Source organism: Nonomuraea sp. NPDC004702, assembly GCF_053601695.1.
Window position 1 is genome coordinate 1 of record NZ_JBSGCE010000044.1, and the last position, 54,534, is coordinate 54,534.

The 54,534-nt window shown below is 70.8% G+C and carries 60 protein-coding genes (1 of these 60 only partly in view); 18 read left to right on the forward strand and 42 right to left on the reverse strand.

Features of this window, described 5'->3' with window-relative positions; all coding sequences use genetic code 11:
- The 4 genes from ACWEJ6_RS38175 to ACWEJ6_RS38190 all read left to right on the forward strand — a co-directional run.
- Window positions 1-310, forward strand: a 310-nt coding sequence (locus tag ACWEJ6_RS38175) for an SIS domain-containing protein (RefSeq protein WP_452430189.1), incomplete at its 5' end; no start/stop codon positions are given.
- Window positions 307-1,440: an N-acetylglucosamine-6-phosphate deacetylase gene (nagA, locus tag ACWEJ6_RS38180; protein ID WP_452430191.1), complete on the forward strand. Its 1,134-nt coding sequence runs from the start codon at window positions 307-309 to the stop codon at window positions 1,438-1,440. The genes ACWEJ6_RS38175 and nagA, both read left to right, overlap by 4 nt.
- A complete protein-coding gene (locus ACWEJ6_RS38185; RefSeq protein ID WP_452430193.1) occupies window positions 1,440-2,342 on the forward strand; it encodes a 1-phosphofructokinase family hexose kinase in 903 nt (300 codons plus the stop codon). The genes nagA and ACWEJ6_RS38185 overlap by 1 nt, the downstream gene beginning before the upstream one ends.
- A gap of 10 nt (window positions 2,343-2,352) precedes the next feature.
- The gene (locus ACWEJ6_RS38190) at window positions 2,353-3,177 is read left to right on the forward strand and encodes a class II fructose-bisphosphate aldolase (RefSeq protein ID WP_452430195.1); all 825 of its coding nucleotides are present in this window, start codon (window positions 2,353-2,355) and stop codon (window positions 3,175-3,177) included.
- Here the strand turns inward: ACWEJ6_RS38190 and ACWEJ6_RS38195 are convergent.
- From ACWEJ6_RS38195 to guaB, 6 genes are all read right to left on the reverse strand, one after another.
- Entirely contained in the window at window positions 3,167-3,601 is a 435-nt protein-coding gene (locus ACWEJ6_RS38195) for a GNAT family N-acetyltransferase (RefSeq protein ID WP_452430197.1), read from the reverse strand. The genes ACWEJ6_RS38190 and ACWEJ6_RS38195 overlap by 11 nt on opposite strands.
- Window positions 3,598-4,374: a phosphotransferase family protein gene (locus ACWEJ6_RS38200; protein ID WP_452430200.1), complete on the reverse strand. Its 777-nt coding sequence runs from the start codon at window positions 4,372-4,374 to the stop codon at window positions 3,598-3,600. The genes ACWEJ6_RS38195 and ACWEJ6_RS38200 overlap by 4 nt, the downstream gene beginning before the upstream one ends.
- Window positions 4,375-4,414: 40 nt before the next feature.
- Window positions 4,415-5,101 carry an SDR family oxidoreductase gene (locus ACWEJ6_RS38205; RefSeq protein WP_452430202.1) on the reverse strand — a complete coding sequence of 229 codons (687 nt, stop codon included), beginning with the start codon at window positions 5,099-5,101 and terminating at the stop codon, window positions 4,415-4,417.
- A 1-nt stretch (window position 5,102) separates the two neighbouring features.
- On the reverse strand, window positions 5,103-6,314 hold the full coding sequence (locus ACWEJ6_RS38210) for an RNA polymerase sigma factor (RefSeq protein WP_452430204.1): 1,212 nt from the start codon (window positions 6,312-6,314) through the stop codon (window positions 5,103-5,105).
- A 195-nt stretch (window positions 6,315-6,509) separates the two neighbouring features.
- Window positions 6,510-7,631 (reverse strand): GuaB3 family IMP dehydrogenase-related protein, encoded by a 1,122-nt coding sequence (locus ACWEJ6_RS38215; RefSeq protein ID WP_352362831.1) that lies wholly within the window; start codon window positions 7,629-7,631, stop codon window positions 6,510-6,512.
- 4 nt (window positions 7,632-7,635) lie between these two features.
- Window positions 7,636-9,117: an IMP dehydrogenase gene (gene guaB / locus ACWEJ6_RS38220; protein WP_452430207.1), complete on the reverse strand. Its 1,482-nt coding sequence runs from the start codon at window positions 9,115-9,117 to the stop codon at window positions 7,636-7,638.
- 435 nt (window positions 9,118-9,552) lie between these two features.
- Between guaB and ACWEJ6_RS38225 the strand changes: the two genes are divergently transcribed.
- Together ACWEJ6_RS38225 and ACWEJ6_RS38230 are read left to right on the forward strand one after the other, a co-directional pair.
- Complete coding sequence (locus ACWEJ6_RS38225) at window positions 9,553-10,563, forward strand: helix-turn-helix transcriptional regulator (protein ID WP_352318691.1); 1,011 nt, start codon at window positions 9,553-9,555, stop codon at window positions 10,561-10,563.
- A gap of 39 nt (window positions 10,564-10,602) precedes the next feature.
- Window positions 10,603-10,980, forward strand: a complete 378-nt coding sequence (locus ACWEJ6_RS38230; protein ID WP_090930411.1) for a DUF5319 domain-containing protein — start codon at window positions 10,603-10,605, stop codon at window positions 10,978-10,980.
- Here the strand turns inward: ACWEJ6_RS38230 and ACWEJ6_RS38235 are convergent.
- The 6 genes from ACWEJ6_RS38235 to ACWEJ6_RS38260 form a co-directional block, all read right to left on the reverse strand.
- A complete protein-coding gene (locus ACWEJ6_RS38235) occupies window positions 10,941-11,141 on the reverse strand; it encodes a hypothetical protein (RefSeq protein ID WP_452430210.1) in 201 nt (66 codons plus the stop codon). The two genes, ACWEJ6_RS38230 and ACWEJ6_RS38235, sit on opposite strands and share 40 nt — an antisense overlap.
- On the reverse strand, window positions 11,138-11,773 hold the full coding sequence (locus ACWEJ6_RS38240; protein ID WP_090930520.1) for a sigma-70 family RNA polymerase sigma factor: 636 nt from the start codon (window positions 11,771-11,773) through the stop codon (window positions 11,138-11,140). Before ACWEJ6_RS38240 ends, ACWEJ6_RS38235 begins: the two co-directional genes overlap by 4 nt.
- Before the next feature lie 1,114 nt (window positions 11,774-12,887).
- Window positions 12,888-13,427: a GNAT family N-acetyltransferase gene (locus ACWEJ6_RS38245; protein WP_452430212.1), complete on the reverse strand. Its 540-nt coding sequence runs from the start codon at window positions 13,425-13,427 to the stop codon at window positions 12,888-12,890.
- Between the two features lie 408 nt (window positions 13,428-13,835).
- Entirely contained in the window at window positions 13,836-15,455 is a 1,620-nt protein-coding gene (gene groL / locus ACWEJ6_RS38250; RefSeq protein ID WP_352318685.1) for a chaperonin GroEL, read from the reverse strand.
- 69 nt (window positions 15,456-15,524) lie between these two features.
- The gene (gene groES, locus ACWEJ6_RS38255) at window positions 15,525-15,836 is read right to left on the reverse strand and encodes a co-chaperone GroES (RefSeq protein ID WP_139628731.1); all 312 of its coding nucleotides are present in this window, start codon (window positions 15,834-15,836) and stop codon (window positions 15,525-15,527) included.
- Window positions 15,837-16,010: 174 nt separating this feature from the next.
- The gene (locus ACWEJ6_RS38260; RefSeq protein WP_387669227.1) at window positions 16,011-16,865 is read right to left on the reverse strand and encodes an NAD-dependent epimerase/dehydratase family protein; all 855 of its coding nucleotides are present in this window, start codon (window positions 16,863-16,865) and stop codon (window positions 16,011-16,013) included.
- A gap of 104 nt (window positions 16,866-16,969) precedes the next feature.
- Between ACWEJ6_RS38260 and ACWEJ6_RS38265 the strand changes: the two genes are divergently transcribed.
- The 3 genes from ACWEJ6_RS38265 to ACWEJ6_RS38275 all read left to right on the forward strand — a co-directional run bounded on the left by ACWEJ6_RS38265 (window position 16,970) and on the right by ACWEJ6_RS38275 (window position 20,665).
- Window positions 16,970-17,467 carry a MarR family winged helix-turn-helix transcriptional regulator gene (locus tag ACWEJ6_RS38265; RefSeq protein ID WP_387669228.1) on the forward strand — a complete coding sequence of 166 codons (498 nt, stop codon included), beginning with the start codon at window positions 16,970-16,972 and terminating at the stop codon, window positions 17,465-17,467.
- Between the two features lie 30 nt (window positions 17,468-17,497).
- Window positions 17,498-18,661 (forward strand): class I SAM-dependent methyltransferase, encoded by a 1,164-nt coding sequence (locus ACWEJ6_RS38270; protein ID WP_452430216.1) that lies wholly within the window; start codon window positions 17,498-17,500, stop codon window positions 18,659-18,661.
- A 258-nt stretch (window positions 18,662-18,919) separates the two neighbouring features.
- A complete protein-coding gene (locus ACWEJ6_RS38275) occupies window positions 18,920-20,665 on the forward strand; it encodes a hypothetical protein (RefSeq protein WP_358282168.1) in 1,746 nt (581 codons plus the stop codon).
- A 59-nt stretch (window positions 20,666-20,724) separates the two neighbouring features.
- Here the strand turns inward: ACWEJ6_RS38275 and tsaD are convergent, their stop codons facing one another.
- The 12 genes from tsaD to ACWEJ6_RS38335 form a co-directional block, all read right to left on the reverse strand.
- On the reverse strand, window positions 20,725-21,756 hold the full coding sequence (tsaD, locus tag ACWEJ6_RS38280) for a tRNA (adenosine(37)-N6)-threonylcarbamoyltransferase complex transferase subunit TsaD (RefSeq protein ID WP_352318676.1): 1,032 nt from the start codon (window positions 21,754-21,756) through the stop codon (window positions 20,725-20,727).
- Window positions 21,749-22,180 carry a ribosomal protein S18-alanine N-acetyltransferase gene (gene rimI / locus ACWEJ6_RS38285; protein WP_452430262.1) on the reverse strand — a complete coding sequence of 144 codons (432 nt, stop codon included), beginning with the start codon at window positions 22,178-22,180 and terminating at the stop codon, window positions 21,749-21,751. The genes tsaD and rimI overlap by 8 nt, the downstream gene beginning before the upstream one ends.
- An 11-nt stretch (window positions 22,181-22,191) precedes the next feature.
- On the reverse strand, window positions 22,192-22,836 hold the full coding sequence (gene tsaB / locus ACWEJ6_RS38290; protein ID WP_387669233.1) for a tRNA (adenosine(37)-N6)-threonylcarbamoyltransferase complex dimerization subunit type 1 TsaB: 645 nt from the start codon (window positions 22,834-22,836) through the stop codon (window positions 22,192-22,194).
- A gap of 27 nt (window positions 22,837-22,863) precedes the next feature.
- On the reverse strand, window positions 22,864-23,793 hold the full coding sequence (locus ACWEJ6_RS38295) for an aminoglycoside phosphotransferase family protein (RefSeq protein ID WP_387669235.1): 930 nt from the start codon (window positions 23,791-23,793) through the stop codon (window positions 22,864-22,866).
- A 10-nt stretch (window positions 23,794-23,803) separates the two neighbouring features.
- Window positions 23,804-24,340 carry a class F sortase gene (locus ACWEJ6_RS38300; protein WP_352318670.1) on the reverse strand — a complete coding sequence of 179 codons (537 nt, stop codon included), beginning with the start codon at window positions 24,338-24,340 and terminating at the stop codon, window positions 23,804-23,806.
- 3 nt (window positions 24,341-24,343) lie between these two features.
- Window positions 24,344-24,994, reverse strand: coding sequence for a hypothetical protein (locus ACWEJ6_RS38305; protein ID WP_397165084.1), 651 nt, complete (start codon window positions 24,992-24,994; stop codon window positions 24,344-24,346).
- Between the two features lie 211 nt (window positions 24,995-25,205).
- The gene (gene tsaE, locus ACWEJ6_RS38310; RefSeq protein WP_352318666.1) at window positions 25,206-25,658 is read right to left on the reverse strand and encodes a tRNA (adenosine(37)-N6)-threonylcarbamoyltransferase complex ATPase subunit type 1 TsaE; all 453 of its coding nucleotides are present in this window, start codon (window positions 25,656-25,658) and stop codon (window positions 25,206-25,208) included.
- Window positions 25,658-26,710, reverse strand: coding sequence for an alpha/beta fold hydrolase (locus ACWEJ6_RS38315; RefSeq protein ID WP_387669239.1), 1,053 nt, complete (start codon window positions 26,708-26,710; stop codon window positions 25,658-25,660). The genes tsaE and ACWEJ6_RS38315 overlap by 1 nt, the downstream gene beginning before the upstream one ends.
- Before the next feature lie 19 nt (window positions 26,711-26,729).
- Entirely contained in the window at window positions 26,730-27,878 is a 1,149-nt protein-coding gene (gene alr, locus ACWEJ6_RS38320) for an alanine racemase (protein WP_452430264.1), read from the reverse strand.
- A gap of 135 nt (window positions 27,879-28,013) precedes the next feature.
- On the reverse strand, window positions 28,014-29,477 hold the full coding sequence (locus ACWEJ6_RS38325; RefSeq protein ID WP_452430220.1) for an NAD(P)H-hydrate dehydratase: 1,464 nt from the start codon (window positions 29,475-29,477) through the stop codon (window positions 28,014-28,016).
- A gap of 102 nt (window positions 29,478-29,579) precedes the next feature.
- Entirely contained in the window at window positions 29,580-29,930 is a 351-nt protein-coding gene (locus ACWEJ6_RS38330; RefSeq protein WP_357982729.1) for a holo-ACP synthase, read from the reverse strand.
- A 13-nt stretch (window positions 29,931-29,943) separates the two neighbouring features.
- On the reverse strand, window positions 29,944-31,347 hold the full coding sequence (locus ACWEJ6_RS38335) for a PhoX family protein (RefSeq protein WP_452430223.1): 1,404 nt from the start codon (window positions 31,345-31,347) through the stop codon (window positions 29,944-29,946).
- A gap of 205 nt (window positions 31,348-31,552) precedes the next feature.
- On the opposite strand from ACWEJ6_RS38335, the gene coaA reads away from it, so the two are divergent.
- On the forward strand, window positions 31,553-32,455 hold the full coding sequence (gene coaA / locus ACWEJ6_RS38340) for a type I pantothenate kinase (protein WP_352362923.1): 903 nt from the start codon (window positions 31,553-31,555) through the stop codon (window positions 32,453-32,455).
- On the opposite strand, the gene ACWEJ6_RS38345 is transcribed toward coaA, so the two are convergent.
- Window positions 32,427-32,561 carry a hypothetical protein gene (locus tag ACWEJ6_RS38345; protein ID WP_452430225.1) on the reverse strand — a complete coding sequence of 45 codons (135 nt, stop codon included), beginning with the start codon at window positions 32,559-32,561 and terminating at the stop codon, window positions 32,427-32,429. The genes coaA and ACWEJ6_RS38345 overlap by 29 nt on opposite strands.
- Window positions 32,562-32,624: 63 nt before the next feature.
- Between ACWEJ6_RS38345 and ACWEJ6_RS38350 the strand changes: the two genes are divergently transcribed.
- Genes ACWEJ6_RS38350 through ACWEJ6_RS38370 form a run of 5 tightly spaced genes read left to right on the forward strand, consistent with a single transcriptional unit; the run spans window position 32,625 to window position 36,975 of the window.
- Window positions 32,625-33,551, forward strand: coding sequence for a DUF389 domain-containing protein (locus ACWEJ6_RS38350; protein ID WP_452430228.1), 927 nt, complete (start codon window positions 32,625-32,627; stop codon window positions 33,549-33,551).
- Between the two features lie 40 nt (window positions 33,552-33,591).
- Window positions 33,592-34,500 carry an ABC transporter ATP-binding protein gene (locus ACWEJ6_RS38355; protein WP_352362861.1) on the forward strand — a complete coding sequence of 303 codons (909 nt, stop codon included), beginning with the start codon at window positions 33,592-33,594 and terminating at the stop codon, window positions 34,498-34,500.
- Window positions 34,493-35,347 (forward strand): ABC transporter permease, encoded by an 855-nt coding sequence (locus tag ACWEJ6_RS38360; protein WP_452430230.1) that lies wholly within the window; start codon window positions 34,493-34,495, stop codon window positions 35,345-35,347. The genes ACWEJ6_RS38355 and ACWEJ6_RS38360 overlap by 8 nt, the downstream gene beginning before the upstream one ends.
- Window positions 35,344-36,258, forward strand: coding sequence for an ABC transporter ATP-binding protein (locus ACWEJ6_RS38365; protein ID WP_352362865.1), 915 nt, complete (start codon window positions 35,344-35,346; stop codon window positions 36,256-36,258). Before ACWEJ6_RS38360 ends, ACWEJ6_RS38365 begins: the two co-directional genes overlap by 4 nt.
- Window positions 36,259-36,975, forward strand: coding sequence for an ABC transporter permease subunit (locus ACWEJ6_RS38370; protein WP_452430233.1), 717 nt, complete (start codon window positions 36,259-36,261; stop codon window positions 36,973-36,975). It abuts the gene before it with no gap.
- Window positions 36,976-37,018: 43 nt separating this feature from the next.
- On the opposite strand, the gene glmM is transcribed toward ACWEJ6_RS38370, so the two are convergent.
- The 3 genes from glmM to rplM are packed head-to-tail and all read right to left on the reverse strand — an operon-like array spanning window position 37,019 to window position 39,361.
- Window positions 37,019-38,368 (reverse strand): phosphoglucosamine mutase, encoded by a 1,350-nt coding sequence (gene glmM, locus ACWEJ6_RS38375; RefSeq protein WP_358282147.1) that lies wholly within the window; start codon window positions 38,366-38,368, stop codon window positions 37,019-37,021.
- 1 nt (window position 38,369) lies between these two features.
- Window positions 38,370-38,891, reverse strand: a complete 522-nt coding sequence (rpsI, locus tag ACWEJ6_RS38380; RefSeq protein ID WP_125644639.1) for a 30S ribosomal protein S9 — start codon at window positions 38,889-38,891, stop codon at window positions 38,370-38,372.
- A gap of 26 nt (window positions 38,892-38,917) precedes the next feature.
- Window positions 38,918-39,361, reverse strand: coding sequence for a 50S ribosomal protein L13 (rplM, locus tag ACWEJ6_RS38385; RefSeq protein WP_352328322.1), 444 nt, complete (start codon window positions 39,359-39,361; stop codon window positions 38,918-38,920).
- Between the two features lie 322 nt (window positions 39,362-39,683).
- On the opposite strand from rplM, the gene ACWEJ6_RS38390 reads away from it, so the two are divergent.
- The 3 genes from ACWEJ6_RS38390 (at window position 39,684) to ACWEJ6_RS38400 (ending at window position 45,372) form a co-directional block, all read left to right on the forward strand.
- Entirely contained in the window at window positions 39,684-40,445 is a 762-nt protein-coding gene (locus ACWEJ6_RS38390) for a CAP domain-containing protein (protein WP_364338135.1), read from the forward strand.
- A gap of 54 nt (window positions 40,446-40,499) precedes the next feature.
- On the forward strand, window positions 40,500-41,588 hold the full coding sequence (locus ACWEJ6_RS38395) for a hypothetical protein (RefSeq protein WP_452430237.1): 1,089 nt from the start codon (window positions 40,500-40,502) through the stop codon (window positions 41,586-41,588).
- Window positions 41,589-43,512: 1,924 nt separating this feature from the next.
- A complete protein-coding gene (locus ACWEJ6_RS38400; RefSeq protein ID WP_452430239.1) occupies window positions 43,513-45,372 on the forward strand; it encodes a hypothetical protein in 1,860 nt (619 codons plus the stop codon).
- Here the strand turns inward: ACWEJ6_RS38400 and truA are convergent.
- From truA to rplO, 14 genes are all read right to left on the reverse strand, one after another.
- Window positions 45,337-46,215, reverse strand: a complete 879-nt coding sequence (truA, locus tag ACWEJ6_RS38405) for a tRNA pseudouridine(38-40) synthase TruA (protein ID WP_358282140.1) — start codon at window positions 46,213-46,215, stop codon at window positions 45,337-45,339. The genes ACWEJ6_RS38400 and truA overlap by 36 nt on opposite strands.
- 80 nt (window positions 46,216-46,295) lie before the next feature.
- Window positions 46,296-46,841 carry a 50S ribosomal protein L17 gene (rplQ, locus tag ACWEJ6_RS38410; protein ID WP_452430242.1) on the reverse strand — a complete coding sequence of 182 codons (546 nt, stop codon included), beginning with the start codon at window positions 46,839-46,841 and terminating at the stop codon, window positions 46,296-46,298.
- Between the two features lie 159 nt (window positions 46,842-47,000).
- Window positions 47,001-48,017 (reverse strand): DNA-directed RNA polymerase subunit alpha, encoded by a 1,017-nt coding sequence (locus ACWEJ6_RS38415; RefSeq protein ID WP_043623495.1) that lies wholly within the window; start codon window positions 48,015-48,017, stop codon window positions 47,001-47,003.
- Window positions 48,018-48,120: 103 nt separating this feature from the next.
- Window positions 48,121-48,747 (reverse strand): 30S ribosomal protein S4, encoded by a 627-nt coding sequence (rpsD, locus tag ACWEJ6_RS38420; protein WP_352327498.1) that lies wholly within the window; start codon window positions 48,745-48,747, stop codon window positions 48,121-48,123.
- Window positions 48,748-48,770: 23 nt separating this feature from the next.
- Complete coding sequence (gene rpsK / locus ACWEJ6_RS38425; RefSeq protein ID WP_020542285.1) at window positions 48,771-49,175, reverse strand: 30S ribosomal protein S11; 405 nt, start codon at window positions 49,173-49,175, stop codon at window positions 48,771-48,773.
- A 42-nt stretch (window positions 49,176-49,217) separates the two neighbouring features.
- Window positions 49,218-49,598, reverse strand: coding sequence for a 30S ribosomal protein S13 (gene rpsM / locus ACWEJ6_RS38430; RefSeq protein ID WP_125644650.1), 381 nt, complete (start codon window positions 49,596-49,598; stop codon window positions 49,218-49,220).
- Between the two features lie 213 nt (window positions 49,599-49,811).
- Entirely contained in the window at window positions 49,812-49,925 is a 114-nt protein-coding gene (rpmJ, locus tag ACWEJ6_RS38435) for a 50S ribosomal protein L36 (protein WP_003956441.1), read from the reverse strand.
- Window positions 49,926-49,949: 24 nt separating this feature from the next.
- Entirely contained in the window at window positions 49,950-50,171 is a 222-nt protein-coding gene (infA, locus tag ACWEJ6_RS38440) for a translation initiation factor IF-1 (RefSeq protein ID WP_012887858.1), read from the reverse strand.
- Between the two features lie 276 nt (window positions 50,172-50,447).
- Complete coding sequence (locus ACWEJ6_RS38445; RefSeq protein WP_452430244.1) at window positions 50,448-50,825, reverse strand: hypothetical protein; 378 nt, start codon at window positions 50,823-50,825, stop codon at window positions 50,448-50,450.
- Window positions 50,826-50,933: 108 nt separating this feature from the next.
- Complete coding sequence (locus tag ACWEJ6_RS38450; RefSeq protein ID WP_452430246.1) at window positions 50,934-51,359, reverse strand: DUF1707 SHOCT-like domain-containing protein; 426 nt, start codon at window positions 51,357-51,359, stop codon at window positions 50,934-50,936.
- A 17-nt stretch (window positions 51,360-51,376) separates the two neighbouring features.
- Complete coding sequence (gene map, locus ACWEJ6_RS38455) at window positions 51,377-52,186, reverse strand: type I methionyl aminopeptidase (RefSeq protein ID WP_452430248.1); 810 nt, start codon at window positions 52,184-52,186, stop codon at window positions 51,377-51,379.
- A gap of 126 nt (window positions 52,187-52,312) precedes the next feature.
- Window positions 52,313-52,963, reverse strand: coding sequence for an adenylate kinase (locus tag ACWEJ6_RS38460; RefSeq protein ID WP_352327494.1), 651 nt, complete (start codon window positions 52,961-52,963; stop codon window positions 52,313-52,315).
- The gene (gene secY, locus ACWEJ6_RS38465) at window positions 52,963-54,267 is read right to left on the reverse strand and encodes a preprotein translocase subunit SecY (protein ID WP_387669260.1); all 1,305 of its coding nucleotides are present in this window, start codon (window positions 54,265-54,267) and stop codon (window positions 52,963-52,965) included. The genes ACWEJ6_RS38460 and secY overlap by 1 nt, the downstream gene beginning before the upstream one ends.
- A gap of 171 nt (window positions 54,268-54,438) precedes the next feature.
- Window positions 54,439-54,534: the final stretch of a 50S ribosomal protein L15 gene (gene rplO / locus ACWEJ6_RS38470; RefSeq protein ID WP_352327492.1), read on the reverse strand. The gene runs 360 nt beyond the window's last position; the window shows 96 of its 456 coding nt (coding positions 361-456); its start codon lies beyond the right edge, outside the window — the gene reads right to left on this strand; the stop codon is at window positions 54,439-54,441.

The following is a 54,534-nucleotide window of genomic DNA, read 5'->3' on the forward strand; positions in this document are numbered from 1 at the left end:
GGCCCAGGAGGCCGCGCTCAAGATGCGCGAGGCGTCCCGGTCGTGGACGGAGGCGTACCCGGCGATGGAGTACCGGCACGGCCCGATCAGCATCGCGGGCCCCGGCCGCGTCACGTGGATGCTCGGCACCGCCCCCGAGGGCCTGCGCGAGCAGGTCGAGGCGACCGGCGGCACGTTCTTCGAGAGCGGCCTCGACCCCATGGCCGAGCTGGTGCGCGCCCAGCGGGTGGCGGTCGCGCGGGCCTTCGCCCGTGGGCTGAACCCCGACGAGCCCATGCACCTCACGCGATCTGTGATCCTTTCTTCATGAGCCTTACTCTCGCCGACGCCCGGATCGTGACCCCCGAAGGGGTGCACGAAGGGTGGCTGACCATCGAAGACGGCCGCATCACGCATGTCGGCCACGGATCGGCCCCCAGCCCCGGCCTGAGCCTCGGGGGGCAGCACGTCGTCCCCGGGTTCGTCGACATCCACAACCACGGCGGCGCGGGCGGGTCGTTCCCCACCGGCGACCAGGACAAGGCCCGCGACGCCGTGGCCCTGCACCGGCGGCACGGCACGACCACGATGATGGCCAGCCTGGTCACCGACACGCTCGACGAGCTGTCCAGGGCCGCCGCCTCGCTGGCCGAGCTGTGCGAGGAGGGGCTGCTGGCGGGCATCCACTTCGAGGGGCCGTACATCGCCAGGGCCCGCTGCGGCGCGCACAACCCCGCCCTGCTGCGCGAGCCGTCGCCGCAGGAGCTGTCGGGGCTGGTCAAGGCCGCGCGCGGGCACGCGCGCATGGTCACCGTCGCCGCCGAGCTGCCCGGCGGCCTCGACACGATCCGCACGGCCGTCGGCGAGGGCCTGATCGCGGCGCTCGGCCACAGCGACGCCGACTACGACCAGGCGATCGCCGCCATCGAGGCGGGCGCCACCGTCGCCACCCACCTGTACAACGCGATGCCGCAGCTCGGCCACCGCGCGCCCGGCCCGATCGCCGCCCTGCTGGAGGACGAGCGCGTCACGGTCGAGCTGGTCAACGACGGCGTCCACGTGCACGCGGCGATGTTGCGCCTGGCCTACGAGGTGGCCGGGCCCGGCCGGACGGTGCTGATCACCGACGCGATGGCGGCCACGGGCCTCGGCGACGGCGACTACGTGCTCGGCCCCATGCGGGTGCGCGTGACCGACGGCGTGGCCAGGCTGGTCGAGGGCGGCTCGATCGCGGGCTCCACCCTCACCATGGACGCCGCCTTCCGCCGCGGCGTGCGCGAGCTCGGCATGTCGCTGCCCGACGCGGTCCAGGTGGCCTCGCTGACCCCCGCCCGGGTGCTCGGCCTGGCCGAGGAGATCGGTTCGATCGCCGTCGGCAAGGCGGCCGACCTGGTGGTGCTCTCCGGCGAGCTGGAGGTCGACGGCGTGATGAAGAACGGCGACTGGATCACGGAGCCCTGATGATCATCACCGTGACGCTCAACGCCGCGCTCGACGTGACCTACGAGGTCCCGTCCGTCGCCTGGGACGGCGTCAACCGGGTCGGCGCCGTCCACCGGCGGGCCGGCGGCAAGGGCGTCAACGTGGCCCGCGTCCTGGCCGCCCTCGGCCAGGACGTCCTGGTCACGGGGCTGGCGGGCGGGCCCACGGGTCGCGCGATCGAGCACGACCTGCAAGCCGCGGGGCTGCCCGCCGCGCTGACCGGCATCGCCGCCGAGTCCCGCACCACGCTGGTGGTCTCCGAGCCGGGCGGGGCCACGCTGTTCAACGAGCCCGGCCCCGAGGTGAGCGCGGCCGAGCTGGCCGCGTTCGTGGAGCACTACAGGTCGCTGCTGGCCGGGGCCGACGCGGTGGTGGTCTCCGGCAGCCTGCCGCGCGGCGTCCCCGCCGACTTCTACGCGACGCTGGCCGCCGTCGCCGCCCGCGCGGGCGTGCCGGCCATCGTCGACGCCGACGGCGACCCGCTGCGGCACGCGCCGGGGGGCCGTCCGGCCGTCGTCAAGCCCAACGCCGAGGAGCTGGCCAGGGCGGTCCCCGGCGGCACCCCCGAGGAGGGCGCCCAGGCGCTGCGCGAGCGGGGGGCCGAGGCCGTGGTCGTCTCCATGGGCGCCGACGGGCTGCTCGCCGTGACGGGCGAGGGCACCTTCCGGGCGCGGATGCCCTACACCGTGCGGGGAAACCCGACCGGGGCCGGCGACTCGCTGGTCGCGGGGCTCGCGCTGGGCCTGGTCGAGGGCTCCCCGTGGCCCGACCGGCTGCGGCGGGCCGCGGCGCTGGGCGCGGCCGCCGTGGCCGCGCCGGTCGCCGGCGACTTCGACGGCGAGGTCTACGCCGACATACACCCCCAGATCGTCATCACGTAAGGAGCTCGTCATGGCCCTCGCCGGAATCGGCGACATCGTCCGGCAGTCCCCCGCAGGGGTGGGCGCGTTCAACGTGATCCAGTTGGAGCACGCCACCGCGATCGTGGCCGGCGCCGAGGCGCTCGGCCTGCCGGTCGTGCTGCAGATCAGCGAGAACTGCGTGCGCTACCACGGCGCGCTCGAACCCGTCGCGCTGGCCACGCTGGCCGTCGCGCGCCGCGCGGAGGTGCCGGTCGCGGTCCACCTCGACCACGCCACCGACCGCGCGCTGGTGGAGGAGGCGGTGACGCTGGGCCTCGGCTCGGTGATGTTCGACGCCTCCGCCCTGCCCGACGACGAGAACGTGGCGGCCACGGCCGAGGTGGCGGCCTGGTGCCACGAGCGCGGCGTCTGGGTGGAGGCCGAGCTCGGCGAGGTCGGCGGCAAGGACGGCGTGCACGCGCCCGGCGCCCGCACCAAGCCCCACGAGGCGGTCGACTACGTCGCCAGGACCGGAGTCGACGCGCTCGCCGTGGCCGTCGGCACCTCGCACGCCATGACCACCAAGGACGCCGTGCTCGACCTGGAGCTCATCGCCGAGCTGCGGGCGGCGGTGCCGGTGCCGCTGGTGCTGCACGGCTCGTCCGGCGTGCCCGACGACGTGCTGCGCGAGGCGGTGGCCAACGGCATGAAGAAGATCAACATCGCCACCCACCTGAACAAGGCGTTCACCCGGGCCGTACGCGACTACCTGGCCCACGACGAGCGGGTGGTCGACTCCCGCAAATACCTCAACGCGGGCCGCGACGCCGTGGCCCGCGAGGTGAGTCACCTGCTGGGCGTGCTCACCGGCTGAGCTCCTTGCGCATCACCACGGCCGACCGGCCGTCGAGGTCGGCCCGGCCGATCTCGGCGTAGCCGAGCGAGGTGTACAGCGCGATGTTCGAGGCCATCTTGACGTTGGTGTAGAGGCGCAGGGCGGGCAGGCCGAGCCGGGCGGCCTCCCGCTCGGCGTAGGCCAGCAGGCCCCGGCCGATGCCCCTGCCGTGCAGGTCGGGCCGCACCGCCACGTTGTCCACCAGCAGCGCGCCCTCCTCGGGGATGAGCACGACCAGCCCTTCGAGGCCGTCGGTGACGTGCACCCGGCCCGCGGCGATGAGGACCGCGTAGTCGGCCTCCATGGGCAGCGGCCGGGTGCCGATGATCTCGGCCCATGGCTGGTAGGCGTCATGGACGAGTTGCTCGACGGCGGCCCTGTCGGCCTCCTGCGCCAGTCTCATGCCCCCAATGATCGCAGCACCCTGTCGACCTGACGATCGAAGGTGCCGGGCGGATTGCGCGGGCTGTCGTGCGAGAGCAGGAACAGCCAGACCAGGCTCTGGAGCCTGCGGCAGTCGCGCAGCCGGCGCGCCTGCGGGCCGCTCAGCTCGAACCGGTCGGCGATCTCCACCTCGCCGTCCACCCACATGGAGACGTGCTCGGACAGCTCGGCCAGCTCGAAGGCCAGGTCGCTGCGCCCGGAGTCCTCGAAGTCGACGATGCGCACCCGGACGCCGTCCCACAGGAAGTTCGCCAGGTTGCCGTCGCCCGCCCCGAACGCCGGACGTACGCCCGACTCCCCCGGCCGCCAGCCCGCCAGCCAGCGCAGGCCCTCCTCGGCCGCGCGGTCGGCCTCCGGACCGCGGGGGCGCCAGGCGGCCAGCCATTCCATGACCTGGCCGGTGACCGCCTCAACTTGCCACGGGCGTACCGGGACGGCCGCCAGCACGCCGGGCGGGACGGCCTCGTACAGCTGCGTGAGCGCCTCGGCCATGGCGGTCAGCGGCGCCTCCCCGGCCGCCAGGCCGCGCAGGGGCACGCCGTCGATCCTGGTCATGCGGACGACGCCGTCCTCGAAGGCGATCGGCCGCGGGGTCAGGTCCGGCGCGTGCTCGGCCAGCAGAGTGAGCGCCCGCCACTCCCGCTCGGCCGCGCCCTCCTTGCCGTCGACGTAGCGCTTGGTGACGACGTCGCCGTCGATGTCGAGGACGTGGGTGTGCACGAGATCGGCCATGCTACGGCAGGATACGGCCTGCCCTACGAGCCGGCGCCCGTCACCAGGGCAGCGGCTCGCCGTCGCGGAAGAAGCCGCCGGTCGGCCCGTCGTCGGGCAGGTCCGCGGCCCACAACACGCTGCGCGCGCCCTCGGCGACCGGCCGCCCGCCGGGGCCGCCCATGTCGGTCGCCACCCACCCCGGGCAGACGGCGTTGACCAGGATGCCGTCCCCGCGCAGCTCGGCCGCGAGCATCCTGGTCAGCGCGTTCAGCGCCGTCTTCGACACCGTGTACGCGGGCGTGCCGCCGCCCATCGAGGCCAGCGAGCCGATCTCGCTGGAGACGTTGACGATCCGGCCGTGCGCGCTGCCGCGCAACAGCGGCAGCAGCGCGAGCGTGACCCGCCAGGCGCCCAGCAGGTTCGTCTCCAGCGCCTCCGACACCACGCCCAGGTCCGCGTCGCAGGCCCGCTGCCAGGTGTCGTAGTGGATGGCGGCGTTGTTGACCAGCACGTCGACCCGCCCGTGGGTCTTCTCCAGCTCCCGCGCCAGCTCGGCCGCCGACCGCTCGTCGGCGACGTCGAGCCGCCGCGCCAGTACCTCTCCCCCGATCCCGGCCGCCGCCTCGACGGCCTTGCGCTCGTCCCTGGCGGTCAGCACCACCGTGTCGCCCGCCGCCGCGAGCTGCCTGGCCACCTCCAGCCCGATCCCCCGGTTGGCCCCCGTGACCACGCACACCCGGTCCATCTCACGTCCCCCTCAACGTCGCGCGCCTGCGCCGCAGGAACTCCCGCTCGACCTCGTTGCCCGCACGGGCGATGGCCTCGCCGTACGCCCGCGCCGCCTCCTCGTCGCGTCCCAGCCGCCGCAGCAGGTCGGCCCGTACGGCGTGGAACAGGTAATAGCCTGTCACCTCCAGCCCCTCCACCAGCGCCAGCCCCGCCTCGGCGCCCTCCGCCTCGGCCACCGCCACCGCGCGGTGCAACGCCACGACCGGCCCCGGCGTGAACGTCAGCAGCAGGTCGTAGAGCTGGACGATCTGCCGCCAGTCGGTCTCCCCCGCGCTCGCCGCATCGCCGTGCACGGCGTTGATCGCGGCCTGCACCTGGTAGGGCCCCGGCCGCCCCCACCGCAGGCAGCGCCGGACGATCGCCTGCCCCTCCTCGACCAGCGCGCGGTCCCACAGGGCGCGGTCCTGCTCGGGCAGCGGCACCAGCTCGCCGCCGCCCGCGGTGCGCGCCGCCCGGCGTGCCTGGACCAGCAGCATCAGCGCCAGCAGGCCCCACACCTCGGGCTCGTCCGGCATCAGCTCGGCGAGCAGGCGGCCGAGCCGGACGGCCTCCGCGCACAGGTCCTCGCGCACCAGCCGCTCGCCCGAACTGGCCGTGTAACCCTCGTTGAAGATCAGGTAGATCACCGCCAGCACCGCGCGCAGCCGGTCCGGCAGGTCCGCCGCCGCCGGCACCCGGTACGGGATCCCCGCCTGCCGGATCCTGCTCTTGGCCCTGACCAGCCGCTGGGCCATGGTCGCCTCGGGCACCAGGAACGCGTGCGCGATCTCGGCCGTGGTCAGCCCGCCGAGCAGCCGCAACGTGAGCGCCACCCGCGCGTGCGGGGCGAGCGCCGGATGGCAGCAGGTGAAGATCAGGCGCAGTCGCTCGTCCCGTACGGGCCCCTCCTCGACGGGCTCGTCCCTGGCGTGCAGCAGCGCCGCCTGCACGTACTTGTCGTGGCGGCCCGACTCCCTGCGCAGCCGGTCGACGGCCCGGTTCCTGGCGGTCGTGATGATCCAGCCGGCCGGGCTCGGCGGCGGGCCGGCCTGCGGCCACTGCCGCAGCGCGATGGCGAACGCCTCCTGCACGGCCTCCTCGGCGACGTCGATGTCACCGAACACGCGGACGAGCACGGCCACCGCCCGGCCGTACTCCTCCCGGAAGGCCTGTTCGACCTGATCGGACATCCTGCAACCACCTCGCCGACACGCGCGTCACCTTGCACGTCCTACACGAACGGCGGTGTCCCGTTTCGACACCGCGAGCCGGCGGAACCCCGGAAAGCAGCCGGCTCCGGCGGGCCGGTGAGGGCCCCGGAAAGCAGTCGGCTCCCGGAGGTCGCAACCCCCGGGAGCCGTCGCAGACGTCGGTCAGCCGCCGCCTCAGCGCTGGATCGGCGCGACCACGACCTCGACCCGCTGGAACTCCTTGATGTCGGAGTAGCCGGTGGAGGCCATCGTGCGCTTGAGCGCGCCCATCAGGTTCATCGAGCCGTCGGCCACGCTGGAGGGGCCGTGCAGGATCTGCTCCAGCGTCCCGACCGTGCCGAACTCCACGCGACGGCCGCGCGGCAGGTCGGGGTGGTGGGCCTCGGAGCCCCAGTGGAAGCCGTGGCCGGGGGCCTCGGACGCCCTGGCCAGCGGCGAGCCCACCATGACGGCGTCGGCACCGCACGCGATGGCCTTGGCGATGTCGCCCGAGGTGCCCATGCCGCCGTCGGCGATCACGTGCACGTACCGGCCGCCGGACTCGTCCATGTAGTCGCGGCGCGCCGCGGCCACGTCGGAGATCGCGGTGGCCATCGGCACGGCCACGCCCAGCACGTTGCGGGTGGTGTGCGAGGCGCCGCCGCCGAAGCCGACCAGCACGCCCGCCGCGCCCGTGCGCATCAGGTGCAGCGCCGCGGTGTAGGTGGCGCAGCCGCCGACGATGACCGGCACGTCGAGCTCGTAGATGAACTGCTTGAGGTTGAGCGGCTCGGCGCGGCCCGAGACGTGCTCGGCCGAGACGGTGGTGCCGCGGATGACGAAGATGTCCACGCCGGCGTCGATCACGGCCTTGTGGTACTGGACCGTGCGCTGCGGCGACAGCCGGACGGCCGTCGTCACCCCGGACGCCCGGATCTCCTCGATCCGGCGGCCGATCAGCTCCTCCTTGATCGGCGCGTCGTAGATCTCCTGGAGCCGCCGGGTCGCGGCCGCGGCGTCGAGGGCGGCGCACTCCTCCAGCAGCGGGGACGGGTCTTCGTAGCGCGTCCAGAGCCCTTCGAGGTCGAGGGGGGCCAGGCCGCCGAGCCGGCCGATCTCGATCGCGGTGGCGGGCGAGACCACGCTGTCCATGGGGGCGACGACGACGGGCAGCTCGAACCGGTAGGCGTCGATCTGCCAGGCGATCGACACCTCTTCCGGGTCACGGGTGCGTCGCGAGGGCACGAGCCCGATCTCGTCGAGCGCGTACGCCCTCCGCCCGGTCTTGCCCCGGCCGATCTCCACCTGCTGAGTCATGAACTTACCTTCTGTGATAGTTCGGAGCTTCCACGGTCATCTGGATGTCGTGGGGGTGGCTCTCCTTGAGGCCCGCTGCCGTGATCGGCATGAGCTCGCAGTCGGTGTGCATCTGCTCGATCGTGCGGCAGCCGGCGTACCACATGCCCTGGCGCAGACCGCCGATGAGCTGGTGGGCGACGGCCGCGACCGGCCCGCGGTAGGGCACCTGCCCCTCGATGCCCTCGGGGATGTACTTGTCGTCGCCGCCGACGTCGGCCTGCGCGTAGCGGTCCTTGCTGAAGGAGGTGCCGCCGCGCTCGCGGTTGCGCACCGCGCCGAGCGACCCCATGCCCCGGTACGACTTGAACTGCTTGCCGTTGATGAAGATCAGCTCGCCGGGCGACTCCTCGCAGCCGGCGAGCAGCGAGCCCAGCATGACCGTGTCGGCGCCGGCCGCGATGGCCTTGACGATGTCGCCGGAGTACTGGAGGCCGCCGTCGCCGATCACCGGCACCCCGGCCGGTGCGCACGCCTTGGACGCCTCGTGGATGGCCGTGACCTGCGGCGCGCCCACGCCGGCCACCACGCGGGTGGTGCAGATGGAGCCGGGGCCGACGCCGACCTTGACCGCGTCGGCGCCCGCGTCGACCAGCATCTGGGCGCCCGCCCTGGTCGCGATGTTGCCGCCGATGACCTGGACCTTGCTGTTGGCCTTGAGCTTGGCGATCATGTCGGCCAGGCCCTTGGAGTGACCGTGGGCCACGTCGACGACGACGACGTCGACCCCGGCCTCGATCAGCGCCTTGGCCCGCAGCTCGGCGTCGCCGCCGACGCCGATGGCCGCGCCGACCAGCAGGCGGCCGTCGGCGTCCTTGGTGGACAGCGGATACTGCTCGCTCTTGGTGAAGTCCTTCACCGTGATCAGGCCGCGCAGCCTGCCGTCGGGGTCGACGAGGGGCAGCTTTTCGATCTTGTTCTGCCGCAGCAGCGCGAACGCGTCGTCGCGCGAGACCCCCACCGGCGCGGTGACCAGCGGCATCTTGGTCATGACCTCGCGCACCGGACGGCTCTGGTCGGTCTCGAAGCGCATGTCGCGGTTGGTCACGATGCCGACCAGCGTGCCCGCCACGTCCGTCACCGGCACGCCGGAGATCCGGTACGTCGCGCACAGCCGCTCGACGTCGGCCAGCGTGTCGTCGGGGCCGCAGGTCACCGGGTTGGTCACCATGCCGGCCTCGGACCGCTTGACCAGGTCGACCTGCTGGGCCTGCTCCTCGACCGACAGGTTGCGGTGGAGGATGCCGATGCCGCCCTGGCGCGCCATGGCGACCGCCATGCGGGCCTCGGTGACGGTGTCCATGGCCGCGGAGACGAGCGGGATGGACAGCGTGATGTCCCGTGACAGACGGGATCTGGTGTCGGCCTCACCTGGTTGGAGATCGGAGTAGCCGGGCACCAGCAGCACGTCGTCGAAGGTCAAACCCATCTCGGTGAACTTGGACATGCCTCGGCCCCCTCCTGACCTCTGCGCTGATTGACCTAAGTCTAGGGCCTGCCTCCAAAACGCAACGAAGCCGGGAGCACGACGGCCCCACGCCCCGTCGTGCGCCCGGCCTCGCCGTCCGGAACGCGCAAAGTGCAGGGGGATGGGACGGTCGGTGATCCGCCCCATCCCCCGGCCACCGGCACCCAGGCCAGGCGGCGTGTTCACGCCACCGAACCCCCCTCCGCGTCCTGATGGCGGCTGCCGCAAGGCCCCGCTTCAGGGTGCCGACGCTAGGTAAAGCCTGCGTCACTCAACGGCACGACGCAATGTGAAAACGTGCAATTGCACGAAGTTGCACGTTCCGCCGATGATTCCGCGGCAAGCCCCGGACACGCAGGCGGTACGGGGTTATCCTCGCGGCACGCCCGTGTCCCCCCGACGGAGCCGCCCATAATGCGTAATCAGCCCAGGCGCGTCGCAGAGCCCTTCGAGACGCTGGGCCTCGACCCGGCGCAGACCGCCCTTTACACGGCGCTGCTACGCCTGCACAGGGCCACGCGCACCGATCTCGCCCAGGCCATGGACGGCCCCGTCGAGAAGGTCGGCCGCCAGCTCGACGACCTGGTCAGGCTGGGGGTGGTCGACGAGCAGTCCGGCGAGTACCTGGCCAGGCACCCGGCGGCGGCGCTCGGCCGGGTCATCGCCGAGCGGCTCGACCGGCTGGCCGAGGAGAGCCGCAGGATCGACTCCGCGCTCGGCTCCATCCGCGGCCTGATCCACGACTACGACGCCGGCCGCGATTATCAGAGCGGCACATTCCCGGTGGAGATGGTGAACGGCGCGGACGTCCTCTACGAGAGCGTCGTCGGCATAGCCGTGCAATCGCCGCCCATGGAGTTGTTGACCGCAATCCCGGACGAGCGCACAATGGCAGATTTTGTTCGTAAATTTGCGGACCCATGGATTGATGCGCAAAAACGGCAACTTCTTACCGTTCAGGCGATCATTCCGGTCTCCACGCTGAGCCTGCCGGGCGTACGCGAGCAGCTCACCCGGCTCCTCGACACCGGCGGCAAGGTGCGCACGCTCGACCGGGTGCCGAGCTGGTTCATGACGGCCGGGCCCGAGGTCGCCGGCCTGCCCGCGCTGTGGGGCGGCAACCTGCCCGACCACGCCTACAACTTCTACCTGGTGCGCACGCCGATCGTCGTCGGCATGCTGCGCTCGCTGTTCCAGGAGCTCTGGGGCCGGGCCGTGCCGCTGCCCTGGGGACGCAGGGGCGACGGGATGGTCCAGGTGCTCCGCCTGGCCGCGCAGGGCGTGTGCGACGACTCCATCGCCCGCCAGCTCGGCGTCTCGGTCCGTACGGTGCGGGCGAGGTTCGCCGACGCCATGGCCGAGCTGGGCGCGCAGTCGCGCTTCCACGCCGGCGTGGAGGCCGCCAGACGGGGATGGCTCAGCTAATACTCTCCGCCGGGGCCGCTTCGGTCATATGGTGGGAAGGTGCTGGAAGACGTCCCCCGCGACCCGTTCGCGGACGACCCGAACGACCCGTCCTCGGCGATGGGCGCTCTCGACGACGCCGAGCCACTCACCGCGGCCGAGCGCGACGAGGCCATCACCGACCTGGCAGACGTCGAGGTCTTTCGCTCCCTGCTCGAACCGCAGGGGGTGCTGGGCCTCGTGCTCGACTGCCCCGAGTGCGGCGAGCAGCACTTCTTCGACTGGGAGCTGCTGCGCGGCAACCTTCGCCAGATGATCGAGAAAGGCCAGCCCCAGGTGCACGAGCCGGCCTTCCACCCCGACCCCGCCGACTACGTCAGCTGGGAGTACGCCCGAGGCTACGTCGACGGCGTCATCGACACGGAGGAGCGCCGCTGATCGACTTCCTCCGAGACATCGTTCAGTAGCGCGCCCAGCAACCGCACCGCAGGGTCGGACGAGTCCCGCGCCCGGCCCCGCGCGACCGCGTCGAGCAGCTCGTCGGTCTTGAGCAGGTCGTCGGCCCCGAGAAGCGCATGGAGCTCGTCCTCCGGCGTCAAGCCGACTCCAGCTCGGCCATCTGCCGCAACCTGGCCAGCGCCCGATGCTGGGCTACGCGGACCGCACCTGGTGACATGCCGAGTACATTACCGGTCTCCTCGGCAGACAGCCCCGACACCACCCGCAACAGCAGCAACTCCCGCTGGTTGTCGGGCAGCCTGGCCAGCAGCCTGCGCGCGTGCTCGACCTCGATGTAGCGGACCACCGTCTCCTCGGGCCCCGGGCCGTCGTCGGGCCCGTCGGGCAGATCCTGGGTGGGCACGGCCGAGCGCACCGAACTGCGCAGCGCGTCGGCCACCTTGTGCGAGGCGATCCCGAACACGAAGGACGCGAAAGGCCGCCCCATGTCCCGGTATCGCGGCAGCGCGGACAACACCGCGATGCACACCTCCTGGGCTACGTCATCGGCAATGTGATATTGCCCTGAAACCCTGCCCAGCCTGGCGCGGCAATACCGCACCACCATGGGACGCAACTCCCCGAGCAGGGATTCGATCGCACTGCGATCTCCCTGCACGGCGAGGCTCGTCAGTTCCCTAAGGTCGGAGTCATCCGTCCGTGCCGGAAGTCTCGACGCGAGCCTTACCCCAATTTTGGCGTCGGCGACGCTTCCCTCGCTCACGATAGGCATGATGCCCGCACTGATCGGGCCTGTCCCCATGGCGAACGGCTACGGATTGGTCACATTGAAGCGACGATAACTAGCAGTAATCAGCCGACCACACTAAGCCGGATGAGCTGACATAATGTTTCACGCCATAAGCCGAAATGCACGACAATTGCCAGACCCCGACGCTTAACCGGCACTGCCGGTTTACTCCAATAATCCACCTCTTCCCCCAATTTCCCCCGCACCCACCCCCTTCCGCCCCGTAAGCCCCAGCCACATTTCCCACCACCCGAAACCCACCAGCACCGTCTCCGCTACCCGCCCGCCCCACCCACCGCCCCCGGGGCCCGCCCCCGCCCTCGGTGCGCCCTCTGGAAGCCAACGGTCCGCACCGAAGGGGCCGAGACGTCCTGTCGGCGGATCAGGACCGGACCGAGAGAGGCCAACGGCCTACCGAAGCTGCTGTGCTTCGATTGGTCGTCGCAGTGCGCCTTCCGTGAGCGGACCGCATGCTTGCGGCTCGCGCAGCAGGGTCTGAGCAACCAGGGGCGCGCCGGATCGCCGGATCAGCTCCCGACCCGGCCGACGATGCCGTAACGGCCGCGACCCGACCGGCAAGCACGTGGGCACTGCCGATCACATCGATGGCGCTTCCCCCAGGTCGCACGGAAGCTCGGGCGCGCGCCCTCGACCGTCAGCCAGGAGATCCACCGCAACCGGCACCGCGGCAACGGCGAGCACCGGCCGCGTGCCCCCAGGCCGGCGCCGACGCGCGGCACCCACCCCACGCCCCAACCGCAGCAAAAACGGGCAGAACCCGGAGTTACGGGACTACCTCACGAGCACCTGCACACGCGCTGGAGCCCAGAGCAGGTCATCCAGAGCCTGCGCCGAGCCTTCCCGAGCGACCGGAGACGCACGCGTGCCAGGAGACCATCCACCAAGCCCTCAACGTCCAAGGCGCGGGGAGCGTGACGCGAACTGACGAAGGCGCTGCACGCCGGTCGCGCCACGCGCAACCCGCACCGCCTCGCCCGCCAGCGCCAGCCCGCCACAGCACCCCGTGGTCGTGATCAGCGAGCGCCTCACCGAACCCCTGGCACACCGACCCGGTAGCCGGGCGGGTGAAGGATGATCAGGAGACCAGATCTGCGGCCAGGACAGCATGAAGGTGCTCATCGTGAAGCCGGCCGTCACCGAACCTCTTCGCTGATCGCATCACACCTTCCAGCACGAACCCCGACTTCTGCGCCACCCGGCACGAGGCGTGATTCTCGACGGCATGAGTGAGCACGATCCGTTCAAGCTGCAGCGTGGACGTCGCCCATGTCGTGACCGCCTGGACGGATGCGGTGGCGGCGCCACGGCCACGTGCCCAAGGCGCGATCCGGTATCCGATTCGGGCCTGAGCGTTCTCCAGGTCAAGCCCATGCAGCGCGATGGTGCCGACGTAGCGCCCGGACTCGGCGTCGAGGATCGAGAACGTGGCGTGCGTCCCGTCTGACCAATCGGCGCCCTTGAGGCAGTCCGCAACGGCTGCGACCTCGTCCTCGATACGGCAGCGGGGATTCCAGAGGAGCACGTCCGGGTCCCTGGCAAGGCGCAGGACCTCCGGAGCGTCCGCCGTACTTGGCGGCCGGAGGACGAACTTCGCCGTGGACAGTTCGACCGACACAGGCGGAGTAGGGGGCATGTCTCGAAAGGATGCCATGAAGATCGCCGAAAGCGCCCCTGCTTGGGCATCCTTCGAGCGGGCTGGTCCGGCCCGCTCGGAGAACGCCCGGCGTCCGAAGACACCGAGAGTGCGCACCGTCGCTGGGCCGGCTGCGGCCGGTAACTGATCAGGTGCTGCAACACCCCGTCGCATCCGCCAGACCAGGGACGGGCCGTGAAAGCCGACGGCCCGCACCGGCGAGACCAAGAACAGGCCGTGGAAACCGACGGCCCGTACCGGCGAGACCGGGAACGGGCCGTGGAAAACCGACGGCCCACACCGGCGAGACCAAGAACGGGCCGTGGAAAACCGACGGCCCGCGCCGGAGGGAACCGGGCGGGCCGTACGGGCGCGGGGGAAACAGCCGGGTCAGTGGCCGTGACCGTGGCCGTGGCCCTGGCCGGCGGCCGGAGCCTCCTCCTCGGGCTTGTCCACCACGAGCGCCTCGGTCGTCAGGAGCATGCCCGCGATCGAAGCCGCGTTCTGCACCGCGGACCGGGTCACCTTGACGGGGTCGATGACACCCTGGGCGATCAGGTCGACGTACTCGCCGGTGGCGGCGTTGAGGCCCTGGCCGGCGGGCAGCTCGGCGACCTTGTGGGTCACCACGTAGCCCTCCAGGCCGGCGTTCTCGGCGATCCAGCGGGCCGGCTCGACCAGCGCGCGGCGCACGACGCCGACACCGGTGGCCTCGTCGCCGGTCAGGCCGAGGTCGTCGAGCTCCTTGCCCACGTGGATGAGGGCCGAGCCACCGCCGGAGACGATGCCCTCCTCGATCGCGGCGCGGGTCGCGGAGATCGCGTCCTCAAGGCGGTGCTTCTTCTCCTTCAGCTCCACCTCGGTGGCGGCGCCGACGCGCAGCACGCACACACCGCCGGCGAGCTTGGCCAGACGCTCCTGCAGCTTCTCGCGGTCCCAGTCGGAGTCGGACTGCTCGATGGCAATCTTGATCTCCTTGACGCGGTCCTCGATCGCCTGCTGGTCGCCGGCGCCGTCGACGATGGTCGTGGCGTCCTTGGTGACGACGACGCGGCGGGCCGTGCCGAGCACCTCGAGGCCGACGTGCTCCAGCTTGAGGCCGACCTCTTCGCTGACGACCTGGCCGCCGGTGAGGATCGCCATGTCCTGGAGCATCGCCTTGCGGCGGTCACCGAAGCCCGGGGCCTTGACGGCCACGGAGGTGAAGGTGCCGCGGATCTTGTTGGTGACCAGGACGGCCAGGGCCTCGCCCTCGACGTCCTCGGCGACCACGAGCAGCGGCTTCTTGGTCTGGGCGACCTTCTCCAGCAGCGGCAGGAAGTCGGCGATGGAGGAGATCTTGCCCTGGGTGAGCAGGATGTACGCGTCCTCCAGGACGGACTCCATGCGCTCGGGGTCGGTCACCATGTAGGCCGACAGGTAGCCCTTGTCGAACTGCATGCCCTCGGTGAACTCGAGCTCCATGCCCATGGCGTTGGACTCTTCGACGGTGAGGACACCGTCCTTGCCCACCTTGTCGAACGCCTCGGCGATCAGCTCGCCGATCTTGGCGTCCTGGGCGGAGATGGTGGCGACGTTGGCGATCTCCTTCTTGTCGCCCACCTCGCGCGCGCTGGCCAGCAGCCGGTCGCTGATCTCCTTGGCGGCCTTGTCGATGCCACGCTTGAGCGACAGCGGCGAGGCGCCGGCGGCCACGTTGCGCAGGCCCTCGCGGACCATGGCCTGGGCCAGCACGGTGGCGGTGGTGGTGCCGTCGCCCGCGATGTCGTTGGTCTTGGTGGCAACTTCCTTGGCGAGCTGGGCGCCGAGGTTCTCGTAGCGCTCCTCCAGCTCGATCTCACGAGCGATGGTCACACCGTCGTTCGTGATCGTCGGCGCACCGAACTTCTTGTCGATGACGACGTTACGGCCACGCGGGCCGAGGGTTACCTTCACGGCGTCCGCGAGGGCGTTGACACCGCGCTCAAGCGCGCGACGGGCGTCCTCGTCGAACTGCAGGATCTTCGCCATGCTGAAAGTCCTCTCCTGGCGTCGAAAGCCCCGGGCCCTCAAGAGCGCCCGGGGCTCGACACAACCGGCTTACTTCTCGATGATCGCGAGAACGTCGCGGGCGGAGAGCACGAGGTACTCCTCGCCGCCGTACTTGACCTCGGTGCCGCCGTACTTGCTGTAGAGGACGACGTCGCCCTCGGAGACGTCGAGCGGAATACGCTTGTCGCCGTCCTCATCCCAGTTGCCGGGGCCCACCGCGAGGACCTTGCCCTCCTGCGGCTTCTCCTTGGCGGTGTCCGGGATGACCAGACCGGAAGCGGTGGTCTGCTCTGCCTCAAGCGGCTGAACCACGATGCGGTCGCCGAGCGGCTTAACGGGAACCTTGGTGGCGGTCGTCACGATCGGACCTCCCCTTCAGATTTGAATGATCTAGAAGAGGCGACCAGCGGGGCCTGCCGTCGCGGGTGTCAGACCTGCCTCGTCGCACGTTGGCACTCTCAAGGTGAGAGTGCCAACAGGAAACATATGCAAGAGGGCCTTGACAGTCAACACGAACGCGTCTGCTCAGAGCGATCAGACGTAGGAACCCTCGGTCAGATCGGCGACGACGCCGGGCCGGGAGGGGTTCCAGCCGAGTTCGGCGCGCGTGCGTGTCGCGCTGATGCGCTGGCCGAGCGCCAGGGCCTCGGCGAAGCCCGCCCCCAGCACCTGGGCCGCCTCGGCCTGCGGCCAGGGCTCGGCCTGCGGCTTGACGCCCGCGGACCGGGCCGCCGCCTCGGCCACCTCGGCGACCGGCACGGCCTCCTCGCTGATGCCGTGGTAGACGCGGGCGCCGCCCCTCTCCAGGACGGCCACGACGAGCTCGGCCAGGTCGTCGACGTGCACGAACGTCCAGGTGTGCGGCTCGCCGCCGGCGGTGACGTAGACCCCGGCCCCACGCTCGGCGGCCTGCGCGCGCATCATGGCGGGGATGCCGCCGCCGCGCCCGTGGACGACGCCGGGCCGGATCACCGAGCCGCCGCCGTCGATGACCAGCTGCTCGATCTCGTGCCGGTACGCCACGAGCGGAATCGGGTCGGCCGGGCTGTCCTCGTGCCCGTCGGCGGTGGCGCCCAGCACCCACACGCCGCTGGTGAAGACCACCTTCCGGCCCGACGCGGCGAGCACGCCGATCGCGGCCAGGTCGGCCTCCTTGTCGCCGCCGAGCTGGGCGGCGACCACGATCGCGTCGATGTCCGGGGTGATCGCGGCGGCCAGCCCCGCGACGTCGCTCAGGTCTCCGTGACGCTCGTCCGCCACGCCCGGCACGCGCCGGGAGCCGTCGGCGGCGGGCCGCACCAGGACGGCCACCTCGTGCCCCTGCTCGGCCAGCCGCTCGACCACCGCGCCGCCGATGTACCCCGTCGCGCCCAGCACCAGCACCTTCATGATGAACCTACCTCGAAAATTTCTACGTTGAACATTTCGACGTCGTGGACAGTACCGCACGATGCCGAACATTTCAACGTCGAAGCTTTGGTAGGGTGAGCCCCGTGGATGACGCGGTGGACGTGATTCTCGGACAGTGGGCGCGGACACGGCCCGACGTCGACGTGTCCCCGATGGGCGTGATCGGCCGGATCTCACGCGCCTCGCGCCTGCTGGAGCGCGGCGTGAAGGACTTCCTGGCCGAGCACGGGCTGGAGGCATGGGAGTTCGACATGCTGGCCACGCTGCTGCGCAGCGGCGCCGACGCCACGATGTGCATGAAGGACCTGTCCAGCTCGGCCATGGTCAGCCCCGGCGCGCTCACCAACCGGATGGACCACCTGGTCCGGCGCGGCCTGGTCCACCGCTGGCCGGCGCCGCACAACCGGCGCATGACGCTGGTCGCCCTCACCGACGAGGGCAGGAAGGTAGCCGACGAGATGCTCGTCCGGCACGCCGCCAACGAGGAGCGGCTGCTCGCCGGGCTGTCCGAGGGCGAGCGCGAGGCTCTGGCCGGGCTGCTGCGCAGCCTGCTGGTCTCCCTGGGCGACACCTCCCTGTGAGCGATCCCGAGTTGTGAGCGGAGTGCGTACATGGATCTCGACGCCTTCGGCGAGCTGCTGACCCCGCGCGGGCAGCGGGCGCTCGCCGAGGCCGCGGAGCTGGCCGGGACCGATCCGGTCGCGGCGGCGACCAGGCTGCGCCGCACCTACGACGCGGCGCTCACCTCCGCCGCGCTGACGCAGGCGGCGCTGCGCGAGCGGGCCGCGGCGAAGTTCGGCGCGGACGCCGCGGTCATGTACTTCACCCCGCACGGCCTGGAGCAGTCCACCCGCCGGGAGGTCGCCGACCACCGCGCCCGGCGCATGGGCGCCGGACGGGTGATCGACGCCTGCTGCGGGGTCGGCGGCGACCTCCTGGCGCTCGCCCGCGCCGGCTGCGAGGTCGACGCCGTCGACCTCGACCCGCTGACCGTCGCCGTGGCGAGCGCCAACGCCGACGCCCTCGGGCTGGCCGGCCGGGCGCGGGTGCGCGTGGGCGACGCGGCGCAGGTCCGGCCCGAGGAGTACGACGCGCTGTTCGCCGACCCGGCCCGGCGCAGCGGCAAGGGCCGGACGTTCGACCCCATGGCCTACTCGCCGCCCTGGCCGGTCGTGCTCGACCTGGTCGCACGGGCGCCGCGGGCCTGTCTCAAGGTCGCCCCCGGCATCCCGTACGAGTTCATCCCCGAGGGCGCGGAGGCCGAATGGGTCTCCTACAAGGGCGAGGTCAAGGAGGCCACCCTCTGGACCGGCCCCCAGGTCGGCCCCGCCCGGCGCGCCACCCTGCTGCCCGGCGGGCACACGCTGACCGCCACCGGCGTCCAGGCCGCCGTCGGCCCGATGGGCCGCTACGTCTACGAGCCCGACGGCGCCGCGATCCGGGCCCACCTCGTCGGCGAGGTGGCCGAGCTGATCGGCGGATGCCTGCCCGACCCCATGATCGCCTACATCACCGCCGACGAGCCCAGCCACACCCCCTGGGCCTCCGGGTACGAGGTGGACGAGGTCATGCCGTTCTCGCTGAAAAAACTCCGCGCGGCTCTCCGCGAACGCCGGATCGGAAATGTCACCATCAAGAAACGCGCGTCGGCGATCGACATCGAACGCCTGCGCGCCGATCTCCGCCTTTCCGGCGAGAACTCGGTCGTCATTATCCTGACCCGCATTCTCGATAAGCCTTCAGTTATCATCTGTAACCCCCTCCCACCTGCCTGAACACTCCAAAGCGGTCATTCTTCCGCTAAATACGATCTTTCACTTCGACGCCGCCTGACCTTGATCGAAAGGCTAAGGTGGACGGGCGGGAGTTCTCCCCCTTATGCGGTAACCCGCGTACTCGCCCTTTCATCTGCAAACCGGACCTATCCCACCGCTGCGCGGCAGACCGTCGGCGAGCGAAGGAGCCTTTCGGTGGACCATTCCAACCACACCACCCTTCTTCAGGCAGGCGGCCAGTCCGCCATCTCCGAGAGGATGCGAGACCTCCTCGCGCGCGCCGCCCAGGACCATGTCTACGAGCAGCGCACCCAGGGAGCCGTGCTCGACGAGATCCGCCAGCGTCTTGAAGGCATGGAGTGGCTGCTGCGCGAGGTGCGCGAACGCGAGCTCGGCGGCCTGAGCGGCACGCTCGAGGCGGTGAGCGGGCGGCTCGACGACATCACCGCCAAGCCGCCGATGTGGGCGGAGGGCCTGGCCCAGCACGTCGAGGCCGTGCGCGACCACGTCGACGCCGTCGGGGAGAAGATCGGCCACGTCGACGCCCGGGTCGCGCCGGTGGCCGAGCTGCCGAGCCTGTGGGCGGACCTGGGCACCGTGGGCGAGGCCGTCGACGAGGCGCTCAAACGCCTGCAGTCGGTGCTCGACACCACCGACGGCATCACCCAGAACATGTCCGGCTTCGCCGCCAAGCTGACGCAGCTCAACTCCAGCATGGAGGCCGCGGCCAGCCGCTTCACCCGGCTCGACAAGTCGGTGGCCGACCTGTCGGGCCGCGCCGAACGGGTCGAGAGCGTGGTCGGCGAGCTGGCCGAGAGCGTCGCGGCCACGTCGCAGCAGGTCGCTGTCAAGATCGACGCGGCCGAGCAGCGCCTGACCGGCCGCCTCGACGACACCGACCTGCACATCGCCGCCCGCCTCGACGAGGCCGACAAACGCCTGGCCGGCCGCCTCGACGAAACCGACGAGCGGCTGACCCAGCGCCTGAACGAGCGGCTCGACCGCGCCGACGAGCGCCTGGCCGCCAAGCTCGACGAGGGCGACCAGCGGCTCACGGTCCGGCTGGCCGACGTCGAGCAGCGGCTCACCGCCCGCCTCGACGAGGCCGACCAGCACCTCGCCGTCCAGCTCGGGGAGAGCGAGCTGCGGCTCAGCGGGCGGCTCGACGGCGTCGACTCCCGGCTCGACCGGGTCGAGGGCCGGCTCATGGGGCTCGACACCCGGCTCACCGGGTTCGACGGCCGGCTGGAGTCGGCCGACGAGTGCCTGGCCGACATCGACACCAGGCTCGACGGCGTCGATGGCCGCATCAGCGGCGTCGACAAGCGCCTCACCTCGGTCGACGGCCAGCTCGGCGGCCTCGGCAAGCGCATGGGCGCCATCGACGGCCACCTCGTCCGCCACGACGACCGCTTCGACGCCCTCGACGGCCGCCTGAGCGCGCTCGACGACCGCGCCTCGGCCACCGACCAGCGTCTGGCCGAGACCGCCGTGCGCAGCGAGGGCCGCTTCAACAAGCTCGACAACCAGATGGAGTCGATCGACGAGCGGCTGGTCGAGGCGGAGGAGCACCTGATCACCCGGTTCGACACCCTCGACGGCCAGTTCAGCGGGCTCGACAGCCGCTTCAACGGCCTCGACACCCATCTCAACGGCCTGGCCGCCCGCGCCGATCAGGCCGGCGAGCACCTGGAGTCGGTCGACGACCGCATCGAGGCCATGAACCAGCACGTCAGCCAGCTCCCGGCTGCCCTGGCCATCCCCGAGCGGGTCGGCGAGCTCATCGAGTCGCAGGCCGGCGCGCAGGCCGACCGCCTGTCGGCCGCCGCCGACGCGCTGACCGAGCTGGTGCGCTCCCGGCCCGACCGCGACGAGCTGAGCGAGACGGTCAGCGGCATCGTGCAGCCGGCCACCGACGACCTCACCAAGCGGCTGGCCGCGCTGGAGGAGACCATGCTGGCGCTGGCCGAGGCCCTGCTCCGGCCCACCAGGACCAAAGACTGACCCGCCCGGCGGTGGGGCACCTCCCGCGCCTCACCGCCGGCCTCCGGCCCCGCCAGGGCTCAGACGTGGACCGTCGTGATCGGCAGCGACGAGTCCGCCGGGATCTCCAGGGTCGAGGGGGTGACCCCCGCCGCCACCAGGTCGGACCCCAGAGCGGCGACCATGGCCCCGTTGTCGGTGCACAGCCCCGGCCGGGGCACCCGCAGCCGCACGCCCGCCGCGTCGCAGCGCTCCTGGGCCAGCGCCCGCAGCCGCGAGTTGGCCGCCACGCCGCCGCCGATCAGCAGGTCGTGCACGTCGTACTTCTTGCACGCCTGCAACGCCTTGCGGGTCAGCACGTCGACCACGGCCTCCTGGAAGGAGGCGGCCACGTCGGGCACGTGGATCGACTGCCCGGATGCCTCGCGCGCCTCGACCCAGCGGGCGACGGCCGTCTTGAGCCCGGAGAAGGAGAAGTCGAGCGTGCCGTCGTCGATCTTGCCCCGGGGGAAGGTGACGGCCGTGCCGGAGCCCTCGCGGGCGGCCCGGTCGATGTGCGGGCCGCCGGGGAAGGGCAGCCCGAGCACCCGGGCCACCTTGTCGAACGCCTCGCCGGCCGCGTCGTCGACGGTCGAGCCGAGCGAGATGACGTCTTCGGCCACGTCGGGCACCAGCAGCAGTGAGGAGTGGCCGCCGGAGACCAGCATGGCGATGCACGGCTTGGGCAGCGGCCCGTGTTCGAGCTGGTCGACGGCCACGTGGGCGGCCAGGTGGTTGACGCCGTAGAGCGGCACGCCGAGGCCCAGCGCGTACGACTTGGCGGCGGCCACGCCCACCAGCAGCGCCCCGGCCAGGCCGGGCCCGGCGGTGACGGCGATGGCGTCGATGTCGGAGAACTTGAGCCCCGCCTCGGCCAGCGCCGCCTCGACCGTGGGCGTCATGGCCTCCAGGTGGGCGCGGGAGGCGACCTCGGGCACCACGCCGCCGTATCGGGCGTGCTCGTCCATGCTGGAGGCGATGGTGTTGGCGAGGAGCGTGTGGCCTCTGACGATGCCGATGCCGGTCTCGTCGCACGACGTCTCGATGCCCAGGACCAGGGGTGCGTCAGCCATCCAGCTTCCTTCTCATCATGATCGCGTCGGTGCCGTCGTCGTAGTAGCGGCGGCGGATGCCGATCTCCTCGAACTCGAAATGCCGGTAGACCGCCTGGGCGCGCGGGTTGTCGGCGCGTACCTCCAGGAAGATCTCGCGCGCGCCCCTGCGCCGCGCCTCGGCCAGCAGCTCGGTCAGCATCGCGCTGCCGATGCCGGTGCCCTGGTGCTTCTCCAGCACGGCGATGGTCTGCACGTCGGCCTGGTCGGACGCGACCGCGATGCCGCTGTAGCCGACGATCTCGTCGTCGGCCAGGGCCACCACGTAGTGCCGCGACCGCGGCATGTCGGCCAGCTCGCCGCGCATCATGCCCTCGCTCCACGCGTCGAGCGGGAACGTGGCCCGCTCGATCGCCATGACCGCGGGCAGGTCGGCCTCGGTCATCGGCCGCAGTCTCACGCCGTCACCCTCTTGGGCGCGCCCGGCACCACGGCGTCGGGCCTGCGCAGGTAGATGGGCCGCGGCGGGTCGAGCGGGACGCCCGCGGCCAGCCGCTCGGCGGCCAGCGCGGCCAGCGCGCCCGCGTAGGGGTAGGGCGGGGCGTCGTGGCGGCCCAGGACGTCGGGGTAGAGCCCGGCGCCGGCGCCCACGACCGGCAGGCCCTCGACGGGCACGTCGGCGGGCCGGTCGACGAACGGGCCGCCGGCACGGGTGCGCATGTCCTGGTAGCGCGCCCAGAACACCTCCTTGCGCCGGGCGTCGGTGGCGACCAGGAACGGCTCGCCGAGCCCGCTGCCGTAGGCGACCGCGTCGAGGGTGCAGATGCCGTACGCGGGCACGGCGAGCGTCGTCGCGAGCCCCTGGGCGGTCATCAGCCCGACGCGCAGACCCGTGTAGGGCCCGGGGCCGCTGCCCGCGACGACGGCCGTCACGTCGCGCAGGGCGGCGCCCGACTCGGTCAGCACGCGTTCGATGGTGGGGACGAGCAGCTCGCCGTGGCGGCGGGCGTCGATCGTCGTGGACTCGGCGAGCACCCGCTCACCGTCGTGGAGGGCGGCGGTGACGGCGGGCGTCGCGGTATCAAAGGCCAGGACCAGCACGACTGTTTAGCCTACCCGCCGGACGGGTCACACCCAGCCGGTACGCCGTTTCAGCCACTCCAGCGCGACCACTCCCTGCGCCCGCTGGAACGCCCTGAGCGTGGGCAGCCCGGGCGGATCGGGCAGCCGGCCGTTCCGGACGAAGTAGCCGGTCTGGGCCGCGACGACCGCGGTGACCGCCGGGTCGGGATCGTCGAACAGCTCGTGGGGCGCGGGCCCGCCCTGCATGCCGACCGACGGCAGCATGGCCACCTGGTCGTACCAGGGCGCGGCCAGGCAGGCCCACGGCCAGTCCACCACGTAGACGCGGTCGGGCGTGAGCAGGATGTTGTCGGCCCGCAGGTCGGCGTGGACGAGGGTGTCGCCGGCCGCCGCCGCCTCCCAGCCGGACTCCAGCTCGGCCAGCTCGGGCAGGTGGCGCAGCGCCCACGGGTCGAGCCCGGCGGTGTCCTCGCCGAGCAGTCTGCGCCACCCCTGGAAGGAGTCGCCCATGACCTCGCCGATCGTGCGGGCCTCGATCGGCGACGGGGTGAGCGCGGCGGACATCTCCTTCAGGGCCGTGAAGACCCGGTCGAGCTCGTCGCGCCGCCACGGCATCTGGGGGTGGGCGGCCTCGACGTCCTCGAAGACCAGGGCGACCCAGCCCTCCAGCTCGAACGCCGTCAGCAGCTTCGGCGCGGGGACCGACTCGGGGAGCGCGGCGGCGTTCCTGAGCTCGGAGCGGTAGATGCGCACGCTGTCGGGGTTGGGCTCGGGGCCGACGGCCTTGACGAACGCGCGCCGGCCGTCATCGGTCCGCAGGCGCACCGCGGCCGCCGGTGAGAAGCCGCCCTCCTGGGTGACGGCCTCCACGACGCGGCCGCCGAGGAAGCCCTCGACCGCCTCGCGCACCAGCGGGTGGACCTCTTGCCAGGGCACGCGGGCGCCGGACGCCGGCGGGTTGAGGTCAGTGCTCATCGTTCCATGATCAGGCTCGGGACGCGTAGACGATGATGTTGTCGACATATTCGCCTCTGGCGTAGTCGAACTTACCGCCGCAGGTGACGAGTTTGAGTCCGTCGTCGACGTACACCCGCCGGGCGGGGAAGTGGTCCTTGGAGACCTGTTCGATGGCGTCCACCTTGAAGCTGACGACCTTGCCGTCGCTGCGCTCCACCTTGACGGTCTCGCCCTTGCGTAACTGCCTGAGCTTGTAGAACACGGCCGGGGCGGTCTTGGTGTCGACGTGGCCGATGATCACCGAGGCGCCCTTCTCGCCGGGCACCGCGCTGCCGCTGTACCAGCCGGCCATCTTCGGCTTCTCGTACGGCGGCAGCTCGACCTCGCCGTCCTTGCTCAGCCCGAGCTTCATCAGCGGGGCCTCAAGATCGAGCGACGGGATGTCGATGCTCTTGGGCACCACGCTCGCCGCCGGGGTGGAGGAGTTCTGCATGCTCTTGCCGAAGGCGACCAGCAGCAGGCCCGTGACGGCGCCCGCGAGCACCACCCGTCCTGGACGTGCCATCGATCAAGCCCGGCTGCGCCGCTTGACCATCACGACCGCGCCGCCGACGAGGACCAGGGCCACCAGCGCGCCGGCCGGGCCCAGCGGGATCGAGGACTCGTCGTCGACGTCACGGCCGAAGGTGCCGCCGCCGCCCGCCTTGGGCGCCTTGGTGGGCACGCCGGTCGGGTCGGCCTCGGCCCTGGCCACCTTGAGCGTGGCCTTGCCGACGTCGTTGGTGCCGTCGCACTTGACGTCGACGGTGTACGAGCCGCGCTTGACCGTGCCGGAGACCGTCGCCTCGCCGCGGACCCAGGGCGAGCCGTTCGCCGGGCTGCTGGTCGCGGTCGGCGTGGCCGACCCGGCCGGCACGGGGTTGAGCGGGACGCCGTTGAGGAACGCCCGCGAGGTCGCGGTGCCGGTGTGGGCCGGTCCGCCGGACGGCAGCGGGCAGTTGGCCAGGATCCACACCTTGGACGTCTCCCCCGCGGTGACCCGGTCGGGGTTGACCTGGACCGCGATGCTCGGCCTCTTGGTGGGCGGGGCGGTCGCGGTGGCCGTGGTCGTGGCGGTGGTCGTCGTGGTGGCGGTGGTGGACGTCGTGGCTGTGGCCGTCGGTGTGCCTGTCGGTGTGGTCTCGGCCGAGGCCGCACACCCGGTCAGCCCGACCACCATGATGGCACCCGCGTACGCGACTCGCCTGACCCTGAGCACCGCCGCACCCCACTTTGCCGTCTTGCACCCAGCATCCACCAAAAATGTGGATGTCGCCCCTCCTGATACCCAGAAATTCTGGGCAAATCCCTGACCAACGATCATGATTTATGTCATCGGTCCGGTACGTCAAGGGTGACAGCTTTGCCGGAAATTGACGGAGGTTTTAGCCTTAGGCCGGATCAGACGGCGTGTCGGCCCACCGGTCGCCCACCCCGCGCAGGGTAACCAGGCGGGCGTCGTCGCCGGTCTCCCGGTCGATGTGGATCTCCAGCCGGTCTTCGGCCAGCCCCTCGACCAGGCCCTCGCCCCACTCGACCACGGTGACCGACTCCTCCAGCGAGGCGTCGAGATCGAGGTCGTCGACCTCCAGGTCGCCGCCGAGCCGGTAGGCGTCGACGTGCACCAGGGGCGGGCCCTGCCGCAGCGACGGGTGCACCCTGGCGATCACGAAGGTGGGCGAGGTGATCGGCCCGCGTACCTTGAGACCTTCGGCGATGCCCTGGACGAGCGTGGTCTTGCCCGCGCCGAGCGGGCCGGACAGCACGATCAGGTCGCCGGGCCGCAGGTGGGCCGCCAGGCGGGCGCCGTAGGCCCGCATGTCCTCCGCTGTCGCCAGTCGCACTACAACTCCACTCGCTTGATCAGGTCGCGCAGCGCGTCGTTGACGATCCCCGGGCGCTCCAGCTGGATCAGGTGGGAGGTGTCGGGGATCTCGGTGACCTGCGCCTTGGGCAGCGCCGCCGCGATGGCCCTGCTGTGGTCGGGCGGGGTCAGCCAGTCGCGCTCGCCGTAGACGATGGCGGTCGGGACCGGGTCGAGGACGTGCAGCGCGGACAACTTGTCGTGGTTCATCAGGGCCGGGTAGAAGGCGGCGAACACCTCGGTGGGGGTCTGCCTGATCATCGACTCGGCGAAGTCGACCACGGTCGGGCTCACGTTCGCGGAGTCGCCGAAGCCCATGTAGCGGGTGATCAGGAACGCGATGTCGCTGCCCGCGTGCCGGGTCCTGTCGACCAGCGCGCCCTTCCTGCCCAGCAGCGACACCGTGGACGGCGCCACCTTGTGCACGGCCTTGGACACCATCGCCGGCAGCCCCAGCGTCAGCTCGGCCAGCTTGCCCGCCGAGGTCGCGATGAGGGCGACCGCCCGGATCTTGTCGCCGAACAGCTCAGGACGGCTGTCGGCGAGCGCCATGATCGTCATGCCGCCCATCGAGTGGCCGACCACCACGCACGGGCCGGGCACGAACTCCTCGATCACCTCGGCGAGGTCCTGGCCCAGCCGGTCGATCGTGCTGTCGTCGGCCGTGCCGCGCTGCGAGCGGCCGTGGGAGCGGATGTCCCACAGCACCAGGCGGTGGTTCTCGCGCAGCTCCTTGCGCTGGTAGTGCCACGATTCGAGGTTGAGGCAGTAGCCGTGGCACATCACGATCGTCAGCGGCGCGTCCTCGGGGCCGTCGATCTCGACGTGGAGCGCCACCCCGTCGGAGGTGACGAGCGTGCGCTCCCTGCCGCGCAGCTCGCCGAACGGCTCGCTGGCCTCCTCGTCGTGCCGCAGCCTGATCCGGCCGACCGCGTAGCGCTTGGCCAGAGCCGCCGCCGCGACACCGGCCGACGCCGCTCCGACGATCGCGCCGGCGATTCCGACCCTGCGCCGCCGTGTTGTCGTCGTCATGTCCCCGATCCTTCTCCGCTCATGGCCGCTCCGGAGTGCCCGCCGTCACATGCTGGTGGACCCGTGGCACCCGGGAACCGATCCTGGTCACGATCTCATGCGTGATCGTGCCGAGGGTATCCGCCCATTCCTGGGCGGTCGGCTCACCCCCGTCGCCGGGACCGAACAGCACCACCTCGTCGCCCGGCGACAAGGGGTCGTCGCCGACGTCGATCACGAACTGGTCCATGCACACCCGGCCCGCCACTTTCCGGCGGCGCCCGCCCGCCAGCACCTCGGCTCTTCCCGACGCGTGCCGGAGTATGCCGTCGGCGTAGCCGAGCGGCACGAGGCCGAGGGTGGTCTCGTGGTCGGTGACGTAGAGGTGACCGTAGGAGACGCCCGACTCCTGAGGGACCCGCTTGACGAGCGCGATCCTGGCCGTCAGGGTCATGGCCGGACGCAGCCCGAAGTCGCCCAGCTCGGGGACGGGGCTCAGGCCGTACATGGCGATGCCCGTCCTGACCAGGTCGAAGCGGGCGGCCGGCAGGGTCAGGACGGCGGCCGAGTTGGCCAGGTGCCTGATCACCGACGGCCCGGCGGCGCCCGCCTGCTCGGCCTGCTTCAGCGCGCTCTCGAACGCCTCAAGCTGCTGGTCGACCGAGGGATGGCCGGGCAGGTCGGCGCAGGCGAAGTGGGACCACAGGCCGACGATCTCGACGACGCCCTCCGCCCGCAGCGCGAGCGCCCTGCTCAGCAGGCCCGGCCAGGCGGCCAGCGGCGCGCCGCCCCTGCTCATGCCGGTGTCGGCCTCCAGGTGCAGCTTGGCCGGACGGCCCACGCGGCGGGCGGCGGCCGCGATCTCGTCGAGCAGGCCCTCGTGGGCGGCCGACAGCTCGATGTCCTGTGCCACCGCCCGGTCGAGGGGCTCGCCGGGGGTGATCAGCCAGGCCAGCACCGGCGCGGTGACGCCGCCCTCGCGCAGCGCCAGCGCCTCGGCGACGAAGGCCGTGCCCAGCCTGGACGCGCCGCCCTCAAGGACGGCCCTGGCCGAGGGCACCAGCCCGTGGCCGTAGGCGTCGGCCTTGACGGCCCCCATCAGCTCGGCGCCGCCCGCCCGCTCCTTGAGCAGGGCCACGTTGTGCCGGATCGCGGACAGGTCGACCCGCGCCTCGGCGGGGGTGGCCATCGAGGAGTACATCTCTCCAGTGTGGCAGCTCAGACGGGTGGTCGAGCGCGGTTCGCGCCGCTCAGCGACGGCGTTCGCCGTGGACGGACCGGATCGCCTCAGGGACGGGATTCGCCGTGGACGGACCGGACGGCCTCAGGGACGGGATTCGCCGTGGACGGACCGGATGGCCTCAGGGACGGCCGCCGCCACCCCGGCCGCGGTGAGCGGGGCGCCGCGGGCGGCCAGCCGGCCGGCCAGCCCGTGCACGTACGCGCCGACCGAGCCCGCGTCGTAACAGCACAGCCCCTGGGCCAGCAGCGCGCCCGCCACGCCCGACAGCACGTCGCCGGTGCCCCCGGTGGCCAGCCACGACGTGCCGGTCTCGTTGACGCGGACCGGCCTGGCCTCCTCGGCCACCACCGTGGTCGAGCCCTTGAGCAGCACGGTCACGCCCAGCTCGGCCGCGGCCCGGCGGGCGTGCTCCAGCCGGGCGGCCTCGATGTCGTCACGGCTCACGCCGATCAGCCGCGACAGCTCGCCCGCGTGCGGCGTGATCAGCACGGGCGCCCGCCTGCGCAGCAACGACCGGTCGCGGGCCACCAGGGTGAGCCCGTCGGCGTCGATCAGCACCGGGACGTCCGAGGCCAGCACGCGGGCGGCCAGCTCGTGCGCCCAGTCGCCGGTGCCGAGTCCCGGCCCGAGCAGCCACGCCTGGACGCGGCCCACGTCCTCGACGGACGGCCGGTCGAGCGGCGTGATCACCGCTTCCGGCCAGTGGGCGCGCACCTGCTGGACCGGCTCGTGGGTGCCCGCGTAGCGGACCAGGCCCGCGCCCGCCCGCAGCGCGCCGCCCACGGCCAGCACTGCCGCGCCGGTGTACAGGTCGCTGCCCGCGGCCACCCCGAGCACGCCCCTGCGGTATTTGTCGGACTCGTTGCCGGGTCTGGGCAGCAGGTCCTCCACGTCCGCGCGGGTCAGCGCCGCGACGTCGGGGTCGGGCAGGAAGGGGCCGAGCCCGATGTCGACCAGCTCGACCCGGCCCGTGTGCGCGGCGCCCGGATCGACCAGCAGCCCCGTCTTGCAGGCCCCCATCGTCACCGTCACCCGCGCCCGCACCGCCGCGCCCGCGACCCGCCCGGTGCTCGCCTCGACGCCGCTCGGCACGTCGACCGCGACGATCGTGCCGTGGGCCGCGTTCGCCTCCTCGGCCAGCCGGGCGTACGGCTCGCGCAGCGCGCCCGCGGCCCCGATGCCCACCAGCCCGTCCACGATCAGGTCGGCGTCCCGGATCTCCTGGACCGCTGACGGGCCGGCCACGCGGCCTCCGGCGTCGAGGAAGGCGCGCAGGCCGCCCTCGTGCGTCTTCGCGCCGGCCAGGACCGCCTCGACCCGGGCTCCCCGGCGGGCCAGGCGCTCACCGGCGTAGAGGGCGTCGCCGCCGTTGTCGCCGCTGCCGACCAGCAGCACGACGCGGGCGCCGTACACCCGGCCCAGCAGGTCGGCGCAGGCGGCGGCCAGACCGTGGGCGGCCCGCTGCATGAGGGCGCCCTCGGGCAGGCGCGCCATCAGCGTGCGCTCGGCGTCCCGGATCTGGTCGGCGGTGTAGGCGGTCTTCATGGCCTCACTCCGTTCGGCTGCTCGGTCGCCATATGCCGCCGCCTTCCCCCGCTCCGGTCGCTGCTCCACGCGAGGGCACTCCCTGGCGCGCATGATCCGAAACTATCCCTCCGCGATCACATAGGCCACGGCGACGCCCCCGTCATGGCTGAGCGACAGGTGCCAGCGCTTGACCCCGAGGCCGTAGGCCACCTCGGCGACCTTGCCCGACACGTGCAGCTCGGGCTTGCCCAGCTCGTCGCAGCGCACCTCGGCCTCCAGGTGCCCGAGCCCCCTGGGCGCGCCGAGCGCCTTGGCCACGGCCTCCTTGGCGGCGAACCTGGCGGCCAGCGAGTGCGCCGGCAGCGGCCGTTCGATGTCCGTGAACAGCCGCTCGCGCAGCTGCGGCGTACGTTCGAGAGCCGCCTCGAAGCGGGCGATGTCGACGATGTCCACTCCGATACCCAGGATCATCGTCCCAGGCTACTCAGAACAGGCCGCGCTCCCACGGCCCCCAGATGGCGAACGACCGCCCCTGGACGGCCTGCACGTTGACGTAGAGCGTCTGGCCGCCCGGCCCGAACGTCGAGCCGGCGAACTCGGCGCCCGGATCGCCGGGGATCGGCTGCAGGCGGCAGAAGTCGAAGATCTCGCCCGTCCTGGTGAGGCCGCGCAGGAAGTTGTCGCCGTCGCCGTCCTCGCAGAGCACCAGCGTGCCGCGCCGGCTGACGGTCACGTTGTCGGGCAGGTCGAGCGCCGACGAGCGCGGCGACTCGTAGACCAGCCGCAGCCGCCCGCTCCACGTCTCGTACGCCCACACCTGGCCCCGCCCGTCGCCGAAGCCGGGAGGCGGCCGGTCGCCCGGCGCGGTGGCTCCGCCCTGGGTGGAGACGAAGTACACCACGCCCTGGTGGAAGACCGCGCCCTCCAGCCTGGCGAAGATCGCCGCGCCGCCCGCGCGCCCCTGCCGGCCCACCGCCTGGACGGCCTCCTCGTACGGCGGCCTGCCGGTGAAGCGGGGGTCGGGCTCGTCGATGTCCACCCAGCGCGTGGCGTAGGAGGCCCCCGCCCGCTGCCCGCGCGACAGGTCGGCGCGCTCGACGCCGTCGACGGCGAGCATCTGCAACCGGCCGCCGTCGAGCAGCCGGCCCTCCCGCATCGGGTGCTTGGGCGGCAGGTAGCGGTAGAAGCCGGAGGGGAAGGAGAAGTTGTCCTCGGTGAGGTAGACGGCGCCGGCGGCGGGGTCGAAGGCGGCCGACTCGTGCGGGAAGCGGCCGGCCGACCTGATCGGGCGCGCGCTCGCGACCCCGCCGACCGGCACCTCGAACAGGTAGCCGTGCCTGCGCTTGAGCTTGGTGTTGTCGTTCCCGGACGGGTCGTCGCCCACGTCGGGGCCGTTGACCGTCTCCTCGCAGCTCACCCAGGCCCGCCAGGGCATCGGGCCGCCGGAGCAGTTGGTCATGGTGCCGTTGAGCGAGGGGCCGCTGCTGAGCACCTCGCCGTGGCGGGTGACGTGCAGGGTCGAGGTGCCGCCGCCGGCCGCCGGGTCGTAGGCGGTCCCCTTGTCGCCGAACGCGCCGACCGGGCCGGTGACCTCGTGGTTGCGTACGAGGATCGTGCTGCCCTTGGGGCCGCTGAAGGCCGCCATGCCGTCGTGCCGGCCCGGGACGGTGGAGCCGTCGGTGAACTTCTCGCCCGCGGCGCTGAACGAGCGGTACCGGAAACCGTCGGGGAGGTGCAGGCGCACCTTGCCGTCGCGCAGGTCGGCGACCGGTCGCAGCGGCCCGTAGCCGACGGCGGGCCGGACGCCGCCCCTGGCCCCGGCACAGGCGACCCCGGCGAAGGGCCCGGCCACGGCCAGCACGTTGGCGAGGAAGCGACGGCGATCCACAAGACCTCCCGGGAGGCTACGTCCGGAACAGTAGCCGCCCGCCGGTTCCGGCACGCCCGGATCGTCAGGACCGGTCTTTCTTCCCGGAATCATGCTTTGGTAATCCCACGTTTTTATCCACAGGCTGTGGATGGCCGCCGCGCGCCACCCGCCCATGATCGCATTTGTCCCCCATCGCTACGCTGCCTAGGTGAACAACGGCTACGTGGAACTGAGCAGGGAGCAGTGGAGCGAGCTCCGCAAGAACACGCCCTTGACTCTCACCGCAGACGAGCTGGAAGACCTGCGCGGCGTCGATGACCCCATCGACCTCACCGAGGTCACCGACATCTATCTCCCCCTGACCCGGCTGCTCAACCTGCACTTCACCGGGTCCAAGCAGCGCAGCAGCGTGCTGAGCGCCTTCCTCGGCGACGCGGGGACGCGCGTGCCGTACATCCTGGGCATCGCCGGGAGCGTCGCGGTCGGCAAGTCGACCACGGCGCGGCTGCTGCACACCCTGCTGGCCCGCTGGCCCGAGCACCCGCACGTGGAGCTGATCACCACCGACAGCTTCCTCTACCCCAACGCGGTGCTGGAGGCCAAGGGCATCATGCAGCGCAAGGGCTTCCCGGAGAGCTACGACCGGCGCGCGCTGGTCAGGTTCGTGGCGGAGGTCAAGGCGGGCGCTCCCGAGGTGTACGCGCCGGTCTACAGCCATCTGGAGTACGACATCGTCCCCGGCGCCCGCCAGGTCGTGAAAAATCCAGACATCTTGATCATCGAGGGGCTGAACGTCCTCCAGCCCGCCCCGCCCACGTCCCTGGCCGTCAACGACTACTTCGACTTCTCCATCTACGTGGACGCCAAGGTCGAGGACATCCGCACCTGGTACGTCGAACGGTTCCACAAGCTGCGCCGCACGGCCTTCGAGGACCCGAAGTCCTACTTCAAGTACATCGCCGAGCTCACCTACGAGCAGGCCACGGACTTCGCGGTCAACGTCTGGCGCGACATCAACGAGCGCAACCTGGTCGAGAACATCGCCCCCACCAGGGGACGCGCCGACCTCGTCCTGCAGAAGGGCGCCGACCACGCGGTCAGGCGGGTACGGCTTCGCCGGACCTGAACACCTCGTCGAAGACATAGGCGGCGAACCGGCCCGCGCACTCCTGGTCGTCGATGTCGGCGAACCAGCAGCCCTCACCATGATCGTGGCATCTGAAGAGAGTCATGTGAGGCAGCCTCGCGTACGGCGGTCAACGCGACGTCAATGTCCGATGGACAACAATGGCGGGGTGCTGCATCTCCGACTGATCATCCCTGCCGACCGCACCGACGAGGCCGTCGCGCTGTTGCAGGAGTGCACGGGCGTCACCAACGTCATCGTGCTGCCCGGGGCGGCCCGCGAGCCGGCGGGCGACGTCGTCCTCTGCGACGCCGCCCGCGAGGCGGCCAACGAGGTGATCAGCCGGCTCAAGTGGGTGGAGGACGTCGGCTCGATCGCCATCGAGCAGGTGGACCTGTCGCTGTCCAGGGCCGCCACGGCGGCGGTCGAGGAGGCGCCCGGCGATCCCGACGACGCGGTGGTGTGGGAGGAACTGGCCCACAAGGTCTCCAGCGACTCCCGCATCACCTGGGCCTACCTGGCCTTCCTGGCCATCGCGACGCAGCTCGCGGGCATCGGCGTGCTGCAGAACTCGCCCATCCTGATCGTCGGCGCGATGGTGCTCGGCCCGGAGTTCGGCGCGATCGCCGCGATCTGCTTCGGCCTGCTGGGCCGGCGCGGACGCCTGATCACCACCGCTCTGCGGACCCTGGTCATCGGCTTCACCGTGGCCATCGCCATCACCTTCGCCTGCGCGCTGGTCTCCAACTGGCTGGGCTGGATCGACATCGGCAACCTGAAGGTGAACGCGGAGGTGCAGTTCATCGTCAAGCCGGACAAGTGGTCGTTCATCGTGGCGCTGCTGGCGGGGGCGGCGGGGGTCCTGTCGGTGACGGCGGGCAAGTCCTCGGCGCTGATCGGCGTGTTCATCTCGGTCACCACGGTCCCGGCGGCCGGCTACCTCGCCGTCGCGCTGGGGCTCGGCGACTGGGCGGAGGTCGCGGGGTCGGTCTCGCAGCTCGCGGTGAACATCCTCGGCATGGTCATCTCGGGCACCGCCACGCTCGTGGTCCAGCGGAGATTCTGGCCTCAAGTAGGACAGCGTTCATCCGTGTGAACGAGGCCACGCCCACCCCGCGCCCGGTAGGGTCCGCCACATGCACATCCTCGCCACCGAGGGGCTGACCAAACGTTTCCCCACCGTCACCGCGGTCGACGGGCTCACGGTGACCGTGGGATCCGGCGTCACCGGGCTGGTGGGGGCGAACGGCGCGGGCAAGTCGACACTGATCAAGATGCTGCTCGGCCTGCTGCCGCCCAGCCAGGGCGCCGCGCGGGTGCTCGACCTCGACGTGACCGCGCAGGGCGCCGAGATCCGGCGGCTCGTCGGCTACATGCCCGAGCACGAATGCCTCCCTCCCGACGTCTCCGCGACCGAGCTGGTCGTCCACCTCGCCAGGATCTCCGGGCTGCCGCGCACGGCCGCCCGCGAGCGCGCCGCCGACGTGCTGCGCCACGTGGGCCTGGCCGAAGAGCGCTACCGCCCGATCGGCGGCTACTCCACCGGCATGAAGCAGCGGGTCAAGCTGGCCCAGGCTCTCGTGCACGACCCCAAGCTCGTCTTCCTCGACGAGCCCACCAACGGGCTCGACCCGCGCGGCCGCGACGAGATGCTGACGCTGATCAGGCGCATCGGCACCGAGTTCGGCATCAGCGTGCTGGTCACCTCCCACCTGCTGGGCGAGCTGGAACGCATCTGCGACCACGTGATCGTCATCGACGGCGGCCGGCTGCTGCGCTCGTCGGCGATCTCGGAGTTCACCCAGGCCACCCAGACCGTCACGGTCGAGGTCGAGGACGGCCTGGAGCCCCTGGCCCGGCGCCTGACCGAGACCGGCCAGACCGTCTCCCAGCAGGGCCGCCTGCTGGTGGTCAAGGTGCTCGGGCCCGAGACCTACGACGCCGTCCGCGACGCCGCCGTCGACCTCGACCTGTGCCTGATCCGCCTCGAACAGGGACGCCACCGCATCGAGGACGTCTTCAGGGAGGAGGCGGCCAATGTCTGAGATCTACGACATCGGCTACCGGCACTACGACGGCCCCCGCATGGGCGGCGCGTACGCCACCCGCGCGCTCACCGTCCACAGCCTGCGCGGCATCTTCGGCCTCGGCCGTCCGGCGCGCAGCAAGATCGTGCCGTTCGCGCTGGTCGTCATCATGCTGCTGCCCATGGTGGTGTCGATCGCGTTCATGGCGCTGGCCAAGCAGCGCGGCATCCCCTACAGCGGGTACGCCGTCGTCATGCAGGCCGTGGTGGCCATCTTCCTGGCCTCCCAGGCCCCCACGGTCGTCGCCCCCGACCTGCGCCACCGCGTGCTGCCCCTGTACCTGTCGCGGCCGATCTCGGTCTTCCAGTACGTGACCGCCAAGGTGATCGCGATGACCGCCGCGCTGTTCCTGCTGGTCGGCGGGCCCCTGACGCTGCTGTGGATCGGCGAGCTGGTCGTGGACATGCCGGGGCCGCCCGCCACCGGCGAGTACTTCGGCGCGCTGCTCATGGCGCTGGTGCTGGCGCTGCTGCTGTCGGCGTTCGGCCTGGCCCTCGCCTCGTTCACGCCGCGGCGCGGGCTGGGTGTGGCCTCGGTGATCACGGTCTACCTGCTGTCCTCGGCGTCGGTGCCGCTGCTCTACGGCACGATGCTCAACACCGGGAACGAGTCGGGGGCCGCCTGGGCCTGGTTGATGAACCCGTTCTGGCTGGTCGACTCGGTGCAGTCGTGGCTGTTCGGCACCCCGTCCCACGCCGACGGCCCGTACCCGAACGGTCCCGCCTCGGCGGCGATCCTGGTGGTGCTGATCGGCGTCGGCCTGGCCGCTCTCGCGCTGCGCTACAGGAAGGCGGCCTCGCGATGAAGATCGAGCTCTCCCAGGTGTCCCGCTGGTACGGCAACGTGGTGGCGGTCAACGACGTGACCATGACGATCGGCCCCGGCGTCACCGGCCTGCTCGGGCCCAACGGCGCGGGCAAGTCGACGTTGCTGCACATGATGGCCGGGTTCCTGGCGCCGTCCGGCGGCTCGGTCACGCTGGACGGCACCCAGGTCTGGAAGAACCACCACATCTACCGAAATATCGGTCTGGTCCCGGAACGTGAGGGCGTGTACGGCTTCCTCACCGGCTGGCAGTTCGTCCTGTCCGCCGCCCGCCTGCACGGCCTCCCCGACCCCGTCGAGGCCGCGCGCAAGGCCCTGGCCACGGTCGAGATGGAGGAGCCGAAGGACCGCCGGGTGGAGACGTACTCCAAGGGCATGCGCCAGCGGGTCAAGGTGGCCGCCGCCCTCGTCCACGACCCGGCCGTGCTGCTGCTCGACGAGCCGTTCAACGGCATGGACCCGCGCCAGCGCCTCCACCTGATGGACCTCATCCGCGCCATGGGCACCGCGGGCAAGACGATCCTGTTCAGCTCGCACATCCTGGAGGAGGTCGAGCGGGTCGCCCAGCACATCGAGGTCCTGGTGTCCGGCCGGCACGCCGCCTCGGGCAACTTCCGCGAGATCAGGCGCCTGATGACCGACAGGCCCCACCTGTTCGTCATCCGGTCCAGCGACGACAGGAAGCTCGCCGCGGCCCTGATCCGCGACGAGTCGGCCGGCGGCATCACGCTCCGCCCGGACGGCCTGGAGGTCCAGGCGACCGAGTTGCGGCGCTTCGCCCGGCTGCTCCCCCGCGTCGCCCGCGACGAGGGTGTGCGCCTGCACCAGGTCTCCCCCGCCGACGAGGACCTGGAGAGCGTCTTCGCCTACCTGATCAACAGGAGCACCTGAATGAACACCGTGGTCGCGGGCATCACGTACCGCTCACTGCTCGGGCGTCGCCGCATCATCCTGCTCCTGCTGCTCCCGCTGGCCCTGATCGCCCTGGCCGTGCTGCTGCGCGTGGCGACCGGCGCCGACCAGAAGCTGGCCGTGGACCTGATGCAGAAGTTCGCCGTCCAGGCGATGCTGCCGCTGCTGGGGGTCATCGCGGGCACCGGCGTCATCGCACCGGAGATCGACGACGGCACCGTCATCCACCTGATGTCCAAGCCCATCTCCAGGCCCGTGATCGCCCTGACCAAGTTCGGGGTGGCGGCCTCGCTCATGGCCGTGTTCGGGGCCCTGCCGACGTACGTGGCGGCCTGGATCCTGGTGGGCGGCGAGGACGGCATCGCGGCCGGCTTCGCCCTCGGCGCCCTGATCGCCGGCATCGCCTACGCCGCGCTCTTCCTGCTCCTCGGGGTCGTGACCAAGCACGCGGTCACGATCGGCGTCATCTACGCCCTCGTCTGGGAGGTCACCGTGGTCAACCTCATCCCGGCGGCGGGCAGGTTCTCGATCCAGGCGTGGGCCGCGTCCATCGCCGATCAGATCTCCGACTCGCCGTTCCTGGAGTCGAAGGTCGCGCTGGGCTTCGCCGTGCCGGCGCTGATCGTGGTGACCGTGGCGGCGGTCTTCTGGGCCGGCCGCAGGTTGCGGGCGTTCGCCCTCACCGGCGACGAGTAGCGGCCCGGCGGGTACGGCGCGCGGCCGTACCCGCCCAGGCGCGTCAGGAGGCGCAGGCCGTACGGACCACGTCGGCCAGGCGGCCCGCCACCTGGTTGGCGTGCTCCTCGGAGGCGGCCTCCACCATCACCCGGATCATGGGCTCGGTGCCGCTCGGCCGGATCAGCACCCGGCCGGTCTCCCCCAGCTCCGCCTCGGCCTCGGCCACGGCGGCGATGAGTTCGGGCACCGACGCCTTGCCCTTGTCGACGTCCTTGACGTTGATCAGGATCTGCGGCAGCGGGGTCATCACCGAGGCCAGCTCCTTCAGCGGGACGCCCGACTTGGCCACCACGCCCAGCAGGTGGAGCGAGGTGAGCAGGCCGTCGCCCGTGGTGGCGTGGTCGAGCATGATGACGTGACCGGACTGCTCGCCGCCCAGGTTGAACCCGTCGGACTTCATGCGTTCGAGGACGTAACGGTCGCCGACCGCGGTCTCGATCACGGTGATGCCGCTCTCGCGCATCGCCAGCTTGAAGCCCAGGTTGGACATGACGGTCGCGACCACGGTGTCCTTGGACAGCAGGCCGTCGCCGTGCATGGCGGCGGCGAGCACCGCCATGATCTGGTCGCCGTCGACGACCGTGCCGGTGTGGTCGACCGCCAGGCAGCGGTCGGCGTCGCCGTCGTAGGCCACGCCCAGATCGGCGCCCCTGGACACGACTATCTGCTGGAGCTTGTCCAGGTGGGTGGAGCCGTGCCCGGCGTTGATGTTGAGCCCGTCGGGTCTGGCGCCGATGGCCTCGACCCGGGCGCCTGCCCGCACCAGCGCCTCGGGCGCGACCATGTGGGCGGCGCCGTGCGCGCAGTCGACCACGACGTGCAGGCCGTCGAGCGCGGCGGTCATCGTGGTCAGGACGTGCGAGATGTAGCGGTCGGCCTCGCCGTACGCGTCGCGCACGCGGCCGACCCCCGAACCGACGGGGAAGGACCAGCTCTCACCGAGCCGGCGCTCGATCTCGTCCTCGACCGCGTCGGACAGCTTGAAGCCGCCCCTGGCCAGGAACTTGATGCCGTTGTCCGGCGCCGCGTTGTGCGAGGCGGACAGCATGACGCCGAGGTCGGCGCCGAGCGCGGCGGTGAGATGGGCGACGGCCGGGGTGGGCAGCACGCCGAGGCGCAGCACATCCACTCCGGACGCCGCGAGGCCGGCGACCACTGCGGCCTCCAGGAACTCCCCGGAGGCTCGCGGGTCCCGGCCCACGACGGCCACGGGACGACGTCCCGTGGCCGCGAACGCGCCCGCATCACCGAGTACATGGGCGGCCGCCACGGACAGGTCCATGGCGAGCTCGGCCGTGAGGTCGCGACCAGCGACCCCACGTACCCCGTCGGTGCCGAAAAGGCGCGCCAATTTAGCGCTTGCTGTACTGCGGAGCCTTGCGGGCCTTCTTGAGGCCGTACTTCTTCCGCTCCGTGGCGCGGGCGTCACGGGTGAGAAAGCCGGCCTTCTTCAGCGGCGGGCGGTTGACGTCGACGTCCAGGATCGCCAGGGCGCGGGACAGGCCCATGCGCAGCGCGCCGGCCTGGCCGGTGACGCCGCCGCCGTCGATGCGCGCGATGACGTCGAACGCCTCTTCGGCGCCGAGGACCACGAAGGGCTCGTTGACGATCTGCTGGTGGACCTTGTTCGGGAAGTAGACGTCCAGCGAACGACCGTTGATCGTCCACTTGCCGGTGCCGGGGACGATGCGCACGCGGGCGATCGCCTCCTTGCGGCGACCGGTGCCGTACGAGTTACCCGTGGTGACGGGCTTGCGCACGGGCGCGTCAGCGCTGGCAGCGGACTCGGTGGTGTACTCGGACGGGAAGTCCTCGCCGGAGAATTCCTCCAGCTCGGTCTCGACGACCGTCTCGACACCGGTGGGCTCAGCCACGGTTCTCCTCTAACTCTTTCGAACTACTACTGGGCGATCTGGGTGATCTGGAACTGCACCGGCTGCTGGGCCTGGTGCGGGTGGTCGGAACCCGCGTAGACCTTCAGCTTCTTGGCCATCTTCCGGCCGAGGGAGTTCTTCGGCAGCATGCCCTTGACGGCCTTCTCGACGGCCTTCTCCGGCCGCTTGTCCATGAGCTCGCCATAGGTGACGGAACGCAGACCGCCCGGGTAGCCCGAGTGACGGTACGCCTTCTTCTGCTCACGCTTGTTACCGCTCAGCGCAATCTTGTCGGCGTTGATGACGATGACGAAGTCACCGGTGTCGACGTGGTTGGCGAAGATCGGCTTGTGCTTGCCGCGGAGCAGGTTCGCGACGTGGCTGGCCAGCCGGCCCAGCACGACATCGGTCGCGTCGATGACGTACCACTGACGCTGGACGTCGGCGGGCTTCGGTGAGTACGTGCGCACGGTCGTAGCCTTCTTTTGCTCGCGTCTTCGGCGCTGTCGGATGCGACAGCTACATGGGTCGGTCGGTGCGGGCACACGGCAGCCCGGACCTTCCGTCTCCCGAGCCCGATGGGCTTGACGATGGGAGATGACGCCGGACGCGCCGCGCATCGGTCACGCTGGACCTATGCACACAACGAACGATTAGGTTACCCGCCTATCGGCGCGCAGGTCAAAAGACCGGTAACCCTGCACGAGTCTACCTGACAGCAGAACGGTTCCATTTCGTTTCCCTGGGATCCCTTCTTTCCCAGTACCCGACATCTCTATCGTTAGCTGCGGTATGTGGCGGAACTCTCACACCCGGCAAACCCAGCGGGGCGCGCGGCGCCGGAACAGCCTGGGCGTGCTGGCCTGCCTGATGGCCGCGCTGTTCACCGGCGTGCTGCTCGGCCGGCTGTCCGACGACGTCGAGCCCACCGCCCACATCTACCTCAACGAGACCGCCCCGCCGGCCGCGGCCACCGCGCGTCCCGCGCCCACCGCCGGGCAGAAGGCCCGGCCCGAGCTGGACCGCATCCCGCGACAGGCCAGCACGGTCAGGACGCCGCGCGGCAGGTCCACCCCGAGGCCCACGAAGACCCCCGAAGGGCAGATCGCCGGCTTCGACGCCGCGGACGACCCCACCCAGGTGTTCACCGGCGGCGGCGACCAGGCCAAGGTGATCCCCGGCATGGCCGCCCGGGTCGTCACGCTCACCAACGCCGCCCGCGCCGAGCACGGCTGCGGGCCGCTGCGGGTGGACGGCAGGCTGGGACGCTCGGCGCGCGAGCACTCGCTGGAGATGGCGCGCACCGGGCAGCTCGCCCACAACTCCCCCGACGGCGCCTCCCCCTGGGACCGCATGGACCGGGCCGGCTACCACTGGGGCGCCGCCGAGAACATCGGCAACGGCTACAGCACGCCCGAGCAGGCCGTACGCGGCTGGCTGGACAGCCGCGACCACCGCAGGAACATCCTGGACTGCACCCTCAAGGCCATCGGCGTCGGCGTCGCCGCCGGACCGGACGGCCCATGGTGGACCCAGGACTTCGGAACTCAATGACGAACATCACGGTAATGTCTCCGCATGGTTTCCAACGGCAATGAGGAACGTGGCATGGACAGCGGTCCCCGCCGTTTGCGCAGGGAGCGCGCCGCCGAGAACGAGACCACTCAGCAGTCTCCGTTCCCGCAGCCGCCGTCCTCGCAGTCCCCTTTCCCTGGGCCTTCGCAGCCGCCGCAGTCAGCCCGCACCGGCCAGTTCCTGCCGCCCGAGCAGCCCGGCCAGCCGGGGTCGTTCGGTCAGTCCGGGTCGTTCGGCCAGTCCGGGTCGTTCGGCCAGTCCGGGTCGTTCGGTCAGCCGCCGTATTCGTCGCAGTCCGAGCAGTCGGCGCAGCCGGGCCAGCCGGGCCAGCCAGGGCAGGCGGGGGAGTCCGAGCAGCCGCCGCAGCCACAGCAGAGCCGGGTCGGCTGGAGCCCCTACGACGAGGGTCGGCGCTCGCGCGCCCCGCTGTACTTCGCGATCGGCGGCGTCCTGCTGCTGGGCCTGCTCGGCGGCGGACTGGCGCTGATGTGGAACGCGGACGGCCCCAGCACCGCCGAGGCCGGCGCCCCCACGAGGACCTCCGCGCCGCTCCCCTCTGCCCCGCCCGGCAAGTACGGCTTCGCCGCCGAGCGCAAGACCGACCCCGACCCGATCACGGTCAAGGAGATCTTCGGCTCGACCAAGAAGATCAACGTCTCGGGGCGCTCGTACGAGATGACGGTCACCAGCAAGGACAAGAAGTGCACCGACGGCGCCCTGGGCGACAAGCTCCAGAAGGCGCTCAAGTCGGGCAAGTGCACCCAGCTCCTCCGGGCCAGCTTCCGCGACAAGTCCGGCAAGGTGATTGGCACGATCGGCGTGGCCAACCTCAAGACGAGCGGCACCGCCAGCAAGGTGGCCAAGGTCGGCGACGCGAGCAACTACGTCAAGCCGCTGGCCGGCAAGGACAGCGTCACCAAGATGCTCGGCTCGGGCAGCGGCGGCGCCAAGATCTCGACCCATGGCCACTACGCGATCATGGTGTGGTTCCAGAACAAGGACGGCAGCAAGCCGGACAAGAAGGAATCGAAGCGCATCCTCGAAGCCATCAAGGACCTCAGCGACGCGACCGTCTTCAAGGCTCTGGACAACCGTTCGATGACGGGGAGCGCGCTCAGCTGAACCGGCATCCCGCCCGATAACCCCCCAAAGAGGGCAGCGGATCCCGTGGGGAACCCCCATACCGACATAACGATCTCGCTACTCTCGCTAGGCTCGCCCTATGCGTGGCCAGGAACCCGGGTCTGAGCACGATCGCAGGGAAGCCGACCGTACGACCGCATCACCGATGCCACCGCCGAGTTTCGGCCGCATCGGCAGCGGCGTCCCGTCGGCGTTCTCTCCGTCAGGTGAGCCGACCGGCGACGAGACGCGGGTTCCAGGTGGCACTCCACCGGAGCCCGAGGAGGCGTCCGCCGGCGTACAGCCGTGGGAGGTGGCCGACGACGACTCGGCCCCCTACGACTGGTTCGCCGACGACGCCCCCGACACCACCGCTCCACCATCCCCGACCTCCCCCGCCTCCCCTCCCCACCCCTCCATCAGCACCCCCTTCGGCACCCCAGGCCCCTCCTCCGGGCCCGGCGCCCCGAGCCCCTCCTCCGGGCCCCTCGCCCCCGGCGCCTCCTCCGGGCCCCATGCCCCAGGCGCGTCCTCGGGGCTTCGCTCGCCAAGCGCCGCCTCCGGGCCCGCGGCCCCAGGCGCCGCCTCCGGGCCCAATGCCCTTCCCGCGACCTCCGGCCACCGCCCGGGGGGCTCCTCCGAAGCTTCTGGCCCCTTCAACGTCCCTGCGCATCACGCCCCCTACGGAGCGCCCGTCCCCACCACCGGCGCCCCCTTCGCGCCTCCCGAGGCCGACGCCCCTCAGGGCCCGAGAATCGACGAAGACACCGTCGCCGCCATACGGGTCCCCCGCAGAGACACCGGCCCCTGGCCAACCGGCACACCGAACACCCCCACCGGCGCTCCCCCTACCCCCACCGGCGCTCCCCCCGCCTCGGGCCCCGCGGCCTCCGGATCCGGCATCCCCGGCACACCCGCCCCCGGCCCCAACCCGGGAGCCCCCGCCTCCGCCCCCGGCACCTCGGGAACGCCTGCCTCCACGTCCCACATGCCCGGAACGCCCGTCTCGGCTTCCGACCCCGCAGGGATTGCCGATGCCCCCGAGTGGGCGGTTGACGCCCCGACGAGGCCCGCCTGGGCCCCCCAGATCTCCGACACAGCCGGCGAGCCGTCCCGATCGCCCGCCCAGCCGCCCTCATGGGCGCCCCAAGCTCCCGACCAGGCCGCCTCGCCGCCCAGAGCCGTCACCGGCCCCGGACGCCCCCTCGGCACCCCAACCGAAGCCGGCTGGGGCCCCAGGCCATCCAGCGAGACCGGGCCGAGCGCAGGCACCCCCGACACACCCGCCTGGGCCCCCCAAGCTCCCGACCAAACCCCCTGGACCCCCAGAAACGCCACCGAAGCCACTTGGGGCCCACAGCCGGGAAACGACGCCAGCTGGAGCCAGCACCCAGGGGGCAACCCTGCCGTGGGCCCACAGCCGGAGACCGGCGCCCCCTGGAGTCCGCAACCCGAAAGCGACACCAGCTGGAGCCAACACCCAGGAGGCAGCCCCGACCAGGGCCCACAGCCGGAGGCCGACGCCCCCTGGAGCCCGCAACCCGAAAACGACACCAGCTGGAGCCAACACCCAGGAGGCAGCCCCGACCAGGGCTCGCAGCCAAAGGACGACACCTCCTGGAGTCGGCAACCCCAGAACGACGCCAGCCGGGGTCCGCAGCCCACGGAGAACGCCAAGCGGGGTCCGCAGCCGGAGGACGACGCCTCCTGGACTCCTGCTCCCGGCCAGTGGGCCGCCGTCCCGGAGGAAGACCCTCCCGCCTGGCGAGGCCAGTCGGCCGCGCCGGGTGCGCCGGGCGCGCCGCCGTGGGAGCAGCCAGGGCCGGTCGTACCGGGTGCGCCGCCGTGGGAGCCGCCGCCGGCGTTCACGGCCGCCGCCGCGGGCCTTCAGGTGTGGCCCGCCCCGGTCGCCGACCCGCACGTCATGCCTCCCTGGCCCGCCGCCACGGGCGAACTCGTAGCCGAGCCGGACACCGACGACCCGGCCCTCGGCGACCCCACCGCCCGATTCCCGACCACCCAGGCCGGCCGCCCCACAGAGCCGCCGGTCACCCCGTCGACCGCCGCCACCGGCACCCCCGCCACCGGCACCGCCGCCTCCGGCGTGCCCGCCGACCCGAACGCCACCGCACCGGCGTTCCCCCACGACCCCGCCACGCCGCACGACCCTGCCACGCCGTACGACCAGGACGCCGCCCCGTACGCCCCCAGCCACCCGCCGTACCCCGCCGACGCCCTCGACACCCCGGACGCCGCACCACACGACGGCCCTGACGCCGCACGGTTCGGTTCCGGGCCCGCACACTTCGGCCCCGCCGCCGGACGCTTCGCCCCCGAAGCCGGGTCATACGCCCCCGACGCCGGTTCGTACGAGCCCGATGCCGGTTCATACGAGCCCGATGCCGGTTCGTACGACCCCGATGCCACCCGTCCGGGCGGCATCCCCAAGGCGGCCCACTACTTCGACCCCGAGGCCGCCAAGCGCGACGCCGCCGCCACCGTCCAGCAGCACGCCACCCCGCCCCCTCTCCACGAGGAGCACGACCCGGCAGCCCTGGACACCCCGCCTCAGGGCATGCGCGCGTCCGACCCCCGCGAGGAGCCCACCGGCCCCATGCGGACGGCCCACTACGTCGAGCCCCACCCCACCAACCCGACGGGCCGCCCCCCGGAGCCGGGCGACGTCCCCGTATGGCCCCCCATGCCCCCCGCCGAGGAGAAGCGCCCGGAGGACAGGCACCCGGACGAAAGCCCCGACGAGGCGACGCAACGCACAACCGGCCACTCTCCCGACACGTCTGCACAGAACACCCACCCAGCAGAACAGAGCCAGGACGACAAGCACGCCGAACCGAAGCCTTCGCCAGAGCCGCGTCAGGACCCGTCCCCCACCCAGGACAAACTTCCCGACCTGCCCTTCAACCAGGACCTGTGGACGAAGAGGCCCGGTACCGCCCTGGACCTCCCCACCCCGCCCCACGGCACGCCCACCTTCCCACCCGGCGCGTTCCGGCAGCCCCCGTTCCAGATCCCGCCGCCACCGCCCCCGGCCCGCGGCAAGAGCAAGCGAGCCCTGCTCGTGACACTCGGCGCCCTCGCCCTGGCCGGCGTCGCGACCGGCGGTTTCTTCGCCTACCGCGCGCTGAACACCGCCCCGCCGGCCGCCACGACCGCGGGCGCCACCCCCGCCCCGCCCACGCTGCTGCCCACCTCGGAGCTGACCACCAGCCCGCCCGCCGACGTGCCGGGCGCGTCCATGCTCAATTCGGAGGAGACCGACCCGAAGAAGATGTCCCTGACGGAGGCGTTCCCGAAGAAGAAGGTCTCCGCCGCCGGCACGACGTTCACCAGGGTCAAGACCGACACCGAGACGAGCTGCGACAAGGCGGCGACCGGCGCGTTCGCCGACGCGCTGCGCGAGCGGCAGTGCAGCCGGATCATCCGGGCCACCTTCGTCGACAGCAAGCGCCGCTACGCCGTGACCACCGGCATCGCGGTGCTGCCGACCAAGGAGGACGCCGTCCAGACCGACCAGGCCAAGAACCTCTCGCGCAACGTCTGGTTCCGCGCGCTGCCGGGTGCGAAGGGAAGCGGGGGCGAGCGGGTGTCCATCGCCGGCGGGTACGCGGCCGGCCTGGTGTGGGGCAGGTACATCGTCTTCAGCTACGCCACCCACGCCGACGGCCACACCCCGGACGCCGGCGACAAGACGCTGGCCAAGGTCAGCGGGGCGTTCCGGGACCAGACCTCACTCGTCCTGGAGCGCCGCGTCACCAAGGGCTGAGAGCGTGCGGACCCGCCGGGTGGCGGCGGCCCGCGCGGCGAGTTCGTCCGCCGCCGGGTAGCCCACCTCCTCCAGGCACAGCCCGTGCGCAGGCGCGACGTGCACCCCGGAGTCGCGTACGGCCCGGGTCAGCACCTGGCCGGGCCACTCCACCGGCCGCCGCCCGTCGCCCGCGGCCAGCAGTGAGCCCACCAGCGCCCGGACCATCGAGTGGCAGAACGCGTCCGCCACGACGGCGGCCACCAGCACGCCGTCCGCCTCGCGCGTCCACTCCAGGCGCTGCAGCTCCCTGATCGTCGTGGCGCCCTCGCGCTTCTTGCAGAACGCCGCGAAATCGTGCTCGCCCACCAGCCGCCGGGCCGCCTCGTTCATGGCGTCGAGGTCCAGCGGACGGCTGTGCCAGACCACCTCGTGCCGCCGCAGCGGATCGACCCCGCCCGCCGTGTCGCACACCCGGTACGCGTACCGCCGGAACATCGCGGAGAAACGTGCGTCAAAGCCCTCAGAAGCCACCGAGACCCGATGAACGCGTACATCCAGCGGCAGGATCCCACCCAGCCGCCGGACGAGCGCAGAGAGCCGCTCATCGAGTTCCAGGGGCCCGCGGTTGCCGTCGAGCTCGGCCAGTGACGCGGCCGGCACGTCCACGTGCGCCACCTGGCCGCGCGCGTGCACGCCCGCGTCCGTACGCCCGGCCACGGTCAGCGCGGCGGGCTCGCCCAGGCGCAGGATCCTGGTGAGCGCCAGCTCGATCTCACCCTGGACCGTACGGCGACCGGGCTGCCTCGCCCATCCGGAGAAGTCGGTCCCGTCGTATGCCAGATCCAGGCGGAGCCGTAGCACGATCGTCCCTTTCGCGTTCACGGAAAAGGGCCCGGACCCCCGCGAAGGGGATCCGGGCCCGATTCAACCAGCCTGAGAGATCAGGCCTCGTCCTTCTTCGCCTCGGCCTCGGCGGCCGGAGCCTCCTCGGCGGCAGCCGGGGTCTCCTCGGCGGCGGCCTCGGGGGCCTCGGGCGCCTCGGTCTCGGCGGCTTCACTCTCCTCGGCGGCCGGAGCCGGAGCGGCAGCGGCGGCCGGAGCCTCGGTACGGCGGGTGGTGACACCGTTCAGCGGCTCGGACACCAGCTCGATGACGGCCATCGGAGCGTTGTCGCCCTTACGCGCGCCGACCTTGGTGATCCGGGTGTAACCACCCGGACGCTCGGCGAACGTCACCGCGATCTCGGTGAACAGGTGGTGAACCACGCCCTTGTCCTTGACCACGGTCAGGACCTGGCGACGGTTGTGGATGTCGCCCTTCTTCGCCTTGGTGATCAGGCGCTCCGCCAGCGGACGAAGGCGCTTGGCCTTGGCGACCGTCGTGCGGATCTTGCCGTGGCGGAACAGGTCCGTGGCGAGGTTCGCCAGGATCAGCCGCTCGTGCGCCGGGCTGCCGCCAAGACGTGCACCCTTGGTGGGCTTGGGCATTGCTTTCTCCTCTTGGGTTAACCCGCCCCGGCCGTACCAGGTACCGGAGTCGGGCCGGCCGCAGTCACCACGACTGGGCCGTTACGTTCGTCACGCGCCGAGCGGCTGGGCCACTCGGCGCGTGCGGGGCACGTGCGGAGACGGGTCTCCGCACGAGGCTCAGTACTGCTCGGTCTCGACGTACGCGCTGTCGTCGTCGTCGTAGCCGCCGCCGGCCACCGCGCTCGGGTCGAACCCGGGCGGGGAGTCCTTGAGCGCCAGCGACATCTCGTGCAGCTTCTGCTTGACCTCTTCGATCGACTTGGCCCCGAAGTTCCTTATGTCGAGAAGGTCCTGCTCGCTGCGGGCGACGAGCTCACCCACGGTGTGGATGCCCTCGCGCTTGAGGCAGTTGTAGGAGCGAACGGTCAGGTTCAGCTCCTCGATCGGCAGCGCCAGGTCGGCGGCCAGGGCGGCGTCGGTCGGCGACGGGCCGATGTCGATGCCCTCGGCCTCGACGTTGAGCTCACGGGCCAGGCCGAAGAGCTCGACGAGGGTCTTGCCGGCCGAGGCCACCGCGTCGCGGGGCTTCATGGCGGGCTTGGTCTCGACGTCGAGGATGAGACGGTCGAAGTCGGTGCGCTGCTCGACTCGGGTCGCCTCGACCTTGTAGGTGACCTTGAGCACCGGGGAGTAGATCGAGTCGATCGGGATGCGCCCGATCTCCTGGCCCGGCTGCTTGTTCTGGGCGGCGGAGACGTAGCCGCGACCGCGCTCGACGGTCAGCTCCATCTCCAGCTTCGCCTTGCCGTTGAGCGTGGCGATGCGCAGCTCGGGGTTGTGCACCTCGACACCGGCCGGAGGCGCGATGTCGGCGGCGGTGACCTCACCCGGGCCCTGCTTGCGCAGGTACATCACGACCGGCTCGTCGTGCTCGGAGGAGACGACCAGTTCCTTGAGGTTCAGGATGATGTCGGTGACGTCTTCCTTGACCCCGGGAACGGTCGAGAACTCGTGCAGCACGCCCTCGATGCGGATGCTCGTCACGGCCGCGCCCGGGATGGACGACAGCAGCGTGCGACGCAGCGAGTTGCCGATGGTGTAGCCGAAGCCCGGCTCCAGCGGCTCGATGACGAACCGGGACCGGGTCTCGTCGATCGACTCTTCGAGAAGAGTCGGACGCTGAGCGATCAGCATGGTGGGTTCTCCCCTTGTCGTGTGGCGCCCGCCATATGACGCCACTCCGATAAACAGTCTAGTTCGGGTACGGAAATCCGCACCCGAACTAGGACGTCAGTGACTACTTGGAGTAGTACTCGACGATGAGCTGCTCTTGGACCTGGGTGTCGATCTGCTGGCGAACCGGCAGCTGGTGGACCAGGACGCGGAGCTTCTCCGGCACGACGCCGAGCCACGCGGGAACCGTGCGCTCGCCCGCGGTCGCCCGAGCGACCTCGTAGGGCAGCAGGTTGCGCTTGGTCTCGCGGACCTCGATGATGTCGTGCTCGCGAACGCGGTACGACGGGATGTCGACCTTCTTGCCGTTCACCAGGATGTGGCCGTGGCGCACCTGCTGGCGGGCGGCGTCACGCGACTGGGCGAAGCCGGCGCGGTAGACGACGTTGTCGAGACGGCTCTCCAGGATCTGGAGCAGCACCTCACCCGACTTGCCGCTCTTGCCCGCGGCCTCCTCGTAGTAGTTGCGGAACTGCTTCTCGAGGACGCCGTAGATGCGACGGGTCTTCTGCTTCTCGCGAAGCTGAAGCTGGTACTCGGACTCCTTGGGGCGTCCGCGGCCGTGCTCACCCGGCGGGTAAGGACGGATCTCGATGGGGCACTTGGCGGACTCGCACTTGCTGCCCTTGAGGAAGAGCTTGGTCTTCTCGCGACGGCAGAGCTTGCAGTCCGCGCCCGTGTAACGAGCCATTTCTCAATATCTCCTGGGGAAATTCAGACGCGGCGGCGCTTCGGCGGACGGCAGCCGTTGTGCGGGACCGGCGTGACGTCCTGGATCGAACCCACCTCAAGGCCGGTGGCCTGGAGGGAGCGGATCGCGGTCTCACGGCCGGAGCCGGGACCCTTGACGAACACGTCGACCTTGCGCATGCCGTGCTCCATGGCGCGGCGGGCGGCGTTCTCGGCGGCCATCTGGGCGGCGAACGGGGTGGACTTACGGGAGCCCTTGAAACCCACGTGGCCGGCGCTGGCCCAGGAGATCACGTTCCCGTTCGGGTCGGTGATCGAGACGATCGTGTTGTTGAACGTGCTCTTGATGTGGGCGTGCCCGTGAGCGACGTTCTTCTTTTCCTTGCGGCGCACCTTCTTCGGGGCACCCTGACGGCTCTTAGGAGGCATTGTTTGCCATTACTCCTGAGATCTTCGGTCCGCGGCTGTGGACTACTTCTTACCGGGCTTCTTCTTACCGGCGACGGTCTTCTTCTTGCCCTTACGGGTACGCGCGTTGGTCTGCGTGCGCTGACCGTGGACCGGAAGGCCCTTGCGGTGCCGGATGCCCTGGTAGCAACCGATTTCGATCTTGCGACGGATGTCGGCCTGGACCTCGCGGCGCAGGTCACCCTCGATCTTGAAGTTCGCCTCGATGTAGTCACGCATCGGGACGAGCTCGGTGTCGGAGAGCTGGTGCACGCGGAGGTCGCCGCTGACACCGGTCGCCTGGAGGATCTCCTGGGCGCGGGTGCGGCCGATTCCGTAGATGTAGGTGAGAGCGATCTCCAGCCGCTTCTCGCGGGGGAGGTCGACGCCAACCAGGCGAGCCATGGTCGGGCATTCTCCTTCTTTTGGGCGGAGGTCTTGCGCCGCACTACCCCTCCCCATGCCCGGGGTGAGGGCCCCGGCCTCCGACCGGGGGTCTCCTGAGTGGTACGGATCGCTCCGCCGGCCCAGGTGTGAGACGCGATTACTGTCGCGGGCTCCTCATGCGTCGAGCCCGCTCCCTAAATCGGGGCGGACTCGGAGAAACCTTGCGTACGACTAACCCTGACGCTGCTTGTGGCGCAGGTTGTCGCAGATCACCATGACGCGACCGTGCCGGCGAATCACCTTGCACTTGTCGCAGATCTTCTTGACGCTCGGCTTTACCTTCATTGTCCTTCGTGTTCCTCAGACGTCTTACTTGTATCGGTAGACGATCCGCCCGCGACTCAGGTCGTAGGGGCTCAGTTCAACGACTACCCTGTCGTCCGGCAGAATTCGGATGTAGTGCATCCGCATCCGTCCGCTGATGTGGGCCAGGACCTTATGGCCGTTGTCGAGCTGCACCCGGAACATGGCGTTCGGGAGCGACTCAACCACAGTGCCCTCGATCTCGATGGCGCCGTCTTTCTTGGCCAAAATCCCTCGCGTTTCACTGATCGGTCGTCTGAGGCTCCGGTTCACTAAGCAGCCGCGACCTCACGCTTCGAAGAGAGCGGCGATCGGCAAAGACCGCCGACGCGTGATAGTCATAGTGAGCCGACTAAGGAGTGTACGACACCTGAGCCCTAAACGCGAAACGCGTGCCAGGTGTCCTGACACAACCATGTAAGAGTCTACCCCACGGCCCGCACTCCTTCGACCGTACACCGAAGGGCCCGCCGGGCGGACCGGCGAGCCCTTCGCGGAGTGCTCCTAGAAGATGCGGTGCCGGTCACCGCAGTACGTGGACGAGCCGCCCCAGCACGTCCAGGTGTAGATCTTCTTGATCCCCCGGCCGGACCAGGTCTCGTCGTGGCTCCCGTCCCACTTCCGGGAGAACTGGTGCCAGCTGCCGTTCGCGTAGTACCGGAACCACACGTAGCCGAACTTCGGCGTGGCCTCCTTGCCGTACCAGTGGGTGTAGACCTTGCCGTGCGACCGGTACGTGCTGCCGTGCGTGTACGCCTTGTGGTTGGCCGCGTAGAACGTGCCCCACCCCCCGGACGAGGCCGCCTGGGCGGCGGGGGCGACGGCGAGACCGGTGACGGCGATCGAGCCGGCGAGGGCGGCGGCTGCGAGGACCTTGCGCATCTGATTCCTCCGTGAGTCGTGTTCCCGACACGGCACACGCTAGGAACCAGCGCCGCCCCGCACTGCGGAGGAATACACACAGTGCATTACGGCACACACGGCTCCGGGCTAACTGCGCTTCGGCCCGTTCCCGAAGATCGTGCTCATCAGCAGGATCACGCCCCAGGGCCCCATGACCCACAGCGGCCACGGATAGATCATGTGATCGGACGAGACGCTCACGATCAGCCAGATCACCCAGTTGATGGCGCTGGCCGTGGCCCAGGCGCCCCAGGCCGCCCGCATGCCCGGATGCAGGTTACCGCGCGTCGCGGGCGCCGCCTCGGGCTTCGCCGGCCGGTGGCGCAGGTCGACGTCGGGCAGGTCGGCGGTCAGCTTGGCCAGGTCACCGTAGGTCTTGCTCTTGTAGAGCTCTTCGAGCCGCTCGTTGAACTCCTCCATCGTGATGCGGCCCTGCGCGGTGTGCTCCCGGAGGATGGCGGCCACCCGATCGCGGTCGACGTCCGAGGCACGCATCTCGGGGCTGTTCGCCATTCCACCACTCCCGGGGGTCAGGGCTGAAGGTGACTCAGGCGCTCTTCGCCACCGTCCAGGGCGGTAAGCACCCAAGGTCCATTATGTGTCACCGCGACGCTGTGTTCGAAGTGCGCCGAGGCCTTCCCGTCGATCGTCACAACCGTCCAGTCGTCGGCCAGCACGCGGGTGCGCTCGGTGCCCAGATTCACCATGGGCTCGATGGCCAGGCACATGCCCTCCTCCAGCAGCGGGCCGCGGCCCGGCTTGCCGTGGTTGGCGATCCACGGGTCCATGTGCATCTCGGTGCCGATGCCGTGGCCGCCGTACTCCGGGGGGATGCCGAAGCGGCCCTGAGTCTTGACGTAGCGCTCGATCTCGTAGCCGATGTCGGACAGGTGGCGGCCGACCTTCAGCGCGGCGATGCCGCGCCACATGGCCTCCTCGGTGACCCGCATCAGCTCGGTCAGCTTCGGGTCGACCTCGCCGACCGGCACCGTGACGGCGGAGTCGCCGTGCCAGCCCTCCAGGATCGCGCCGCAGTCGATGGAGATGACGTCGCCCTCGCGCAGCTTGCGGGCGTCCGTGGGGATGCCGTGCACCACCTCGTCGTTGACGGACGCGCAGATCGTCGCGGGGAAGCCCTGGTATCCCTTGAACGACGGGATCGCGCCTTCGTCCCTGATCGCCTTCTCGGCGATGGAGTCGAGGTCGAGCGGCGTCATGCCGGGCTCGACGGAGCGCTTCAGCAGATCGAGCGTGCGCCCGACCACCAGGCCGGCGGCCCGCATCTTCTCCAGCTGCTCGGGCGACTTGATCTGGATTCCGTGTCGGTTTCTCTTGAACATTGTTCGGCACCCCCCGGGGTTTCTGACGGGCCTCGTGGGAGCCCTAATTCCCCCACAATAGCCGCACACAAAAAAGCAAGGTGGCACGGAGATCCGTGCCACCTTCGCAGGAGATCGTGTCCGGCGTCATCCCAGGTACGGGCGGATCGCCTCCATGGCCCGCTGCGTCACCTCTTCGACCGGCCCGGTCGCGTCGACGCCCACGAGGATGCCCTCGTCGACGTAGTACGAGACCAGCGGCGCGGTCTGCTCCTGGTAGACCTCCAGGCGGTGCCTGACGGTCTCTTCCTTGTCGTCGTCCCGCTGGAACAGCGCGCCGCCGCAGGCGTCGCACTTGTCGTCCTTCTTGTCGTCGAACTCCACGTGCCAGATACGGCCGCACTGACTGCACGTGCGCCGCCCCGCCAGCCGCCGGACGACCTCGTCGTCGTCCACGACCAGCTCCAGCACCAGGTCGAGCTCCAGACCCCAGTCCTTGAGCATGTCGCGCAGGATCTCCGCCTGCGCGACGTTCCTCGGGAAGCCGTCGAGCAGGAACCCGTCCTGCGCGTCGTCCTCGGACAGTCGGTCGCGGACCATGGCGATGGTGACCTCGTCGGGCACGAGATCGCCACGGTCCATGTAGGTTTTGGCCAGCTTGCCGAGGTCCGTGCCGCCCGAGACGTTGGCACGGAAGATGTCACCTGTCGAGATCTTCGGGATGGACAGGTTCGATGCGATGTACTGGGCCTGTGTCCCCTTACCCGCTCCGGGGGGCCCGACGAGAACGAGACGCACTACCGCAGGAAACCTTCGTAGTTACGCTGCTGGAGCTGGCTCTCGATCTGCTTCACCGTGTCCAGGCCGACACCAACCATGATCAGAATGCTCGTCCCTCCGAACGGGAAGTTCTGGCTAGCCCCGGCCACCGCCAGCGCGACGATCGGGATCATGGAGATCAGACCCAGATAGAGCGCGCCGGGCGCGGTCAGACGGGTGAGCACGAAGTTCAGGTATTCAGCCGTCGGACGGCCGGGACGGATGCCCGGAATGAACCCACCGTACTTCTTCATGTTGTCGGCGACTTCAGCGGGGTTGAACGTAATCGACACGTAGAAGTACGTGAAGAAGACGATCAGCACGAAGAACGTGATCATGTAGACCGGGTGGTCGCCCCTGACCAGGTACTGGGAGATCCACTGCACGACCGCGTTGTTCGAGGTCGGGAAGAGCGAGGTCAGCAGCTGCGGCAGGTAGAGCAGCGACGAGGCGAAGATGACCGGGATGATGCCGGCCTGGTTGACCTTGAGCGGGATGTACGTCGAGGTGCCGCCGTACATCCTGCGGCCCACCATGCGCTTGGCGTACTGGACCGGGATGCGGCGCTGCGCCTGCTCGACGAAGACCACGGCCGCGATCATGAAGACACCGACGACCATGACGACCGCGAAGGTGAACTTGTTCGCCTGGAAGATGTTGGTCAGCTCGGACGGGAAGACCGCGACGACCTGGGTGAAGATCAGGATGGACATGCCGTTGCCGACGCCGCGGTCGGTGATGAGCTCACCGAGCCACATGATCACCGACGTGCCGGCCGTCATGATGATGACCATCGTGACGATGCCGAAGATGTTGTCGGGGTCGAGCAGGACGTCCTGCTGGCAGTTGGGGAACAGCTGACCGGACCGCGCGAGCGCGATGAAGGCGGTCGACTGGAGGATGCCGAGGCCGATGGTCAGATAACGCGTATACTGCGTGATCTTGGCCTGACCCGCCTGGCCTTCCTTCTTGAGAGCCTCAAGACGTGGAATCACCACGACGAGCAGCTGAAGAATGATGCTCGCGGTGATATACGGCATAATGCCCAGCGCGAACACCGACAGCTTCAGGAGCGCACCACCACTGAACAGCTGCACCATCCCATAGATGTTGCCGGTGGCTCCGTTACGGGCCTGATCGAAACAGGCCGCGAGGTTCTGGACGTGAACTCCCGGAGTCGGAAGAACCGAGCCGAGACGGAACAGCGCGATGATGCCCAGGGTGAAGAGCAACTTCTTGCGCAGGTCCGGTGTCCGGAACGCCCGGGTAAACGCGGTCAGCACGGTCCCTCCTGCGCGCCTTTATGGCGATGTGAGTATGCGGTGGTGCGGGGATCTGCCATGTCAAGTCTCAAGTCAAACGAGCCGGACAGAATCCTGCCGTCTCGCCGAACTCTAACGCACTAAGGGCGTGGGGGCCCATTGTCGGAACCCCCACGCCTCGTCATAGCGGAGCTACAGCTCGGTAACGGAACCACCGGCGGCGGCGATCTTCTCCTTCGCGGCGGACGAGAAGGCGTGAGCCGTAACGTTCACAGCGACGGAGATCTC

Coding starts and splice junctions, on each gene's coding strand:
- nagA (WP_452430191.1), top strand. CDS start 307: ATGAGCCTTACTCTCGCCGACGCCCGGATCGTGACCCCCGAAGGGGTG.
- ACWEJ6_RS38185 (WP_452430193.1), top strand. CDS start 1,440: ATGATCATCACCGTGACGCTCAACGCCGCGCTCGACGTGACCTACGAG.
- ACWEJ6_RS38190 (WP_452430195.1), top strand. CDS start 2,353: ATGGCCCTCGCCGGAATCGGCGACATCGTCCGGCAGTCCCCCGCAGGG.
- ACWEJ6_RS38195 (WP_452430197.1), bottom strand. CDS start 3,601: ATGAGACTGGCGCAGGAGGCCGACAGGGCCGCCGTCGAGCAACTCGTC.
- ACWEJ6_RS38200 (WP_452430200.1), bottom strand. CDS start 4,374: ATGGCCGATCTCGTGCACACCCACGTCCTCGACATCGACGGCGACGTC.
- ACWEJ6_RS38205 (WP_452430202.1), bottom strand. CDS start 5,101: ATGGACCGGGTGTGCGTGGTCACGGGGGCCAACCGGGGGATCGGGCTG.
- ACWEJ6_RS38210 (WP_452430204.1), bottom strand. CDS start 6,314: ATGTCCGATCAGGTCGAACAGGCCTTCCGGGAGGAGTACGGCCGGGCG.
- ACWEJ6_RS38215 (WP_352362831.1), bottom strand. CDS start 7,631: ATGACTCAGCAGGTGGAGATCGGCCGGGGCAAGACCGGGCGGAGGGCG.
- guaB (WP_452430207.1), bottom strand. CDS start 9,117: ATGTCCAAGTTCACCGAGATGGGTTTGACCTTCGACGACGTGCTGCTG.
- ACWEJ6_RS38225 (WP_352318691.1), top strand. CDS start 9,553: ATGCGTAATCAGCCCAGGCGCGTCGCAGAGCCCTTCGAGACGCTGGGC.
- ACWEJ6_RS38240 (WP_090930520.1), bottom strand. CDS start 11,773: ATGCCTATCGTGAGCGAGGGAAGCGTCGCCGACGCCAAAATTGGGGTA.
- groL (WP_352318685.1), bottom strand. CDS start 15,455: ATGGCGAAGATCCTGCAGTTCGACGAGGACGCCCGTCGCGCGCTTGAG.
- ACWEJ6_RS38260 (WP_387669227.1), bottom strand. CDS start 16,865: ATGAAGGTGCTGGTGCTGGGCGCGACGGGGTACATCGGCGGCGCGGTG.
- ACWEJ6_RS38270 (WP_452430216.1), top strand. CDS start 17,498: ATGGATCTCGACGCCTTCGGCGAGCTGCTGACCCCGCGCGGGCAGCGG.
- ACWEJ6_RS38275 (WP_358282168.1), top strand. CDS start 18,920: ATGCGAGACCTCCTCGCGCGCGCCGCCCAGGACCATGTCTACGAGCAG.
- tsaD (WP_352318676.1), bottom strand. CDS start 21,756: ATGGCTGACGCACCCCTGGTCCTGGGCATCGAGACGTCGTGCGACGAG.
- rimI (WP_452430262.1), bottom strand. CDS start 22,180: ATGACCGAGGCCGACCTGCCCGCGGTCATGGCGATCGAGCGGGCCACG.
- ACWEJ6_RS38295 (WP_387669235.1), bottom strand. CDS start 23,793: ATGAGCACTGACCTCAACCCGCCGGCGTCCGGCGCCCGCGTGCCCTGG.
- ACWEJ6_RS38300 (WP_352318670.1), bottom strand. CDS start 24,340: ATGGCACGTCCAGGACGGGTGGTGCTCGCGGGCGCCGTCACGGGCCTG.
- ACWEJ6_RS38305 (WP_397165084.1), bottom strand. CDS start 24,994: ATGGTGGTCGGGCTGACCGGGTGTGCGGCCTCGGCCGAGACCACACCG.
- ACWEJ6_RS38315 (WP_387669239.1), bottom strand. CDS start 26,710: ATGACGACGACAACACGGCGGCGCAGGGTCGGAATCGCCGGCGCGATC.
- alr (WP_452430264.1), bottom strand. CDS start 27,878: ATGGCCACCCCCGCCGAGGCGCGGGTCGACCTGTCCGCGATCCGGCAC.
- ACWEJ6_RS38325 (WP_452430220.1), bottom strand. CDS start 29,477: ATGAAGACCGCCTACACCGCCGACCAGATCCGGGACGCCGAGCGCACG.
- ACWEJ6_RS38330 (WP_357982729.1), bottom strand. CDS start 29,930: ATGATCCTGGGTATCGGAGTGGACATCGTCGACATCGCCCGCTTCGAG.
- ACWEJ6_RS38345 (WP_452430225.1), bottom strand. CDS start 32,561: ATGACTCTCTTCAGATGCCACGATCATGGTGAGGGCTGCTGGTTCGCC.
- ACWEJ6_RS38355 (WP_352362861.1), top strand. CDS start 33,592: ATGCACATCCTCGCCACCGAGGGGCTGACCAAACGTTTCCCCACCGTC.
- ACWEJ6_RS38360 (WP_452430230.1), top strand. CDS start 34,493: ATGTCTGAGATCTACGACATCGGCTACCGGCACTACGACGGCCCCCGC.
- ACWEJ6_RS38365 (WP_352362865.1), top strand. CDS start 35,344: ATGAAGATCGAGCTCTCCCAGGTGTCCCGCTGGTACGGCAACGTGGTG.
- ACWEJ6_RS38370 (WP_452430233.1), top strand. CDS start 36,259: ATGAACACCGTGGTCGCGGGCATCACGTACCGCTCACTGCTCGGGCGT.
- ACWEJ6_RS38390 (WP_364338135.1), top strand. CDS start 39,684: ATGTGGCGGAACTCTCACACCCGGCAAACCCAGCGGGGCGCGCGGCGC.
- ACWEJ6_RS38395 (WP_452430237.1), top strand. CDS start 40,500: ATGGACAGCGGTCCCCGCCGTTTGCGCAGGGAGCGCGCCGCCGAGAAC.
- ACWEJ6_RS38400 (WP_452430239.1), top strand. CDS start 43,513: ATGCCTCCCTGGCCCGCCGCCACGGGCGAACTCGTAGCCGAGCCGGAC.
- rplQ (WP_452430242.1), bottom strand. CDS start 46,841: ATGCCCAAGCCCACCAAGGGTGCACGTCTTGGCGGCAGCCCGGCGCAC.
- ACWEJ6_RS38415 (WP_043623495.1), bottom strand. CDS start 48,017: ATGCTGATCGCTCAGCGTCCGACTCTTCTCGAAGAGTCGATCGACGAG.
- rpsD (WP_352327498.1), bottom strand. CDS start 48,747: ATGGCTCGTTACACGGGCGCGGACTGCAAGCTCTGCCGTCGCGAGAAG.
- rpsK (WP_020542285.1), bottom strand. CDS start 49,175: ATGCCTCCTAAGAGCCGTCAGGGTGCCCCGAAGAAGGTGCGCCGCAAG.
- rpsM (WP_125644650.1), bottom strand. CDS start 49,598: ATGGCTCGCCTGGTTGGCGTCGACCTCCCCCGCGAGAAGCGGCTGGAG.
- rpmJ (WP_003956441.1), bottom strand. CDS start 49,925: ATGAAGGTAAAGCCGAGCGTCAAGAAGATCTGCGACAAGTGCAAGGTG.
- ACWEJ6_RS38445 (WP_452430244.1), bottom strand. CDS start 50,825: ATGCGCAAGGTCCTCGCAGCCGCCGCCCTCGCCGGCTCGATCGCCGTC.
- ACWEJ6_RS38450 (WP_452430246.1), bottom strand. CDS start 51,359: ATGGCGAACAGCCCCGAGATGCGTGCCTCGGACGTCGACCGCGATCGG.
- map (WP_452430248.1), bottom strand. CDS start 52,186: ATGTTCAAGAGAAACCGACACGGAATCCAGATCAAGTCGCCCGAGCAG.